This is a genomic window from Cypionkella sp. TWP1-2-1b2, assembly GCF_049896245.1.
Classification (GTDB): domain Bacteria; phylum Pseudomonadota; class Alphaproteobacteria; order Rhodobacterales; family Rhodobacteraceae; genus Cypionkella.
This window is the reverse complement of sequence record NZ_JAFCTX010000001.1, coordinates 109,265-166,070: the sequence shown is the minus strand read 5'-3', so window position 1 is coordinate 166,070 and position 56,806 is coordinate 109,265. Positions and strand designations below refer to the sequence as shown.

52 protein-coding genes and 3 pseudogenes (2 of these 55 cut by a window edge) are annotated in these 56,806 nt (G+C 60.7%); 25 read left to right on the top strand and 30 right to left on the bottom strand.

The window, feature by feature from the left end:
- Positions 1–2,051 (bottom strand): annotated as a pseudogene (locus tag ACP7AP_RS00875) (thiamine pyrophosphate-dependent enzyme); it reaches 132 nt to the left of the window's first position.
- Between the two features lie 204 nt (positions 2,052–2,255).
- Here ACP7AP_RS00875 and tpa point away from each other — a divergent pair.
- From tpa to ACP7AP_RS00825, 10 genes are all read left to right on the top strand, one after another.
- Entirely contained in the window at positions 2,256–3,638 is a 1,383-nt protein-coding gene (gene tpa, locus ACP7AP_RS00870; RefSeq protein WP_426031269.1) for a hypotaurine--pyruvate aminotransferase Tpa, read from the top strand.
- 246 nt (positions 3,639–3,884) lie between these two features.
- Positions 3,885–5,345, top strand: coding sequence for a PLP-dependent aminotransferase family protein (locus ACP7AP_RS00865; protein ID WP_426031267.1), 1,461 nt, complete (start codon positions 3,885–3,887; stop codon positions 5,343–5,345).
- A gap of 160 nt (positions 5,346–5,505) precedes the next feature.
- The gene (xsc, locus tag ACP7AP_RS00860; RefSeq protein ID WP_426031265.1) at positions 5,506–7,278 is read left to right on the top strand and encodes a sulfoacetaldehyde acetyltransferase; all 1,773 of its coding nucleotides are present in this window, start codon (positions 5,506–5,508) and stop codon (positions 7,276–7,278) included.
- Positions 7,278–8,018, top strand: a complete 741-nt coding sequence (locus ACP7AP_RS00855) for a TSUP family transporter (protein ID WP_426031263.1) — start codon at positions 7,278–7,280, stop codon at positions 8,016–8,018. The genes xsc and ACP7AP_RS00855 overlap by 1 nt, the downstream gene beginning before the upstream one ends.
- Complete coding sequence (locus ACP7AP_RS00850; RefSeq protein ID WP_426031261.1) at positions 8,019–9,089, top strand: acetate/propionate family kinase; 1,071 nt, start codon at positions 8,019–8,021, stop codon at positions 9,087–9,089. It abuts the gene before it with no gap.
- 149 nt (positions 9,090–9,238) lie between these two features.
- Positions 9,239–12,034 carry a molybdopterin-dependent oxidoreductase gene (locus ACP7AP_RS00845; RefSeq protein ID WP_426031259.1) on the top strand — a complete coding sequence of 932 codons (2,796 nt, stop codon included), beginning with the start codon at positions 9,239–9,241 and terminating at the stop codon, positions 12,032–12,034.
- A complete protein-coding gene (locus ACP7AP_RS00840) occupies positions 12,031–12,768 on the top strand; it encodes a 4Fe-4S dicluster domain-containing protein (RefSeq protein ID WP_426031257.1) in 738 nt (245 codons plus the stop codon). The genes ACP7AP_RS00845 and ACP7AP_RS00840 overlap by 4 nt, the downstream gene beginning before the upstream one ends.
- Complete coding sequence (locus tag ACP7AP_RS00835; protein WP_426031255.1) at positions 12,768–13,637, top strand: dimethyl sulfoxide reductase anchor subunit family protein; 870 nt, start codon at positions 12,768–12,770, stop codon at positions 13,635–13,637. Before ACP7AP_RS00840 ends, ACP7AP_RS00835 begins: the two co-directional genes overlap by 1 nt.
- A gap of 8 nt (positions 13,638–13,645) precedes the next feature.
- Positions 13,646–14,518: a phosphotransferase gene (locus ACP7AP_RS00830; RefSeq protein ID WP_426031254.1), complete on the top strand. Its 873-nt coding sequence runs from the start codon at positions 13,646–13,648 to the stop codon at positions 14,516–14,518.
- A 7-nt stretch (positions 14,519–14,525) separates the two neighbouring features.
- Complete coding sequence (locus ACP7AP_RS00825; RefSeq protein WP_426031252.1) at positions 14,526–16,958, top strand: GcvT family protein; 2,433 nt, start codon at positions 14,526–14,528, stop codon at positions 16,956–16,958.
- A gap of 84 nt (positions 16,959–17,042) precedes the next feature.
- Here ACP7AP_RS00825 and ACP7AP_RS00820 read toward each other — a convergent pair whose 3' ends face one another.
- From ACP7AP_RS00820 to ACP7AP_RS00770, 11 genes are all read right to left on the bottom strand, one after another.
- Positions 17,043–17,357 (bottom strand): L-rhamnose mutarotase, encoded by a 315-nt coding sequence (locus ACP7AP_RS00820; RefSeq protein ID WP_426031250.1) that lies wholly within the window; start codon positions 17,355–17,357, stop codon positions 17,043–17,045.
- A gap of 2 nt (positions 17,358–17,359) precedes the next feature.
- Positions 17,360–18,169: a sugar phosphate isomerase/epimerase family protein gene (locus ACP7AP_RS00815; RefSeq protein ID WP_426031248.1), complete on the bottom strand. Its 810-nt coding sequence runs from the start codon at positions 18,167–18,169 to the stop codon at positions 17,360–17,362.
- 1 nt (position 18,170) lies between these two features.
- Positions 18,171–19,220, bottom strand: coding sequence for a Gfo/Idh/MocA family protein (locus ACP7AP_RS00810; RefSeq protein ID WP_426031246.1), 1,050 nt, complete (start codon positions 19,218–19,220; stop codon positions 18,171–18,173).
- Between the two features lies 1 nt (position 19,221).
- Positions 19,222–19,950 (bottom strand): FadR/GntR family transcriptional regulator, encoded by a 729-nt coding sequence (locus tag ACP7AP_RS00805; RefSeq protein ID WP_426031244.1) that lies wholly within the window; start codon positions 19,948–19,950, stop codon positions 19,222–19,224.
- Positions 19,947–20,906, bottom strand: a complete 960-nt coding sequence (locus ACP7AP_RS00800; protein ID WP_426031242.1) for an ABC transporter permease — start codon at positions 20,904–20,906, stop codon at positions 19,947–19,949. The genes ACP7AP_RS00805 and ACP7AP_RS00800 overlap by 4 nt, the downstream gene beginning before the upstream one ends.
- Complete coding sequence (locus tag ACP7AP_RS00795) at positions 20,903–21,919, bottom strand: ABC transporter permease (protein WP_426031240.1); 1,017 nt, start codon at positions 21,917–21,919, stop codon at positions 20,903–20,905. The genes ACP7AP_RS00800 and ACP7AP_RS00795 overlap by 4 nt, the downstream gene beginning before the upstream one ends.
- Complete coding sequence (locus ACP7AP_RS00790) at positions 21,919–23,418, bottom strand: sugar ABC transporter ATP-binding protein (RefSeq protein ID WP_426031238.1); 1,500 nt, start codon at positions 23,416–23,418, stop codon at positions 21,919–21,921. Before ACP7AP_RS00790 ends, ACP7AP_RS00795 begins: the two co-directional genes overlap by 1 nt.
- A 57-nt stretch (positions 23,419–23,475) precedes the next feature.
- Positions 23,476–24,516 carry a rhamnose ABC transporter substrate-binding protein gene (locus ACP7AP_RS00785; RefSeq protein ID WP_426031236.1) on the bottom strand — a complete coding sequence of 347 codons (1,041 nt, stop codon included), beginning with the start codon at positions 24,514–24,516 and terminating at the stop codon, positions 23,476–23,478.
- 81 nt (positions 24,517–24,597) lie between these two features.
- Entirely contained in the window at positions 24,598–25,551 is a 954-nt protein-coding gene (locus tag ACP7AP_RS00780) for a C-terminal binding protein (RefSeq protein ID WP_426031234.1), read from the bottom strand.
- Positions 25,548–26,312 (bottom strand): acetoacetate decarboxylase, encoded by a 765-nt coding sequence (locus ACP7AP_RS00775; RefSeq protein WP_426031232.1) that lies wholly within the window; start codon positions 26,310–26,312, stop codon positions 25,548–25,550. Before ACP7AP_RS00775 ends, ACP7AP_RS00780 begins: the two co-directional genes overlap by 4 nt.
- Positions 26,309–27,436: a mandelate racemase/muconate lactonizing enzyme family protein gene (locus ACP7AP_RS00770; RefSeq protein ID WP_426031230.1), complete on the bottom strand. Its 1,128-nt coding sequence runs from the start codon at positions 27,434–27,436 to the stop codon at positions 26,309–26,311. Before ACP7AP_RS00770 ends, ACP7AP_RS00775 begins: the two co-directional genes overlap by 4 nt.
- Positions 27,437–27,548: 112 nt before the next feature.
- Between ACP7AP_RS00770 and ACP7AP_RS00765 the strand changes: the two genes are divergently transcribed.
- The 4 genes from ACP7AP_RS00765 to ACP7AP_RS00750 are packed head-to-tail and all read left to right on the top strand — an operon-like array spanning position 27,549 to position 30,833.
- A complete protein-coding gene (locus ACP7AP_RS00765) occupies positions 27,549–28,310 on the top strand; it encodes an SDR family oxidoreductase (RefSeq protein ID WP_426031228.1) in 762 nt (253 codons plus the stop codon).
- Between the two features lie 48 nt (positions 28,311–28,358).
- Positions 28,359–29,093 (top strand): SDR family oxidoreductase, encoded by a 735-nt coding sequence (locus ACP7AP_RS00760; RefSeq protein WP_426031226.1) that lies wholly within the window; start codon positions 28,359–28,361, stop codon positions 29,091–29,093.
- A gap of 9 nt (positions 29,094–29,102) precedes the next feature.
- On the top strand, positions 29,103–29,942 hold the full coding sequence (locus ACP7AP_RS00755; RefSeq protein ID WP_426031224.1) for a fumarylacetoacetate hydrolase family protein: 840 nt from the start codon (positions 29,103–29,105) through the stop codon (positions 29,940–29,942).
- Positions 29,943–29,993: 51 nt separating this feature from the next.
- A complete protein-coding gene (locus tag ACP7AP_RS00750; RefSeq protein WP_426031222.1) occupies positions 29,994–30,833 on the top strand; it encodes an amidohydrolase family protein in 840 nt (279 codons plus the stop codon).
- Between the two features lie 102 nt (positions 30,834–30,935).
- On the opposite strand, the gene ACP7AP_RS00745 is transcribed toward ACP7AP_RS00750, so the two are convergent.
- The 10 genes and pseudogenes from ACP7AP_RS00745 to ACP7AP_RS00700 form a co-directional block, all read right to left on the bottom strand.
- Positions 30,936–31,199: a hypothetical protein gene (locus ACP7AP_RS00745; RefSeq protein WP_426031220.1), complete on the bottom strand. Its 264-nt coding sequence runs from the start codon at positions 31,197–31,199 to the stop codon at positions 30,936–30,938.
- Positions 31,196–31,471, bottom strand: a complete 276-nt coding sequence (locus ACP7AP_RS00740) for a hypothetical protein (RefSeq protein WP_426031219.1) — start codon at positions 31,469–31,471, stop codon at positions 31,196–31,198. Before ACP7AP_RS00740 ends, ACP7AP_RS00745 begins: the two co-directional genes overlap by 4 nt.
- Positions 31,472–31,484: 13 nt before the next feature.
- Entirely contained in the window at positions 31,485–31,874 is a 390-nt protein-coding gene (locus ACP7AP_RS00735; RefSeq protein ID WP_426031218.1) for a hypothetical protein, read from the bottom strand.
- 78 nt (positions 31,875–31,952) lie between these two features.
- Entirely contained in the window at positions 31,953–32,303 is a 351-nt protein-coding gene (locus ACP7AP_RS00730) for a hypothetical protein (RefSeq protein WP_426031217.1), read from the bottom strand.
- Positions 32,304–32,522 carry a hypothetical protein gene (locus tag ACP7AP_RS00725; RefSeq protein WP_426031215.1) on the bottom strand — a complete coding sequence of 73 codons (219 nt, stop codon included), beginning with the start codon at positions 32,520–32,522 and terminating at the stop codon, positions 32,304–32,306.
- On the bottom strand, positions 32,519–32,788 hold the full coding sequence (locus ACP7AP_RS00720) for a hypothetical protein (protein ID WP_426031213.1): 270 nt from the start codon (positions 32,786–32,788) through the stop codon (positions 32,519–32,521). Before ACP7AP_RS00720 ends, ACP7AP_RS00725 begins: the two co-directional genes overlap by 4 nt.
- A gap of 1 nt (position 32,789) precedes the next feature.
- Complete coding sequence (locus ACP7AP_RS00715; RefSeq protein ID WP_426031211.1) at positions 32,790–33,368, bottom strand: hypothetical protein; 579 nt, start codon at positions 33,366–33,368, stop codon at positions 32,790–32,792.
- Positions 33,369–33,410: 42 nt separating this feature from the next.
- Positions 33,411–34,439, bottom strand: a pseudogene (locus ACP7AP_RS00710) (ABC transporter permease).
- 74 nt (positions 34,440–34,513) lie between these two features.
- On the bottom strand, positions 34,514–34,927 hold the full coding sequence (locus tag ACP7AP_RS00705; protein ID WP_426031400.1) for a hypothetical protein: 414 nt from the start codon (positions 34,925–34,927) through the stop codon (positions 34,514–34,516).
- 71 nt (positions 34,928–34,998) lie between these two features.
- A pseudogene (locus ACP7AP_RS00700) lies at positions 34,999–35,694 on the bottom strand (ABC transporter substrate-binding protein); the annotation flags it as partial.
- Between the two features lie 116 nt (positions 35,695–35,810).
- On the opposite strand from ACP7AP_RS00700, the gene ACP7AP_RS00695 reads away from it, so the two are divergent.
- Positions 35,811–37,229 carry a trehalase family glycosidase gene (locus tag ACP7AP_RS00695; protein WP_426031209.1) on the top strand — a complete coding sequence of 473 codons (1,419 nt, stop codon included), beginning with the start codon at positions 35,811–35,813 and terminating at the stop codon, positions 37,227–37,229.
- A gap of 115 nt (positions 37,230–37,344) precedes the next feature.
- On the opposite strand, the gene ACP7AP_RS00690 is transcribed toward ACP7AP_RS00695, so the two are convergent.
- The 3 genes from ACP7AP_RS00690 to ACP7AP_RS00680 form a co-directional block, all read right to left on the bottom strand.
- Positions 37,345–38,346 carry a DUF4105 domain-containing protein gene (locus ACP7AP_RS00690; RefSeq protein WP_426031207.1) on the bottom strand — a complete coding sequence of 334 codons (1,002 nt, stop codon included), beginning with the start codon at positions 38,344–38,346 and terminating at the stop codon, positions 37,345–37,347.
- 72 nt (positions 38,347–38,418) lie between these two features.
- Positions 38,419–38,700 carry a YiaA/YiaB family inner membrane protein gene (locus tag ACP7AP_RS00685; RefSeq protein ID WP_426031205.1) on the bottom strand — a complete coding sequence of 94 codons (282 nt, stop codon included), beginning with the start codon at positions 38,698–38,700 and terminating at the stop codon, positions 38,419–38,421.
- A 170-nt stretch (positions 38,701–38,870) separates the two neighbouring features.
- Positions 38,871–39,539 carry a PspA/IM30 family protein gene (locus ACP7AP_RS00680; RefSeq protein WP_426031203.1) on the bottom strand — a complete coding sequence of 223 codons (669 nt, stop codon included), beginning with the start codon at positions 39,537–39,539 and terminating at the stop codon, positions 38,871–38,873.
- Positions 39,540–39,645: 106 nt separating this feature from the next.
- Here ACP7AP_RS00680 and ACP7AP_RS00675 point away from each other — a divergent pair, with 106 nt between their 5' ends.
- Entirely contained in the window at positions 39,646–40,245 is a 600-nt protein-coding gene (locus tag ACP7AP_RS00675; protein ID WP_426031201.1) for a TetR/AcrR family transcriptional regulator, read from the top strand.
- Positions 40,246–40,251: 6 nt separating this feature from the next.
- Here the strand turns inward: ACP7AP_RS00675 and ACP7AP_RS00670 are convergent, their stop codons facing one another.
- Positions 40,252–41,739 (bottom strand): GMC oxidoreductase, encoded by a 1,488-nt coding sequence (locus tag ACP7AP_RS00670; RefSeq protein ID WP_426031199.1) that lies wholly within the window; start codon positions 41,737–41,739, stop codon positions 40,252–40,254.
- Positions 41,740–42,698: 959 nt separating this feature from the next.
- Between ACP7AP_RS00670 and ACP7AP_RS00665 the strand changes: the two genes are divergently transcribed.
- Genes ACP7AP_RS00665 through ACP7AP_RS00655 form a run of 3 tightly spaced genes read left to right on the top strand, consistent with a single transcriptional unit; the run spans position 42,699 to position 45,621 of the window.
- Positions 42,699–43,736 carry an efflux RND transporter periplasmic adaptor subunit gene (locus ACP7AP_RS00665; RefSeq protein WP_426031197.1) on the top strand — a complete coding sequence of 346 codons (1,038 nt, stop codon included), beginning with the start codon at positions 42,699–42,701 and terminating at the stop codon, positions 43,734–43,736.
- Positions 43,736–44,944, top strand: a complete 1,209-nt coding sequence (locus ACP7AP_RS00660) for an ABC transporter permease (RefSeq protein ID WP_426031195.1) — start codon at positions 43,736–43,738, stop codon at positions 44,942–44,944. The genes ACP7AP_RS00665 and ACP7AP_RS00660 overlap by 1 nt, the downstream gene beginning before the upstream one ends.
- Positions 44,941–45,621: an ABC transporter ATP-binding protein gene (locus tag ACP7AP_RS00655; protein ID WP_426031193.1), complete on the top strand. Its 681-nt coding sequence runs from the start codon at positions 44,941–44,943 to the stop codon at positions 45,619–45,621. Before ACP7AP_RS00660 ends, ACP7AP_RS00655 begins: the two co-directional genes overlap by 4 nt.
- Before the next feature lie 9 nt (positions 45,622–45,630).
- On the opposite strand, the gene ACP7AP_RS00650 is transcribed toward ACP7AP_RS00655, so the two are convergent.
- The 4 genes from ACP7AP_RS00650 to ACP7AP_RS00635 form a co-directional block, all read right to left on the bottom strand.
- Entirely contained in the window at positions 45,631–46,497 is an 867-nt protein-coding gene (locus ACP7AP_RS00650) for a DUF6920 family protein (protein WP_426031191.1), read from the bottom strand.
- Between the two features lie 102 nt (positions 46,498–46,599).
- Positions 46,600–46,734 (bottom strand): hypothetical protein, encoded by a 135-nt coding sequence (locus ACP7AP_RS00645; RefSeq protein WP_426031189.1) that lies wholly within the window; start codon positions 46,732–46,734, stop codon positions 46,600–46,602.
- Between the two features lie 24 nt (positions 46,735–46,758).
- Positions 46,759–47,697 carry an Acg family FMN-binding oxidoreductase gene (locus ACP7AP_RS00640; RefSeq protein WP_426031187.1) on the bottom strand — a complete coding sequence of 313 codons (939 nt, stop codon included), beginning with the start codon at positions 47,695–47,697 and terminating at the stop codon, positions 46,759–46,761.
- Positions 47,698–47,837: 140 nt separating this feature from the next.
- On the bottom strand, positions 47,838–50,432 hold the full coding sequence (locus tag ACP7AP_RS00635) for a cation-translocating P-type ATPase (RefSeq protein WP_426031185.1): 2,595 nt from the start codon (positions 50,430–50,432) through the stop codon (positions 47,838–47,840).
- A 190-nt stretch (positions 50,433–50,622) separates the two neighbouring features.
- On the opposite strand from ACP7AP_RS00635, the gene ACP7AP_RS00630 reads away from it, so the two are divergent.
- The 6 genes from ACP7AP_RS00630 to ACP7AP_RS00605 all read left to right on the top strand — a co-directional run.
- A complete protein-coding gene (locus ACP7AP_RS00630; RefSeq protein ID WP_426031183.1) occupies positions 50,623–52,062 on the top strand; it encodes a YfcC family protein in 1,440 nt (479 codons plus the stop codon).
- 8 nt (positions 52,063–52,070) lie between these two features.
- Positions 52,071–53,294, top strand: a complete 1,224-nt coding sequence (locus ACP7AP_RS00625; protein WP_426031181.1) for an arginine deiminase — start codon at positions 52,071–52,073, stop codon at positions 53,292–53,294.
- A gap of 9 nt (positions 53,295–53,303) precedes the next feature.
- The gene (gene argF, locus ACP7AP_RS00620; protein WP_426031179.1) at positions 53,304–54,305 is read left to right on the top strand and encodes an ornithine carbamoyltransferase; all 1,002 of its coding nucleotides are present in this window, start codon (positions 53,304–53,306) and stop codon (positions 54,303–54,305) included.
- Positions 54,306–54,352: 47 nt separating this feature from the next.
- The gene (gene arcC, locus ACP7AP_RS00615) at positions 54,353–55,396 is read left to right on the top strand and encodes a carbamate kinase (protein ID WP_426031177.1); all 1,044 of its coding nucleotides are present in this window, start codon (positions 54,353–54,355) and stop codon (positions 55,394–55,396) included.
- Complete coding sequence (locus ACP7AP_RS00610) at positions 55,393–56,430, top strand: zinc-dependent alcohol dehydrogenase family protein (protein ID WP_426031175.1); 1,038 nt, start codon at positions 55,393–55,395, stop codon at positions 56,428–56,430. The genes arcC and ACP7AP_RS00610 overlap by 4 nt, the downstream gene beginning before the upstream one ends.
- Before the next feature lie 279 nt (positions 56,431–56,709).
- Positions 56,710–56,806: the start of a hypothetical protein gene (locus ACP7AP_RS00605; protein WP_426031173.1), read on the top strand. The gene runs 143 nt beyond the window's last position; only the first 97 of its 240 coding nucleotides appear in the window; its start codon is at positions 56,710–56,712; its stop codon lies off the right edge, out of view.

Here is a 56,806-nt window from a genome sequence, read left to right as displayed (position 1 = left end):
GAACAGCGCCATCAAGGCTTCGGCGACGCCGCCGGAATGGCGGGTTTCATCGACGATCAGGATGTTTTTGCATCCGGCGGTGGCGGCGAGAAGCGCATCGACGGGCAAGGGGGAAAGCCAGCGGGTGTCGATGATGCGGGTCTTGATGCCGGATGAAGTTATGGCTGGAAGCGCTTGATGTGACAGGTAATTGCCGTTTCCGAAAGTGACGATTGCAAGATCGGTGCCGCTTCTGTGTTGGCCCACTTCACCGAAGGGGATGATCTGATCGGGGGCGGGATAGCGGCTCATCCATGCGCCGTCTTTCTCGGCATGCAGATCGCGCATTGGGTAAAGCGCGATGGGCTCTAGGAAGACGACAAGGCGTTGTTGCTCGCGCGCCAGACGCGCACATTCGCGCAGCATTCTGGCGGCGTCTGCACCGTTTGACGGCACCGCAAGGATCAGACCGGGAATGTCACGCAGCACGGCAACCGAATTGTCATTGTGGAAATGCCCGCCGAAGCCTTTTTGATAGCCCAGCCCAGCCCCGCGATGCGCAGCATCATTGGATTGGAATACCGACCATTGGAGAAGAACGGCAGGGTGGCGGCCTCGCCGCGCAACTGATCCCCGGCGTTGTGAAGATAGGCGAGGAACTGGATGTCCGGGAACGGGATGAAGCCGTTTGCGCCATCCCTATGGCGAGGCCGAGGATGCTTTGTTCATCCAAGAGGGTGTCGATCATCAGGTGCGGGCCAAAGCGCGGGGTCAGCTTTTGGGTCACACCATAGACGCCGCCTTTACGGCCAATATCCTCGCCCATCGTCACGATTTCCGGATGGGTCAGCATAAGATCGGTCAGCGCCCAGTTGATCAGGCGCGACATAATTTGCGGCTCGTCCATGGCTTTCAGATCGCCGCCAAAAGTGCTGGCGCGGGCGTCCGGGGTGGCGCTGTTGCTGGGCTTACGCGCGGTGCGGTGGGATGATGGCGGCCATCACATCGCTTGCGGTTTTCAGATGGGGCCGGGTGACGGCTTCGGCGGCAATACGGGTGATGCGCTGGGCGGTGTCGTTGTAGATGGTGAGGGCTTGGGGGGCGGGAAGGGCTGCGGACTGGTCAAGTTGGCGGACCATGTGCAGCAAGGGATCGTGGGCTTCCTCGGCCTCGACTTCCTCGCGCGGAAGATACGTAGTGGGCATATCCGCGCCCGCGTGGCCATAGAGGCGGATGGTTTTCACATGCAGGAAAGCGGGTTTGCGGCGGGTGCGGACGTAGGTGGCGGCGTCTTGGGCGATGCGGTAAGTCTCATAAATATCCAGACCATTGGCGTGGAAATACTTCAGACCGGGGCGGTGGCGGAAGGAATTGGCGATCCATCCGGTGGGGGTTTTGGTGGAAATGCCGATGCCGTTGTCTTCGCAGACGAACAGCAGCGGCAGGGGCAGGCTTTGGTAGCTCGTCCAGCCAGCGGCGTTGAACGCCCCTTGCGCGGTCGAATGGTTGGCGCTTGCATCGCCAAAGCTGCAATAGATTATGGCATCATCGGGAAGCTGGGCATGTTCGGGGCGATTTTTCCTCGCCGCGCCAATGGCATAGGCGGCTCCGACGGCTTTCGGCAGGTGGGAAGCGTTGGTCGAGGTTTGTGGCGGAATGTTCAGCGCCTTTGACCCCAACACTTTGTGGCGACCGCCGGAAATCGGGTCATCGGAGGAGGCTGCGAAGGACAAAAGCATGTCATAGGCGATGGTCTGCCCCGGTACTTGGCCCGCGCGGGCGATCTGGAAGGCGGCGTCGTGGTAGTGCAGGAAGGCCATATCGGTGGGGCGCAGCGCGAGGGCTATGGCGGCGAGGCCTTCGTGGCCGGAGGACCCGATGGTGTAAAAGCCGGTGCCTTGGCGCTGCATCTCACGCGAAGTGCGATCCAGCGCGCGCGAAGTGCAGGCGGCGCGGTAGATCGCCACGGCGTCTTCGGGGGTGAGGGGGCCAGCGGGGGCAGCACCTTCGGGGAAATCGTGGGCGGCAACCCGGCGCAGGAAGTTTTCGTGCACGATGACAGAGCGGCCCATGATCTTCTCCCAATTTGCCGCATTTTTAGCCGATTGTGGGGGGGTAAGATATTGAGAAGACAGCATGGGTCTATGCAAAATCGGCATGGAGGCCGCTGGACTTATCGGCCTGTGTGGTCTGGACATAAGAGGAAGCGGCGGTTTCCCGGATTATGTCGTTAAATAGGCGCGCGCGGTGCGGCCTGTGCAAAGTGAGGTTCAGCCATGGAAGGCTATACAAACGCCAATGATATTTCTGCGGTGGTCGCCGCCGACAAGGCGCATGTTTGGCACCATCTGAGCCAGCACAAGGGCTACGAGTCGCCGGATGTTGACCCGAGGATCATCGTGGAGGGCAAGGGTCTGCGAGTGTGGGACGCGCGCGGCCGCGAATATATCGACGCGGTGTCCGGCGCGGTCTGGACGGTCAACGTCGGCTACGGGCGCGAAAGCATTGCCAATGCGGTGCGCGATACCTTGTTGAAAATGAACTATTTTGCGGGCGTGGGGGGGTCTATTCCGGGGGCTTTGTTTGCCGAGCGGTTGATCTCGAAGATGCCGGGGCTCAGCCGGGTGTATTATTCGAACTCGGGGTCCGAGGCGAATGAGAAGGTCTACAAGATGGTGCGCCAGATCGCGCACAAGCATCACGGCGGCAAAAAGTGGAAGATCCTGTACCGCGAGCGCGACTATCACGGCACCACGATTGGCACGCTGGCGACCTCGGGTCAGCTGGAACGCGCGGCGCAGTATGGGCCTTACCCTGATGGTTTTGTGATGGTGCCGCACTGCTTGGAGTATCGCAAGCAGTGGGATGTTGAGAACTACGGTGAGCGCGCGGCGGATGCGATTGAAGAAGTGATCCTGCGCGAAGGGGCCGATACGATTGGCGCGCTGGTGCTGGAGCCGGTGACGGCGGGCGGCGGGGTGATCACGCCTCCGACTGGGTATTGGGAGCGGGTTCAGGAAATCTGCAAGAAATACAACATCTTGCTGCATATTGATGAAGTCGTGTGCGGCGTGGGCCGCACGGGCACCTGGTTCGGCTACCAGCACTACGGCATCAAGCCGAATTTCGTGACGATGGCGAAGGGCGTGGCCTCGGGCTATGCGGCGATTTCCTGCACGGTGACGACCGAAGCCGTGTTCGACATGTTCAAGGATGCGGGCGATCACATGTCGTATTTCCGCGACATCTCGACCTTTGGCGGCTGCACGGCGGGGCCAGCGGCGGCGCTGGAGAATATGCGGATCATTGAGGATGAGGGGCTGTTGGATAACACGTTGCGGATGGGTGCGCGGGTGATGGATAATCTCAACGCTTTGATGGAAAAGCACAAAGTTATCGGCGATGTCCGCGGCAAAGGGCTGTTCTGTGGCGCGGAATTGGTGGCGGATCGTGTCAGCAAGGAACCGATGGATGAGAAGAAGGTCGCGGCTGTGGTCGCTGCCTGCAACGCGCAGGGCGTGATTATTGGGATGACCAACCGCTCGATCCCCGGTCTGAACAACACGCTTTGCCTGTCGCCTGCGCTGATCGCCACGCCGGATGATATCGACCAGATTACCGGGGCGATTGATAACGCTTTGACGACGGTGTTTGGCTAAGTCCTTCGGATTTATCTAAAATTTGCGCTTTCTGATCGACCCCGCTCCTTCATCGGCGCGGGGTTTTTCTTGGTTGTGCCGCGCGGGTTGTGGCGAAGAATTGAGTATTTACAAAAGAGCAATTCCTTTGCAGTTGCTCTTTTCCAAATACTCCCGCCGGAGGCCCCTCGGCTGGCCCAGAGCGCTTGACTTTGCCTTAGGGTCGCGGGCCTATAAGTCCAGCAATCCCGCCGGAATGAGGCCAGAATGTCGATCCCCGCCGAAGCCTTTGTGCTGCCGCCTGCTGCGCGTGGCACGTTGCAGCAACGCATCCGGCAGATGGTGACGGAAGGTGTGTTGTCGGGTCGGTTTCGCGCCGGGCAGAAGATGCCTTCGTCGCGGGGTCTGGCGGAGCATTTGGGGATCAGCCGGATCACGGTGACTTTGTCTTATGCGGAGCTGGTGAGTGCCGATTATCTGATGGCGCGGGGGCGGTCGGGGTATTTCATTTCCGAGAGTGCGCCGCGCGCGCCGGAGTTGCAGGCGCGGGCACCGCGTGCCGAGGGGGTGGATTTTGCGCGGCTGACGGGTCGGCGGTTTTCCGATTTGGCGACGGTGAAGCGGCCGCTGGATTGGGAAAATTATGCTTATCCGTTCATTTATGGCCAAGCGGATGCGAGTTTGTTTGACCATCAGAACTGGCGGCTTTGTGCTTTGCGGGCGCTGGGGCGGAAGGATTTCGCGGCGCTGACAAGCGATATGTATGACCGCGATGATCCGTTGTTGATCGAGCATCTGCTACGCTCGATCCTGCCCCGGCGCGGGATTGCGGCGCGCGAGGATGAGGTTTTGCTGACGCTCGGCGCGCAGAACGCGCTGTGGATCACCGTCGCGACCCTGCTGGGGCCGGGGCGGCGGGCGGTGGTGGAAAATCCGGGCTATTCCGGCCTGCGCGGGGTGTTGGAGCCTTCGGGGACCGAGGTGATCTCGGTGGATGTCGATGCCGATGGGCTGCCGCCGGACCGCTTGCCGAAGGCGGTGGATGTGGTGTTCACCACCGCCTCGCACCAATGCCCGACCAATGCGACGATGCCGCTAGAGCGGCGATTGGCCCTGTTGGAGGCTGCGTCACGCGAAGATTTCGTGATTGTCGAGGATGACTATGAGTTTGAGATGTCGTTTCTGAAGCCCGTTTCCCCAGCGCTGAAATCGCTCGATAGTGAGGGGCGGGTGATCTATGCGGGGTCGTTTTCTAAAAGCGTATTTCCGGGGATGCGGCTGGGCTATCTCGTTGGCCCCGCGAGTTTCATTCGCGAGGCGCGGGCGCTGCGGTTGATGATGCTGCGGCATCCGCCGGGGCATATTCAGCGCACGGTGGCGTATTTTCTAAGCCTTGGGCATTATGATGCTCTGATCAACCGGATGCGGACTGCTTATCGCCGCCGTCGTCAAGTGATGGAGGAGGCGATCGGTGACAATGGGTTGGCTGTGGCGGGACAGGGCGGTTTTGGCGGATCGAGTTTCTGGATGCGCGCACCTTCGGGGGTGGATACAGAAGTTCTGGCCGAAGGCTTGCGGGCGGAGGGTGTGTTGATCGAGCCGGGGCGGGCGTTTTTTGCACCCGATCAGGCACCCCGAAATTTCTATCGGCTGGGGTACTCGTCGATTTCTCCGGCGAAGATCCCGGAGGGCATTGCGCGGATTGGGCGGGCGATCAGGCGGGCCTAGCGGCTTGGGGCAGATCGCCGGGGCCAGCCCCGGACCCCGGGATATTTGAGCCAAGATGAAATTGAGGAACTGGTCTTATCACGGGGTAGGCTCTGGCCCTAAGGCGGGCTTTGGCAGAGGGATAGAACTGCTGCAACCATTGAATTTCAGGAGACATGCCATGCGGATGACCACGGAAGAAGCCTTTGTCAAAGTGCTGCAAATGCATGGCATTGAGCACGCGTTTGGCATCATCGGCTCGGCGTTCATGCCGATTTCTGACCTGTTTCCGCGCGCAGGGATTACGTTCTGGGACTGTGCGCATGAAGGCTCTGGCGGGATGATGGCGGATGGCTACACTCGCGCGACTGGCAAGATGAGCATGATGATCGCGCAGAATGGGCCGGGGATTACCAACTTTGTGACTGCCGTGAAGACCGCCTATTGGAACCACACGCCGTTGTTGTTGGTCACGCCACAGGCGGCGAACAAGACCATTGGCATGGGGGGATTCCAAGAGGTTGAGCAGATGGCTTTGTTCGCCGATATGGTCGCCTATCAGGAAGAAGTGCGCGATCCGTCTCGGGTGGCGGAGGTGTTGAACCGGGTGATCATCAACGCCAAGCGTGCGTCAGCGCCTGCGCAGATCAACATGCCGCGCGATTACTGGACGCAGGTGATCGACATTGATTTGCCTGCGATTGTGGAGTTTGAGCGGCCTTCGGGTGGGGAAGCGGCGATTGCGGCGGCGGCGGAATTGCTGTCATCGGCGAAGTTTCCGGTGATCTTGAACGGGGCCGGCGTGGTGCTGGGCGGGGCTATTCCGGCGAGCATGGCACTGGCCGAACGCTTGGATGCGCCGGTTTGCGTGGGCTATCAGCACAACGATGCTTTCCCCGGTTCGCACCCACTTTTTGCCGGGCCTTTGGGCTATAATGGCTCCAAAGCGGCAATGGAGTTGATTTCTGCGGCGGATGTGGTATTATGTTTGGGTACCCGATTGAACCCGTTCTCAACGCTTCCCGGATACGCGCTGGACTATTGGCCTAAACTGGCCAAGATCATCCAAGTCGATATTAACCCTGATCGGATCGGGTTAACGAAGAAGGTGACTGTTGGCATTGTCGGCGACTCGAAAAAGGTCGCCGAGGCGGTTTTGGCGCGGTTGGCCTCTACCGCCGGTGACCATGCGCGCTCTGAGCGTAAAGCCAAGATTGCACAGACCAAATCTGCATGGGCGCAGGCTTTGTCCTCGATGGACCATGAGGAAGATGACGCGGGCACCACTTGGAACGCGCGCGCACGGGCGGATAAGCCGGAGTGGATGAGCCCCCGGATGGCGTGGCGGGCTATTCAGGCAGCTTTGCCGAAAGAGGCGATTATTTCCAGCGACATCGGCAACAACTGCGCGATTGGCAACGCTTATCCGACATTTGAGCAGGGGCGGAAGTATCTGGCACCCGGTCTGTTCGGGCCGTGTGGCTATGGCTTGCCTGCGGTGGTGGGCGCGAAAATCGGTTGCCCGGATGTGCCCGTGGTGGGGTTTTCCGGCGACGGCGCGTTTGGCATTGCGGTGACGGAATTGACCGCGATTGGCCGGGGCGAGTGGCCTGCGATCACGCAGGTGGTGTTCCGCAATTACCAATGGGGTGCCGAGAAGCGCAACTCGACCCTGTGGTATGACGATAACTTTGTCGGCACAGAACTGGACACGCAGGTATCTTATGCAGGGATTGCAAAGGCTTGCGGGTTGCAGGGCGTGGTGGCGCGCACGATGGAGGAACTTACGGCGGCGTTGCGCCAAGCGATTATCGACCAGAAGGCGGGCAAGACCACCTTGATTGAGGCGATGATCAATCAGGAACTGGGCGAGCCATTCCGCCGCGATGCGATGAAAAAGCCGGTGGCGGTGGCCGGGATTTTAGCCTCCGATATGCGCAAGCAGGTGGTTTAATGCCGTTTGATCTGGGGCTGGGGGCGAGCGTCTGGATGGCGGTGGCGATCTTGGTCGCGGCTTTCATCCGGGGTTATTCTGGCTTTGGTTATTCGGCGATGGTGATTGCGGCCTCGGGCGTGGTCACCAATCCGCTGCATTTCGTGGCGGTGGTGGTGATCCTGGAGACCGCGATGAGCCTGCAAGCGGCGCGCGGGATTGGCGGCGATGTCGATTGGCGCAGGGTGTGGTTGATGCTTGCGGGGGCGGCGGTGGGCCTGCCGCTGGGGCTGTGGGCGCTGACCGGGATCAGTGAGGCGGCGGCGCGGGCTGCGATTTCGATCTATATTCTGGTCATGTGCGGCGTGCTGCTGGCAGGGTGGCGGCTGAAGTCTGAGGTGCGGGGTGGCGGTAATGTGGCGGTTGGGGTTGTCTCGGGTCTGGCCAATGCGCCGGGGATGGGGGGCTTGCCGGTGGCTGCCTTCTTTGCGGCGCAACCGATGCAGGCGGCGACGTTTCGCGCCACGCTGATCGCGTTTTTCCCGCTGCTTGATCTCTATTCCGGGCCTTTGTATTGGTGGCACGGCCTGGTGACTTGGGACACGCTTTGGGCGGCACTGGCGGCTTTGCCGCTGACGTTCTTGGGCAACTGGCTGGGATCACGGCATTTTCTGAACACCGATCCGCAGGATTTCCGCCGTTTTGCGATTTTGCTGCTCGGTGGGCTGGCGGTGATGGGGCTGATCAAGGCGGTGCTTTAGATGCTGCTGGTGGTCAATGCCGGGTCATCTTCTGTCAAGCTGGCGGTGTTTGACGGCGATTTGCGCGAGGTGCTGACAGGGTCTGTCACCGAGATTGGCGGTGCGGGGAGTTTGCGCCTTGGCGCGGTTGCCCGCGGTTGTGCAGCGGCGGATCATCCGGCGGCCTTGGTTTTGGCGTTTGAGGTGATGGCGGCGCAGGGCGTGGGGATGGGCGATTTGACGGCAGCGGCGCACCGCGTGGTGCATGGCGGTGAGGCTTTGGTGCAGCCAGCGCGGGTGACTTCGGCGGTGATAGCCGGGATTGAGGCTTGCGTGACGCTCGCGCCGTTGCACAATCCCGGCAATCTGACCGCGATTCGGGCTTTGCAGGCTTTGGCCCCTGATCTGCCGCAGTTCGTCAGCTTTGATACGGCGTTTCATGCGAGCAATCCCGAGGTGGCGGTCAGCTATGCGTTGCCCTTGGCGGAACGCGCACGCGGGCTGCGGCGCTATGGCTTTCACGGCATCAGCTATGGCGGTTTGGTGCAGCATTTGCGGAGTTTAGAGGCGCTGCCCGAGCGGTTGCTGGCACTACATCTGGGCAATGGTGCCTCGCTTTGTGCGATCAAGGCGGGCGTGTCGGTGGCAACGACGATGGGCTATTCGCCGCTGGATGGTATCACCATGGGGACGCGGACGGGCAGCATCGACGGCAATGCGGTTCTGCGTTTGGCGGAACTGCACGGGATTGCGGGCGCGGCGCGGATTTTGAACCGGGAAAGCGGATTGCTGGGGTTGGGCGGACATAGCGACATGCGGGCCTTGCATGCGGCGGGAACGGCAGAGGCGGCGTTTGCGCTCGAGCATTTCTGCTATTGGGCGGTGCGGCACGCGGGCAGCATGATCGCGGCGATGGAGGGCTTGGACGGCATCGCCTTCACCGGCGGTATTGGCGAAAATGACGCCGTGGTGCGCGACCGGATTGTTGCGGACTTGGCTTGGGCGGGGATTGTTCCCGTGCATATCGTGCCCGCCGAGGAGGAGCGTTCGATTGCGGCTGAGGCTTTTGTGCTGTTGCGGGCTGGTCTGTAAGCGCATGGCGCGCGTGGGTTTTCAGGTTTTACGCCGTCAGGGCGAAAGTTTTTCCGAGATTGCGGTGAATGTCGTGACCCTGTGTCGCAATCGGGCTTGTTCGGCGAAAAACTTCCGTCCAGATTGACGTTAAGACGCGAGGGGGGAAGATGACAGTTCAGCCGAAGATTGACACCTCGCCCGCCGTTTCGGACGAAATCCGCAAGACGACGTGTTACATGTGCGCCTGTCGTTGCGGCATCAATGTGCACATGAAGGAGGGTCGCGTCAGCTATATCGAGGGCAATCGCGACCATCCGATCAACAAGGGTGTGCTCTGCGCCAAGGGCGCGAGCGGCATCATGCAGGTAACCGCGCCTTCCCGATTGCGCGCGCCGTTGAAGCGGGTGGGGCCGAGGGGATCAGGGGCGTTTGAGGAGATTTCCTGGGACGAGGCGTTGGCTTTGGCGGTGTCCTGGATGAAGCCGTTGCGCGAAACCGCCCCCGAGAAGCTGGCGTTTTTCACCGGGCGCGATCAGTCGCAAAGCTTTACCGGCTGGTGGGCGCAGGCGTTCGGGACGCCAAATTATGCGGCCCACGGCGGGTTTTGTTCGGTGAACATGGCGGCAGGCGGGATTTACACCATTGGCGGCGCGTTCTGGGAATTTGGCGCGCCGGATTGGGAGCGTACCAAGCTGTTCGTGCTGTTTGGGGTGGCGGAAGATCACGACAGCAACCCGATCAAAATCGGGCTGGGCAAGCTGAAGGCGCGCGGCGCGCGGGTGATCGGGGTTAACCCTATTCGCACTGGCTATAATGCGGTGGCCGATGATTGGCTGGGGATCACGCCGGGCACCGATGGGTTGCTGATCCTGTCGCTGATCCATTGCTTGTTGCAGGCAGGCAAGGTCGATCTGGAATATCTGGCGCGCTACACCAACGCGCCACTCTTGGTGGTGGAAGATGGCCCGGAAAAGGGGCTGATCGCCAAGAATGCCGAAAGCCAACCCTTTGTGATTGATCGTAAAACTGGGATGCCTGCGCCGTGGGATGGCAAGGGCGTGCAGCCCGATCTGGGGGCCAGCTATCAGGGCAACCGGACGGTGTTTCAGCATATGGCGGAGAAATATCTGTCGGAGGACTACACTCCCGAAGCCGTGGCCGCGCGCTGCGGTATTGCGGCGGATCGCATCCGGGCACTGGCTGCTGAACTCGCACATGTGGCCTTTGATCAGGCGATTGAGATTAAGCAATCCTGGACGGATTTTCGCGGCGATTTCCATGAAACCATGCCGGGGCGACCCGTCAGCTTCCACGCCATGCGCGGGATTTCTGCCCATTCCAACGGCTTTCAGACCGCGCGTGCCTTGCATCTGTTGCAGATCGTTCTCGGCACGGTTGAGGTTCCCGGCGGCTACCGTCTGAAGCCGCCCTATCCGAAACCGATGGAGGCGCATCCAACGCCGCATTTCGTCACCGCACCCGGAAAACCATTGTCGGGGCCGCATTTGGGCTATGTCCGCGGGCCGGAAAATCTGGCGCTGAAGGAAGACGGCTCGCCCGTGCGCATTGACAAGGCGTTCACATGGGAGAATCCGTTTTCGGCGCATGGACTGATGCATATGCTGATCCCGAACGCCCATGCCGGTGATCCCTACCGGATTGATACGCTGTTTCTCTATATGGCCAACATGGCGTGGAATTCGTCGATGAATTCGGCCAAGGTCATGGAAATGCTGACAGATCAGGATGATAACGGGGAGTATATCATCCCCCGCATCATCTATTCTGACGCATATGCAAGCGAAATGGTGGCTTATGCCGATCTGATCCTGCCGGATACGACCTATCTGGAGCGGCACGATTGTATCAGCCTGCTGGATCGACCGATTTCTGAACCGGATGCGGCGGGGGATTCTATTCGCTGGCCGGTGGTGGAGCCCGACCGCCCCGGACATGCTGGGGTGCGACCGTTTCAGTCGGTGTTGCTTGATCTGGGTGCGCGGCTGGGGCTGGCACCGATGGTGAACGCGGACGGGACGCCGAAGTACAAGACCTACGCCGATTACATCGTGAACCACATCCGCCGCCCCGGTGTCGGGCCGCTGATCGGCTTTCGCGGCGATGGCACGCAGGAGGGGCGCGGCGATGCCAACCCGGATCAACTGGCGCGCTACATCGAAAACGGCGGGTTTTATCAAGCCCATGTGCCGGAGGAGGGCGCGTTCTACAAGCCGTGGAACATGGCCTATCAGGATTGGGCGGTGAAAACCTCGTTCTACGAGAGCCCGCAGCCCTATCTGTTCTCGATCTGGTCGGAACCGATGCGCAAATTCCAGATGGCTGCCGAGGGGCTGGGGCCGATCCAACCGCCCGATCATCTGCGCGCGCGGCTGAAACAAGCGATGGAGCCGCTGCCGATCTGGTATCCGCCGTTTGGCGATATGGAGGCGATCGGTTGGGGCTATCCGGTGCATGCGATCACGCAGCGGCCGATGGATATGTACCATTCATGGGGCAGTCAGAACGCGTGGCTGCGGCAAATTCGCGGCACCAACTATTTGTATTTGCCGACAAAAATCTGGATCGAACACGGCTTTAGCGAGGGCGACTATGCCCGCGTGATCTCACCGAATGGCGGCATCACCGTGCCCGTGGCGCATATGGCGGCGCTGAATGAGAACACGGTTTGGACCTGGAATGCGATTGGCAAACGCAAGGGCGCTTGGGCGTTGGATGAGGCGGCGAGTGAGGCCACGACGGGGTTTCTGCTGAACCATCTGATTTCGGAACTGCTGCCGGACAAGGGCGATGGCGCGCGGCTGTCGAACTCTGATCCCGTCACCGGGCAGGCGGCTTGGTTTGATCTGCGGGTGCGGATTGAGCGGGTGGGGCCGAAGGCGCAGTCCGAGCCAAGCTTCGCGCCGATCCCGCGCGTGGTGCCACAGGGGAAGGAGCGCGCATGACAGCTTTACCCATATCGACCGAAATGCGGCTGGGTCTGGCGATTGATCTCGATACCTGCGTCGGCTGTCAGGCTTGCGTCACGGCATGCAAAGGCTGGAACGATCAGGGCTATGGCGTGCCACTTTCGGACCAAAATCCTTATGGCGCAGAGCCTTCCGGGGTGTTCTTAAATCGTGTTCACAGCTATGCCGTGCAACCGATTGAAAGTGCTGCACAAACGATCAATTTTCCGCGTTCCTGCCTCCATTGCGAAGTTGCGCCTTGTGTCACGGTTTGCCCAACCGGGGCGAGTTACAAGCGCAGCGAAGATGGCATCGTTTTGGTGAACGAGGACGCCTGCATCGGCTGCGGTCTTTGCGCTTGGGCTTGCCCCTACGGCGCGCGTGAGATGGATCAGGCTGCGGGGGTGATGAAAAAATGTACGCTCTGCGTTGACCGGATTTACAATGAAAATCTGCCCGAAGAAGACCGTGAACCCGCTTGCGTGCGTGGTTGCCCGACTGGCGCGCGGCATTTTGGCGATTTTGCCGACCCGGACAGCAAGGTCAGCCGCTTGAGCGCCGAGCGCGGTGGTTATGCTTTGATGCCCGATCTTGGGACGAAACCGGTTAACCGTTATTTGCCGCCGAGGAAGAAGGATGTGCGGCAGGATGCCAGCGTTTTGGCACCGCTGCTCGACATCAAGGCCGGCGGATTTGCGGGCTGGCTTGACCGTGTGTTGGGGAAGATCTGATGCATCCGGCACCTTCGGTTATTGTGTTTTCGGTGCTGTCGGGGGTAGGGTTTGGGCTGCTGTTTTTTCTTGGATTTGGCTTTGTACATCCGTCCGGGATCATAGCCTTTCTGTGGTGGGGCTTAGGCTATAGCCTTGCGGTGATTGGGCTTTTGGCCTCGACCTTCCATTTGGGCAATCCAAAGCGCGCGTGGCGGGCGTTCTCGCAATGGCGGACAAGCTGGCTTTCGCGCGAGGCTTGGGCTTCGGTTGCGGCCTTGCTGTTGCTCGCTCCGATGGCACTGTCGGATTGGCTGGGGCTGGGCGTGCCGCGCCCGTTCGGCTGGCTTGGTGGGGTGTTGGCGCTGCTTACGGTGTTCACCACCTCGATGATCTACGCCCAGATCAAAGCGGTGCCGCGCTGGCATCATTGGTTAACACCAGTGATGTTTTTAAGCTTTGCGTTGGCAGGGGGCGCGGTGCTGGCGGGGCAAAGCTTTGCTGCAGTGTTGCTTGCGGCCCTCGCGGCGGTGTTGTTGGCGATTTGGCAGTTGGGTGATGGACAGTTTGCGCGCCGGGCGCAGACGTTGGGCACCGCGACCGGACTCGATCGGATCGGCGAAGTGACGGTGTTTGAGCAGGCGCACACGGCGGGGAATTATATGCTGCGTGAGATGATTTTCGTCGTCGGGCGCAAACATGCGCAGAAATTGCGGGCGATTGCACTGGCACTGGCGGCGGTGATTCCGGCGGGTTTACTGGCAATTTCGGGTGAGGTTTGGGTCTTTGCCTTGGCTGCGACATGCCACCTGATTGGCGCTTTGGCCGCCCGCTGGTTGTTCTTTGCACAAGCCGAGCATGTGGTAGGCTTATTCTACGGCAAACGCTAGGAGGCGCGATGACTCCGCAGCAAAAGGTGCAAAATCTGCCGATCTGGCGGGGTGCTGCGCGGGTGGAACCGCTTGGCGGAGGCATCACCAATCTAAATTTTGTCGTGGAAGATGATGCACAAAAGGTGGTGGTGCGGATCGGTGACGACATTCCGCTGCACCAGATCTTACGGTTCAATGAGTTATCGGCCAGCCGCGCGGCCCATGCGGCGGGGGTGTCGCCCGCGGTGATTTACCACGCGCCGGGGGCCTTGGTGATAACCCATATTAAGGGTCGCACCATGACGCCTGCGGATTTTTCCGATGATGCGGTGCTGGATCAAGCTTTGGCGCTGGTGGCGCGGGCGCATCGCGAAATTCCGCAGTATTTACGGGGGCCTGCGCTGGTGTTCTGGGTGTTTCACGTGCTGCGCGACTATGCCGGAACGCTGCGGGATGCGGGATCGCGATATGCCGCGGCGCTGCCGGAATTGCTGGCGCAGGCGATGCTGCTAGAGGTTGCGGTGGGGCAGATTGACTTGGTGTTTGGCCATAACGACCTGCTTGCGGCGAATTTTCTGCATGATGGCGTGCGGATGTGGCTGATCGACTGGGATTATGCCGGGTTCAACTCGCCATTGTTTGATCTTGGCGGGTTGGCGGCGAACACTGGGCTGACTAAGCGCCAAGAAGCGCGGATGCTGGGTGCCTATTTTGGCCGTAGCCTTGATGCTGATTTATGGCGCAAATACAAGGCGATGAAGGCGGCGGCGGCGCTGCGCGAGACGCTGTGGAGCATGGTATCGGAGATCTATTCCGAGATTGATTTCGACTATGCCGCCTATACTGCGAGCAATATTTCCACCTATCGGGCAGCGTTTGCCGCCTTTGAAAACACCTGAGGATACCATGGTTGACCTTCCTACCACTGCGCGCGTTGTCATCATTGGCGGCGGGATTATTGGCTGCTCGACCGCCTATCACATGGGGAAACTGGGCTGGACCGACACTGTCTTGCTGGAGCGGAAAAAGCTGACGAGCGGCACGACATTTCATGCGGCGGGACTGGTGGGACAGTTACGAACATCGGCTAACATCACGCAATTATTGGGTTATTCGGTAGAGTTGTACAAACGTTTGGAATCCGAAACGGGATTGCAAACCGGTTGGAAAATGAACGGTGGCTTGCGTTTAGCCTGTAATGCGGCGCGCTGGACGGAGGCGAAACGGCAGGCGACGACGGCGAAATCCTTCGGGCTGGAAATGCACCTGCTGACGCCGCAAGAGGCGCAAGATTTGTGGCCGTTGATGACGATTGATGACCTTGTGGGGGCGGCTTATCTGCCGACCGATGGACAGGTGAACCCATCGGATATCACGCAAAGTCTGGCCAAGGGCGCGCGGATGGCGGGGGTGAAGATTTTTGAGGATACCCCGGTGACGCGGGTGATCGTGGAAGACGGACGGATCAGGGGGGTTGAAACGCCGTTTGGCGTGGTGGAATGTGAGAAGGTGATAGCTTGCGCGGGACAGTGGACGCGGGTTTTGGCGGGGTCGGTGGGGGTGAATGTGCCGCTGGTTTCGGTCGAGCATCAGTACATCATTACCGAGCGTATTGAAGGGGTTACATCAGGACTGCCGACCCTGCGCGACCCAGATCGACTGACCTATTGGAAAGAAGATGTCGGCGGTTTGGTCTGGGGTGGCTATGAGCCAAACCCGAAACCTTGGGCGGTGAAGGGCATCCCCGAAGGCTTTCATTTCGATCTGCTGACCTCGGATTTCGACCACTACAGCCAGTTCATGGAGGATGCGATTGCGCGGGTGCCTGCGCTGGCGACAGCGGGGGTGAAGCAGCTTTTGAACGGGCCAGAAAGCTTCACCCCGGATGGCAATTTCATCTTGGGCGAAGCGCCAGAGCTAAAGAATTTCTATGTGGGCGCTGGGTTTAACGCTTTTGGCATTGCCTCAGCTGGTGGCGCGGGCATGGCTTTGGCGGAATGGGCGGCGAAGGGCGAGGCGCCCTATGATCTGTGGCCAGTGGATATTCGGCGGTTTGGAAAGGTGCATCAGAGCACGGACTGGGTGCGGACGCGGACGCTGGAGGCTTATGGTAAACACTACACGATTGCTTGGCCATCTGAGGAAATGCAATCGGCGCGACCAACCCGGCGCTCAGCTTTGTATGGGCATTTGAAGGCGGCGGGGGCGTGTTTTGGTGAGAAACTGGGCTGGGAGCGGCCGAACTGGTTCGCCGATCTGTCAGTTGGCGAAGTGCCGGTTGACCGCTATTCCTACCAGCGCCCCGGTTGGTGGGATCAAGTGCGGCGAGAGCATTTGGCGTGTCGAAAAGCGGCGGTGCTGATTGATCAAAGCTCATTCGCGAAGTTTGTGCTGAAAGGGCCGGACTCCGCCAAGGCATTGAATTATATTGCGGCGGGGAATGTAGATCGAGCGGTGGGCGCGCTGACCTATACGCAGATGTTGAATGCGCGCGGTGGGATCGAGGCGGATGTGACCGTGGCGCGGACAGCGTGGGATGAGTTTTACATCGTGACCGGCACCGGCTTTGCGACGCATGATTTCGACTGGATTTCACGCAATCTGACCGGGAATTGTCAGTTGGTCGATGTGACCTCGGGTTCGGCGGTGCTGTCGCTGATGGGGCCGGAGGCGCGCCGCGTTTTGGCGCGGGTGTGCCCGGATGATTTGTCGAATGAGGGGTTCAAATTTGGCACCGTGCGGCGGATTTCGGTGGCGGGATGTCCGGTTTTGGCGTTGCGTGTGACCTATGTCGGGGAGCTCGGTTGGGAATTGCACATGCCGACCGATGTGGCGGTGACGGTGTATGAGGCGCTGATGGCGGGTGGCGGCGTGGTGAATGCAGGCTACCGCGCGATCGAAACCCTGCGGTTGGAGAAGGGCTATCGGGCCTGGGGTGCCGATATTGGCCCGGATCACACGCCGGTTGAGGCGGGTTTGCTTTGGGCCTGCAAGATGAAATCCGGCGTGGATTTTATAGGCCGTGCAGCGCTGGAGAAGCAGCTTTCGGGGGGTGTGAATAAGCGGTTGGCGGCGTTTACCGTGGATGACCCCTCAGTGATTTTGCTTGGACGGGAAACAATCTACCGCAATGGCGAGCGGGTGGGCTGGCTGTCTTCTGGTGGGTTTGGCCACACAATAAACAAGCCGATTGGCTATGGATATGTGCGCCGCGCGGGGGTGGATGCGGCGTTCATGACCTCTGGCAGCTATGAGTTAGAGGTCGCATCAGAGCGGGTGGCGGCGAAGTTGCATCTGGGCGCGCTCTATGATCCGACGGGTGCGCGGATTAAGGCGTAAGCTTGAACCGGAGGCTTTGGGAAGTGTGGCAGAAGCCTCCGGCGGGAGTATTTTGAAAAGAGCAATTCCTTAAGTGCCAGGCATTTAGGCCATAAAGAACTGTTTTGACAGCAAATATGGGTAGTTTGTGCTGGGGTCGATTTCGATTTTCATGATCGGTGCCATCCATGCGCCCCAGCGTTTATCGACTTCGGACGTGCGCAGATGGGCCTTGGTGGCCTCTAGGTCATCGGTTTCAAAAAAGCCGAACAGGGTCAGTCCGTGGCGAAAAATGTTGTAGTTGCGGATGCCGGCTGAGCGCAGGGCCTCCAGCATTTCGGGCCAGATTTCGTCGTGGCGTTTGAGGTATTCAACTTCGTATCCGGGGCGGACTTCCAGCACCCAAGCGTATCCTGGCATCGTTAACCTTTCCAGTTATGGAAACAATCGCGCATCAGGATGGTTTCCGTCAGCACGTCTTCGGTGAGGGTGTTCATGTAATCCTGATGCACGGCCTCAAGGGCGAGGTGGCCCTGATAGTTCGCGTCCCGCAGGGTGGCGAACATGGCGGGAAAATTGAGGGTGCCTTGGGCGAATTTGGCTTGTAGCGCGCCCATTTTGGCTTGGCGCAGATGGACGTGGGTGGCGTGTTTCGCCAAAGGGTCGATTTCGTCCTGACGGTAGCCGAGGCAGGTGAAGTGGCTGTAATCTAACGCTAATCCGATGCCGGTTTGGTCGATCAGGCGTTGGGTCAGGGCGGGGCTTTCGGCCCAGCTTTGCACATGCGGTTCAACGCAAAGGCGGGCGCTGTAATGCGAGGCGACTTCCAGCAAAGCTTTGATCGATTCGCTGGCTTGCTGGGCCGCGTGATCGCGAGATTGGCCGGGATTGATGATGCCGGGCAGGATGAAAACAGAGGCAATATTGGCGGCGTCGGCGAAGGTCAGGACGGACTCGATATCTTTGATATTTTGGGAGATTGTGCCAGGGAGGGAGAGGTTTTGGCCGCTGATGCCTGCGCCAAACTGGTGGTAATAATTTGGGATGCTGACGCCAAGGCTGCGCAATGGCTCTGCTGCGGCTTTCGGATCAGCAAGAATTTCCGATTTGTTAAGACCTGCGCGGTAAAACAAACCCACATCCAGCGCGCCAATGCCCAAAGCGCGGCTGATAGCGGCACATTCTTGCAAGCTACAGGCGGGGAAAGACCATGACGTAAGCGACAGTTTCATCTTAACCCTCGATCTGTACAGCCGCGCCAGAGGCGGCAGAGGCATACATCGCGGCAATGGCTTCGGTGACGCGGGCGCCGTTTTCGCCGTCGGCGGGGTTGCCGACGGGTTTTCCGGCGCAGAGCGCGGCGAAATGTGTGACGGGGAGGGTGCCGTCATACTCGGCCTCCCCGGCGGCCATGGCATAGGTTTCATTGCTGCCATCGAGACGCGAAAGTTCAAGCCGGGCGCGGCCCGCTTCGCAATCAAACCAGATCACGCCTTCGGTGCCGTAAAGCCGGACGTCGGTGTGCATACCGCGCTGTTTTGGCACGGTGGAGGCGCCGGAAAGTGCTACGGTCGCGCCATTGGTGCAGCGGCCGACGGCGGCGTCGTAGTAGTCGACGCCGGTTTTTGATTTGCCATCAAGGCAGTAGATGGATTGGAAGCGCAGATCGGCGACGTAGCAAAGCCAAGCCAGCGAATGGCTCATCTGGCCCCAGGCATATCCGCCTGCCTTGGCCGGATCGGACCATGTCGAGACCGGGGGGCGGAACAGGTGGTTTACGGTTTCCAGCATTGGCTCGCCCGCCATCAGATCACCCAAAGCGCTGCCCATTTGGCAGGCGGCGTGGCGGATTTCGCCGATTTCACCGCTGCGCACCCATGCGGCGGCTTGGGCAGAAAAGCGGGTGTAGTTGAGGCCGGTGGAGATCAGAACTTCACGCCCGGCTGCAATGCCAGCCGCAGCAATCGCGCGACCATCGGCGGCAGTGGTGGCCATCGGCTTTTCGACCAGCACATGCGCCCCGGCTTGCAGGGCGGCGATGGCGGGGCGGGTGTGGGCTACATGGGGGGTGGAAATAATTACGCCGTCCAGCGCCTCGGCTTTGATCATTTCGGCGACTTCACTGTAGCGGGCGGTGATGCCGAATTGGTCGCCGACTTGTTGCAGGCGGGCTGGATCAAGATCACATATGGCGATTTTGTCAACATCGCCCGAGGCTTGCAGCGCTGGGATGTGATTGAAGCAAGCCCACCAACCGATGCCGACGACTCCGATTTTGGCCATGCTAATTTTCCTGCGCGACGGTGGATTGGATGGTCGATTGGTAGACGTTTTGCATATGCGCCTCGGCTGCGCTTGCGGCTGCGGCGGGGTCGCGGGCCTTTAGCGCATCCAGCAGGCGGCGGTGGTCTTGCAGCGATTGATCCAGAACGCCGGGGCGTTCCGAGGCGCGTTTGCGAAACTCTAGCCCGATCACATTCAGGGTTTCGCCGATGCGTTTCAGGAAAGCGTTGCCGGAACCGATCCAGATAATCTCATGGAACTCGAAGTCGGATTTACGGAAGGCCAGCGCGTCGCCGATGGTATCGTGTTGGGCGGTCAGCACCGCTTCAAGCCGGGCCAGATCGGCATCCGTGATGTTGACGGCGGCGCGGCGGGCGACATCGGATTCGATCAGGCTGCGGGCGTCGTAAAGCTCGCGGATGTTCATTTGTTCCAGCGATAGGTAGAATTGGATCGGGCCAAGCAGGGCATCGGGGCCAAGATCAGAGATATACGCGCCGCCGCCTTGGCGCGATTTCACCACGCCGAGCACGGCCAGACCCCGCATCGCCTCGCGCACCGATGGGCGCGAGACGTCCAGCGACAGCGCCAGATCGCGTTCGGGCGGCAGGGCGTCTCCGGCTTTCAGAACGCCGGATTTCACCATATCGAGGATGCGGCGGACCACCATTTCGGCGACGGATTCGCGCTGGATCGGGGTTTCAAATTCGATGCGGATCGGATCTGTCATGTTACAACCTCGGGCTTGAGAGACCTGGGGGTAGGTAGTTTGATGCGCGGGATCACTACGGATGCGATCAACAATAGGCCAATCACCCCGGTTTGGATATGGCCGGTGATGCTGAGCAGCGCCATGCCGTTGCGCAGGTTTAGCACGATCAGGATTGAGAGCAGGGTGCCGACCAGCGTGCCTTTGCCGCCGAAAATGCTGACGCCGCCCAAGAGGACGATGGTGATGACGTCGAGCTCAAAACCGCTTGCAACATCACCGCGCACCGCGCCGACGCGGGCGGCGTAGAGCAGGCCTGCAAAGGCGGCGCATGCCCCGGACATGGTGAAGATGATGATTTTATGGCGGGAGGTGTCGATGCCTGCGAAGTCGGCGACGTCTCGGTTCGAGCCGATGACATAGGTTTTGCGCCCGAAACCGGAGCGTTCGAGCAGGATGTATAGGAGGGCGAACAGCACCACGAAGGCGATCAGCGCGAAGGGCACCGGGCCGAGCAAGCCCTTTTGACCCAATGCGGCGAACCAATCGGGGAAGCTGCCGATGCCGCGATCCTCCAGCATGACGCGGGCGAGGCCACGAAAGCCGATCAGGGTGGCGAGGGTGACGACAAGGCTGGGCAGGCCCAGCCGGGCGACGAACCAGCCGTTGAACAGGCCGCCTGCGAGGCCGATGGTCAGGCAGATCAGGATCACAAAGGGTGCGGGAACGCCCATTTGGTAAAGATAGCCGAAGGTGCAGGCGGAGAGGCCCATCATCGAGCCGACTGAGAGGTCAATCTCGGCGTTGATGATCACGAAGGTCATGACAAGGGCGAGGATGATTTTCTCGATGGAAAGCTGGAACAGGTTGATTTGATTGGATATGCCAAGGAAATCCGGGGCGGCGATGGCGTTGAAGCTGAAAATCGCCACGAGGCAGGCGAACAGGAAACCTTCCCAGCTGAACAGACGGCTCATTTCGCAGCCTCCTTGGATTTTTTGGCGCGCAGTTTGGCGAGGCGGCGCGATAGGATGGTGTCGGTGGCGACGGCGAGCAGGATCAGCGCGCCGAGGACGGCTTCGCGCCAGAATTCCGACACCACGGCCCAGCGGACGAGGCTGGTTTCCAACAGATCGACCAAGATCGCGCCGAGGAAAGCGCCGATCACCGAGCCGGAACCGCCGAAGATATTGACGCCACCGACGACGCTGGAGGCGACGGATTTCAACTCGAACCCGAGGCCTGCGACCACGGTGATATTGCCGAAGCGGGCGAGGAACATGAAGCCTGCTAGGCCCGCCATCAGGCCCGACAAAGCGAAGGCGGCGAAGACCACGCGTTTGGCGTCGATGCCGGCCATATCGGCGGCTTCGGGGTTGGAGCCGACGGCGAACAAAGCCCGGGCGGGGCGCAGGCGGGTCAGGCAGAGGTGGACGAGGATCACCACGACAAGGCTGGCGGTAAAGCCCGCGCGGAATTCCAGACTGCCGATCGAGAACACTGGCAGGTTCGGGAAATCGGTGAGCCAAGTCGGCAGGCTGTCGGAGGTGATGGATTTGGCGTTGGAATATTCGACGAGGAAGGATCGGAACAGCGCCATGGTGGCGAGGGTGACGATGATGGAAGGTACGCGGGCGTAGGCCACGAGCAGGCCGTTGACGATGCCGAAACTGGTGCCGACGAGGGCAGCGTAGAGCAGCAAAAGCAGGGGGTTAAGCGCGGGGTGGTTGGTGATGATGGACCCGGTGGCGAAGGCAGTGAAGCCGACAACAGAGCCGACCGAGAGGTCGATGTTGCGGGTCAGGATCACCAAGGTTTGCCCGGTGGCGATCAGCGCCATGATCGCGACCGAGGACGAAATCCGGTTGAACAGGCGGCCATTGAGATAGCCTTCGATCTGGCTGGCGAAGAACAAGATGACAATGGCAAACACCGCCAGCAGCGCCAAAATGCGCAAAGCGGCCGGGGAAAGGCGGGAAATAATGCCCATCAGGCGGCGTCCTTTTGTCCGGTGGCAAGCGCCATGATGGATTCCTGGTTGGCATCTGCGTGGTCAAGGATCGCCATCTGACGACCCTCGCGCATCACCAGAATACGGTCGCCAAGGGCGAGAACCTCTGGCAGATCGGAGGAAATCACCAAAGCCGTGCCGCCCGCAGCGGTGAAGGCGCGGATCAGGGCGTGAACCTCGGCCTTTGCGCCGACGTCGATGCCGCGGGTGGGTTCATCGACGATCAAAAGGTCCGGCGCCATGTTCAGCCATTTCGCCAGCATGACCTTTTGCTGATTGCCGCCAGACAGATTGCCTACGGCGATATCGGTGTTCGGCGTGCGGATGTTCAGCTTTTTCACGTAATCCCAAGCGGTTGCGATCTCGGCGCTGGTGTTGATCAGGCCTAAAGGTGTCAGGTATTTTTGCAAGGTGGCAAGGCTGATATTCCAGCGGATCGGCAGCGCCATCGCCAGACCCAGCTTGCGACGGTCTTCCGAGACATATGCGATGCCAGCGTCGATGGCTTGGCGGGAGGAGGTGACTTTCAGCGGTTGGCCCTTGTAGGTGACGGCTCCAGCGCTGGTTTTCAGCATCCCGAACAAAGCCAAAGCGACATCGGTGCGGCGCGCGCCGATCAGGCCCGCCATCGCGAGGATTTCGCCGCGTTTGATGTCGAACGAGATGTCTTCAAACACGCCATCAACGCTAAGGCCTTGCACAGACAGCAGAGTTTCCGATGTGGCGGTTGATGGCATCTTGGTGAAATAATTGCCAACCTCACGCCCCACCATCTCGGCAATCAGGGTTTGCGGATCGGTGTTGGCGATCAATTTGGTTGAGATATGCCTGCCGTCGCGGATCACCGAGACGCGGTTGGCGAGTTGGAAAACCTCCTCCAACCGGTGCGAGATATAGACCACCGAGACGCCATCATCGGCCAAAGCGCGGGCGATGCGGCGGAGTTCGGATGCCTCATGCGCGGACAGGCTGGCGGTGGGCTCGTCCATGATTAGCACGCGGACGTCTTGGCTGAGGGCGCGGGCGATTTCCACCGCTTGCTGCTCGGCGAGCGACAGGCCGGATGCGATACGGTCCACATCCAGCGTCATGCCGATGCGGGCAATTAACTCTCGGGCGCGACGACGCATGGCGGGGCGGTTGAGCAGCAGCCCGGAAGTGGCCGAAATAAAGATATTTTCGGTGACGTCCAGATCGGGAAACACCATCGGTTCTTGGTAAATCGCGGCCACGCCACGCAGGCGGGCGGCTTTCGAGCCGTTCAGCACCACGGGCGCGCCGTCGACCTCCAGCACGCCGAAGGAAGGTTGGTGAATCCCGGTCATGATTTTGATCATGGTAGATTTGCCAGCGCCATTTTCGCCAACAATTGCATGCACTTCGCCGGGGAAAAGCTCTAGCGTCATATCCGTCAAGGCGGCGGTCATCCCGAAATTCTTCGAGACTCCGCGCAGCGCCAAAGTGGGTGCTAAGGTCATAGGGTCAATCCACAGGGAAGAACGCGGCCGGAGGGACTCCGGCCGCGTGAAAAAGCCTTACTTTGCAGCGGCTTCGACGTTGTCTTTGTTGTAGACGGTGAATGGCCCCATCAGGATGCGCTTGGCGCCTTCGCGGCCCGGATCGGCCTCGATACTGAAATCGCCCATACGGCCAGCGGTGAAGGTCTCGCCGATGTCACCCTTCAACTGGCCCGTCGCGAGGCCATAAGCGGTGAAATAGGTCAGGTAGCCCAGATCGCGGAAGTCCCACAAAGCGAATTCCGGCGCACAGCCGTTCATCGTGTAGCTGACCATTTCCGACGGCAGGCCAAGGCCAGACACTTTAACTTTGTCGCACAAACCCTCGTCTTGCATGGCTTTTGCTGAAGCTTGGATGCCCACGGTGGTTGGCGACATGATCAGGCCCAGATCGGGGTATTTATCGACCAAAGCCAGCGCGCGATTGTAGGACACTTCGGCTTGGTCATCGCCATACACCACGTCAACCAGTTCGATGTCCTTGTACTTCGGATCAGCGGCGAGGGCAGCTTTCATCGACTCGATCCAGGCGTTCTGGTTCGAGGCATCCGGGGTGGCCGACAGCACGGCCATTTTGCCTTTGCCGCCCAGAATATCCATCGCCATATCGGCCATCACGGTGCCGATCAAGCCGAAATCGACCTGTGCTACGAACACGCTTTCGCCTTTGCCGCCGGGGATCGGGCTGTCCCAGGTCACAACTTTTGTGCCAGCGGCTTGGGCGGCTTCTGCCGAGGGCACAATCTGGTCGCCCGCGTTGTTTGACAGCATCACAGCACCCTGCTTCTGGGTGCCTGCGGTGGTCATGATCTCAATTTGGCCAGCGGTGGAGTTTTCCGGGGTAGGGCCGGTGAATTCCAGTTTGCCGGGATTGGCGAGTTCCTTGTGGGCTTCTTGCGCGCCCTCATTGGCCTGATCGAACACCAGAATACCAAGGAATTTCGGCAGCAAAACCATGTTGGTTTCTTTGCCGGGCTCTAGCTTAATGGTATCGGCATAGGCAAAATTGGCGGTCGTCAGCATCATCGCGGCTGCGGCGCCGAGTAGAACGTGTTTCATATTATCCTCCCAGATAGTTTGGCACGACCCCCGTGCCGGGTTATTTCCCTTGGTTTCCCGAGGTTTAATATAGAATCGTGGTTAGTGTGGAACCGGTTTGCGCGGGTCTTGGCCTGCAAGCGCGCGGCTAATGTCGTTGGCAACAAGCAGTTGCAGCTGATGGATCGCGGCTTCGGAATACCAAGCGGCGTGTGGTGTCAGCAGCAGGTTCGGGGCACTGCGCAGCGGGCTGTCGGCCTGCAAGGGTTCAACATGGAACACATCCAGCGCGGCGGCGGCGATGGTGCCATTGGTCAAAGCTGCGGCCAGATCGGCTTCGTTTATCAACTGACCACGCGCGGAATTCACCAACATCGCATGGGGTTGCATGGTTTTCAGGCGCGCGGCGTTGAAATATTCGGTGGTCTCTGCGGTGGCCGGGGCGTGCAGGCTGATGATGTCAGCCTCTCGCAGCAGGGCGTCGGGGGTGACTTTTCGGACGCCCATTTCGGCGGCTTGCGCCTCGGTCAGACCGGGATCGGATGCTAGGAATTGAAAGCCGAAGCCTTTCAGGCGGGCGTGGACGGCGCGGCCGATGTTGCCGAGGCCGAAGAAGCCGAAGTCGGTTTTGTTGAACGGTTTCATTGGCTTGGCGATCTTCACCGCGAGCCAATCGCCCGCGCGGACTGATTGATCCATCGGCACCAGTTTGCGCAACAGGGTTAATGCGGCGGCGGCGGTGTGGTCGGCGACTTCATCAGCGCAATAGTCGGGGACATAGCCGACTTTCAATCCGTGTTTGGCGCAGGCGGCGAGGTCGATGTTGTTATAGCCGACGCCGTAGCGGATCACGGTGGCACCGGGTTTGACGGCGGCGGCGGCTTCGGGGCCGAAGCTGGCAAATTGCACGACGGCCACATCGGCACCTGCGACCGCAGCGGCGACTTCTTCGGCGGATTTGCATTGGTAGGATGCGAAATTTGCCCCAGCGGCTTGGGCGGCGGCGGTTTCCTGATCCAGCGCCGGGAAGGTGTAATCCGTGACAACGACTTTCATGGCGCAACCTTAAGATAATCATGGATAATCTCGCCGGGGACGAGGGTGAAATCGGCGCGCCAGTAGAAGCCTTGCAAAGGCTCCAGCACCGGCAGGCGGAAGATCGGCATCTGTGCGTTGGCGCGCAGTTCCACCGTACAGGGGCCTTCCCAACATTCATGCACCACCACGTCTGACAGCTTACGCGAGGTGAGTTGCCGGATCGCCGGGGTGCCGTCGATATGGTCGATGGCCTTCAGGTTCAGGTTGGTGGCGAAGTCGAAATAGGGCTTCAGGCGGGTCGGGTCGCAGGGGCGCTGTTTGTAGGGCAGGGTGGCGGTCAAAACGTCGATACCATTGCGTTCAACGGTGCCAACAAACAGATCGCCGCGCGCCTCAAGCGCTGGTTTTCCCAGCTTTTTCGGCTGGCCGTGGATTTCGCGCCCATGCGTCACGCCAACGTCCGACGACAGCACCAGATAGGGCGAATATGCCCCTTGACGTTCGCCAAAAGACGCGCCGAACATCACATTCGCCTCGGCATAGGGGCCAAGCCAATCGGTGTCGTTCATCTTGTAGATATGGCAGCAGGCGATATCGCCTTCCGGGCGCAGCGGCGGCGGCAAAAGGAAAGCCATCGCTGCCGGGTCTGTGCGCCAATACACCGTCAGGATTTCGGCATTGCGAAACCGAAACGGAAACGGCGGGATCATCGGCGCATCCCACGGGGTGGAGAAGCCGCCTTTGCGGATATCATCCTCGGTGGGGGGCGTTAAAGTCATTGCATTGCAATCCGGCGCACGACGTCTTCTTGCACCTCGATGCCAAGACCTGAGCCGTGGATTGGATACGCCCAGCCGTCTTTGTGCCAGATTTTCTCGGCCAGCAGTTCGTCTTGCACGATCACCGGGAAGGGTTTGAATTCAAACACTTCGGTGTTCGGGGACGACAAGGAGAGGTGCAGGCTGGCGGCTGTGGTGATGCCTGTGGACCACGCATGGGCGTTCACGGCCTTGCCGTATTGCGTCGCCAAAGCATCGACGCGGCGGAAGCCGGTGATGCCTTCGACGCGGGCGGGGTCGACGCCGTAGACGTCCACCGCTTGCACGAATTCCATCTGGCGACGGTAGCCCGCCTCGGTGAATTCACGCTCGCCTGAGGCCAGGCGGACTTTGGTATTGGCGCGGAGTTTGCGATAGCCCGCGTCATCGGTGACGTAGAGCGGTTCTTCATACCAGCCGATGCCCAGATCGTGCATCCGGTTGGCAACGCTGATCGCTGTATCGACATCCCAACGCACGCCGTTGCCGATATCAACCAAGATGCCGGCATCGGGGCCGAGGGCAGAGCGCAGAGCGCGGATGAAGGAGACATCCACATCAGGGTCGCCGCCGATATTGCTTTCGCCCTTTTTCGCAAAGCCCAGCTTGGTCGAGCGGAATCCGTTGGCGAAAAAGCCTTCCACATCGGCAACGCAAGCGGCCTCGCCCTTTTTGTTCACATGGCTGGAGGCGTTGGCGAGCAGGCGGTCATGCTTTAGCCCGCCTAACAGCTCATACAGCGGTTTGCCTTCCAGTTTGCCGCGAATATCCCAGAGCGCCATGTCGATGCCCGAGATCGCAAGGCTGGCTACGCCGCCCTCGCCATACCACCAGACATGGCGGCGCATTTTGGCCCAAAGTGTTTCGATATCAATGGCTTCACCCAGCAGGATCGGCGTTAATCCTTCGCGGATCACCAGTGCTGTTGCTTTGCAAGCCTCTGGCCACATCGCGATGCTTTCGCCCCAGCCGACAATGCCGTCGTCCGTCTCCACCCGCACCAAAACCGTGCGCCGGATGGTGCCGAAATCGTTCGGATCGGGGTATTCAATCGGGATCGGCTCGATCCGCGCTATTTTCGTCATATTCCCCCCTCGTTCCGCGCTTGGCTTTATCTTTGACTTGGCCGCCAGATCGCGATACTTCGATAATTGGTAAGGCCAATTAACAACGCTTAGCAATCTGAGGTCAAGAAAAATGTTCAATCTAGCTCCCGTTCCCGTGCCAGATTTGACCGGACGCACCGTGCTTGTGACCGGGGCGGGCAAGGGCATTGGCGCGGAATTGGTAAGAATTCTGGTGGCTAACGGGGCAAAGGTGTTCGCCGGGGTGTTCTCGGGCGAAAGTGTGGAAGTCCTGCCCGAAGCTGCGACCGTGCTGGCGCTGGATGTGACCAAACAGGCGGATGTCGATGCAGCGATGGCGCGAATTGCCGCCGAATCGGGGCGGCTCGATGTGCTGGTGAACAACGCGGGCATGATCACACCGATCGGGCCTTTGGCGGAATTGGCGTCGGATGCGTTGGCACCGGCGTTTGCGGTGAATGTGATCGGGGTGCATCGGATGGCGATTGCGGCGCTGCCATTGTTGCGGGCGTCAAAAGGCGTGATCGTGAATGCGGGGACCGGGGCCGCGACGACACCGATGGAGGGCTGGACGGTATATTGTACCACCAAAGCCGGGATGCGGATGCTGAGCCAAATGATGGCGATGGAACTGGCGCCGGATGTGAAAACGTTTTTCGTCGGTATTCCGCCGACCGATACCGCGATGCAGGGCGCTATTCGCGACGCGGGATTCAACCCGATCTCGAAGATCCCGCAAGACAAGCTGGTGCGCCCGGCGGTTCCAGCCTCGGTGATGGCTTGGATGTGTGGGCCGCAGGCGCGCGATGTCGAGGAAGTTTTGCTCGACGTGCGGCAGGAAATTTTCACCAAGATGATGGACCTGCCCGCCTGAGCGGGGCATGGTGCAAAAAATCGGGGTGCGGGCAAAGCGGAGGATGATATGGGTCGGCTTGAAGGCAAACGCGCGCTGATCACAGCGGCGGGGCAAGGCATCGGACGGGCTTCGGCGCTGATGATGGCGCGGGAGGGGGCGAAAGTTGTCGCCACCGATGTGAATGAAAAAACGTTGGCGGAACTGGCGGCAGAGGGGATTGAGACGCAGGTGTTGAACGTGCGCGATCCGGCATCTATCGCGGCAGCGTCGGCATTGGGGCCGTTTGAGGTGCTGTTCAACTGCGCAGGTTTCGTGGCGGCGGGGTCTATTCTGGACTGTGATGAGGATCAATGGGCGTTCAGCCTAGATCTGAACATGACGGCTATGTACCGGATGTGTAAGGCATTTCTGCCTGGAATGATTGAGAACGGTGGCGGGTCGATCATCAATATGGCCTCGGTGGCGTCTTCGGTCATCGCGGCCCCGAATCGCTTTGTTTACGGTGCCACCAAGGCCGGGGTAATCGGCCTGACCAAATCTATCGCGGTGGATTTCGTAGCCTGCGGCATCCGCTGCAACGCGATTTGCCCCGGTACGGTTGAAAGCCCCAGCTTAGAGCAACGCCTGCGCGATACTGGCGATTATGAGGCCGCGAAGGCCGCCTTTATCGCCCGCCAACCCATTGGCAGGATTGGCAAAGCCGATGAAATCGCGGCTTTGGTGACTTATCTGGCTTCCGACGAATCCACCTATACCACTGGGGTCGCGCATGTGATCGACGGCGGTTGGGCCAACGCATAAGGATTGAATATGAAACTGCTTCGTCATGGCCCCATCGGGGCTGAAAAACCGGGGATTTTGCACAGTGACGGCACATTGCGCGATCTGTCGGCGATTGTGTCGGACATTGGCGGCGACGTTTTGTCGGATGCAGGGATCGCCAAAATCCGGGCTGCGGACCCGGCGCGGTTGCCGATTGTGCAGGGCGCGCGGCTGGGGCCTTGCGTGGCGGGGACTGGCAAATTCATCTGCATCGGGTTGAACTATTCCGATCACGCCGCCGAAACCGGCGCTACGGTGCCGCCAGAGCCGATCATCTTTATGAAGGCTACCAGCGCGATTTGTGGCCCGAACGATCCGATCATCATTCCGCGCACCTCGGTGAAAACCGACTGGGAGGTCGAATTGGCGGTGATCATCGGCAAAAAGGCGAAATATGTCTCGGAAGCCGACGCGATGGACCATGTCGCGGGCTATGCGGTGACCAATGACGTGTCGGAGCGGGCGTTTCAGACCGAGCGTTCGGGGCAGTGGACCAAGGGCAAATCCTGCGACAATTTCGGCCAGATCGGGCCCTATCTGGTGACGCGGGATGAGGTTTCCGATCCACAGAACCTGTCGATGTGGCTGACGGTCAATGGCAGCAAGATACAGAACGGCTCCACCAAGACGATGGTGTATGGCGTGCAGTTTCTGGTGCATTATCTCAGCCAATTCATGACCTTGCATCCGGGCGATGTGATTTCCACCGGGACGCCTCCGGGTGTGGGCCTGGGGATGAAGCCGCCGAAGTATCTCAAAGCCGGGGATGTGGTGGAACTTGGCATCGAGGGTCTGGGGCAGCAACGCCAAGACGTGATCGCGGATTGAGGATTTGGCCCGGTGGCGACGCCGGGCCTTTTGCCTTTGGGGAGGGTTAAGATGGATCTGATTGATACCCATCAACACCTGATTTTGCGCGCTAAGTTGGGCTATGCTTGGACGACAGGCCTGCCCGCCTTGCAGGGCGATTTCACGCCCGAGGATTACGCGCGGCTGGTGGCGGGCAAGGGCGTGATTGGTACGGTTTTCATGGAAACCGGGGTGGATGACGGTGATTATCAGGCCGAGGCGCGGTTGATCGCTGGGCTGGTCGGCAAGGGCGGGATGCTGGGGCAGATTGCCTCTTGTCGACCCGATACTGACGCTGGCTTTGACGATTGGCTGCAGGAATGCCGCGGGCTGTCGGTGGTGGGGTTCCGGCGGCTTTTGCATGTCGTTGATGATGCGATGAGCCAAAGCGAGGGCTTTCGGCGCAATATCCGCAAGATCGGGGCTGCGGGGTACACTTATGATATGGTGTTTCATGCCCATCAGTTGCGTATTGCTGCGGATTTGGCGCGGGCTTGCCCGGATCAGGTGCTGGTGCTGGACCATTGCGGCAACCCGGATGTGGCGGGGGATGGCTTTGAGGCTTGGTTGTCGGGACTAAAGCAGATGGCGCTGCTGCCGCATGTTTGGTTGAAATTCTCTGGCATTACCGTGAATTGCACGCCCGGCACGGCCTCCGCCGCCGTATTGCAGCGCTACACAGATGCGATGCTGGAGGTGTTTGGTCCGGCGCGGATGATCTGGGGTGGCGATTGGCCAGTGGTGGATTTGGCCGTGGGCTTGCCTGCATGGATTGACCTAAGCCGGGCGTTGCTGGCCGGATTGTCAGCGGATGAGCAGGCAATGATCGGCCATCAAAACGCGCGGCGTGTCTATGGGCTGGCCGGGTAAAGGGGCTTCACGCCCCCCTCGCTGCGCTCCCCCCGTGGGATATTTGCGCGCAGAGGATGACAATTTTAGATAAGTTTCAGGCTTACTCCATCAGCTTGGTGCTCAAACCGTGGCCCTCAGCGGCCTTTTTCCTTGTGCCAACCGCGCCGCTACGGCCCAGTCGCTGGTTTTCACTCTCGGGGTTTTTAGCCGCAGGGTCGCCGCCGGAATCGCAGAGACGTATTGCGGCAGCCATTGCGCTTGCGCCACCAACAGATCATCGACCATCTGCCAGACCTCATCCGGCGCGCAGATCGCACCGACCAGCGGGTCATGCAGAACGGCTTGTTTCAGCAGGTAAACATCACCGGAAATCGCGGCTTTCATCCCCATCCCTTGCATCGAAACCGAGACGTTGCAGCTCGCCGCACAGGCATCTGTAAGGGGGCATTTTCGACCATATTGATGCCGAAACGATCGACAAAACTGGGTCTTTCGATGATGCAATCGTCAGGTAAGTTTTGGATAATGACGCCGTTTTTCACATTGAAATGGCCGCGATAGCTACGACCCGTTTCCTGTGCTTCAAGGATGTGGCTGGCGTGTTCGTCGCTATGCTCGTAGTCCAACAAGTGCTTGCCCGCTTCTTCCAGAAACACCGGGAAATCGGTTTCAAACCAGTTGCGAATCTCGGCAGTCTAGCGCAGATAGCCGCCGGTTTCGGATACCTCTTTGATTTCCTGGCAAAACTTCAGCATCGTCACGATGCCGCGCTGCGCTATACATCAGCTCACCCGCGCAGATCGTGTTACCAACACATTGATCGACGCCGTACTTCAGCAGGATACGGATGTCGTCGGCAAAAACCTTTAACCCGCCAATGCGCATCACATTCATGATATGTCGCGCGTCTTTCAGGGCTTCGCGCAGATCGGTTGTGGCGGTGATGCGGGTGGGAAGATTGCTCACCTTCACGATGCGTGAAATAATTTTCTCAACCTGTTCAAGGCTGTGCGGATTGATATCGGTGAGGGAGATCTCGATCCCGGCGAATTCCGGCATATTCAGGGTATCCGAGCAGAGATTCTTGGTAAAACCCGACCGATCCTGCGCCGATTATGACGATTTTTGAATCTCATCTTAGCCTGCTTTGCGCGCTTGAACCCGTGCCCATGCGGGCAGCCAATCATCGTGGGCGGCAAGCAGATCTTGGGTCAGGTTCCAGATTTGGTCGAGATCAAGTTCGGCCTCGGTGTGCGGGTCGAGCATTGCGGCGTGGTAAATGTGTTCGCGATTTTCATTGACCAATGCTGCGACGGTGAGTTCCTGCACGTTGATATTGGTGCGCATCAATGCAATCAGTTGCGGCGGAATGTCTTTCACAACATTGGGTTGCAAGCCGCTATTGTCCACCAGAATCGGGACTTTACAGCACAACCTTTGGGCAGTTGTGGGGGTAAACCCTTTGTTGGCGATGTTGCCGTAGATCACTCAGCGCGTTGAAGGCGAAGACGGCGAGCAGCACGAAACCTGCGGGCGACAGAATCCACGCGTAGGAACCGATGCGCTGAAGCTGCCAGCGTTTTGCAGCATCATGTCCCAAGAGATCAGCGCTGGTTTGACCGCAAAGCCGAGGAAACCGAGGAAAGACTCCAGCAGGATGATCGTCGGGATGCCGAGGGTGACGGCGACGATGACGTGGCTGATCACGTTGGGCAGAATATGGCGGTGATGATGCGGCGGTCGGAGGCCCCGACGGTCATCGCGGCGCGGACGTAATCGACGCGGGCCATCGACATGGTTTGGCCGCGCATTTCAGGGGAGAGATGCGCCCAGTCGAGGCCGACGATGACCAAGATCACGAAGCTGAGGAAGATGTAGGACGGCGCCGCGAAGGGGATCAGTGTGGTGAGGGCGAGGGAAAGCGGCCGCTGCGGGAAGGCGAGGATGATCTCGACAAAGCGTTGAAACCACATGTCAAATCGGCCGCCAAGATAACCCGCCAACATAGCCCGAACTGATACCCGCCAAGTTGCCGATCACGGTGATCAGGGTGATCGAGACCAGCGCGATCATCAGGCTGATCCGGCTGCCGACAATGCTACGCGACAGGGTATCGCGGCCCAATTTGTCGGTGCCGAGGATGTGCGGCGGGCTGCCGTCAGACAGGCCAATGAAGTGGGGGTTGGTCGGGATCAGGCAGAATTTATACTTCCAGCCTTTGGCGAACAGGGCCAGCGGGCGCGGGTTCTCCATATCCGGGCCCATCAGCGACTGGTAGGTGACGGCGTCAAGTTCGGCGCTTTCGGTGATGACGTAGGCGACGGTCCAAAGGGTGAAGCCGTCTGTGGTGAAGAAGGAAATCTGATCCGGCGGCGCGAAGAGGCGGTGGCGGCGTTGGGGTTCATCGCTGCGAAGACATTGGCGAAGATGGCGATGATCCGCAGCGCGCAGACCAAGATGAAGCCGACCATGCCGGGGATGGATTTGCGGAAGCGTGCCAGATGAGGGCCGGGTGGCTTTGCGAGGTCGAAGGCGCGGTCGAAAGCCGCTCATCTGCGGCTTCGCCTGCGTGGATATGGGGGCCAGAAACCGTGCTCATGTATCTCCTCCTACGCGGATGCGGGGATCGAGGGCGACCAGCAGCAGGTCGGCGATGATATTGCCGATAATCAGGGTGGCCACCAGCACCAGCAGCAAAGTGGCGGTGACATAGACATCGCCGATCGCCATGGAACCCACGATGGCAGGGCCGATGGTGGCGAGGCCGAAGACGGTGGCGACCTCAATCTCTCCGGTCAGCCTATAGGGCAGCGCGACGCCTTGGTAGACGATCAGCGGCTGCAGCGCATTCGGCACCGCATGGCGCAGGATCACGGCCCCCTAGCCAAGCCGCTTGACACGGACGCTTTCTACATATTGCGCGTTCAGGGTGTCGAGCAAATTCGCCCGCATCACCCGCATGTTACAGGCCATCCCGCCGATGGTGGCGACAAGGATCACTGGCCAGATATGCTGGATCAGGTTCCACAGCTTGGCCCGGTTGAAGTTAAACCAGCCCAGCCAATAAGCTTGCCCGCCGAATTTTGACGGGTAGAAACTGCCGATTTCCTGCGCACTCAGTTTGTAGGCGAGGATATAGAGGATGATCAGCGCCAGCAGTAAGCGCGGAATGGTCATGCCAAGGCAAGCGATGATCGTCAGCACGGTGTCGACCCAAGTGTATTGCTGCACCGCCGCAAGGATGCCAAAGGAAATCCCCAGCAAGGACTCCAGAAGATGGCAGGTCAACGCGATGGCGATGGTGGCGGGCAGGCGCTGCATCACCACATCCAGCACCGGTTTGTTATAGGCGTAAGACATGCAGAAATCACCAAGAACGAGGATGCCCCAGATCCAGCGGCCATATTGCAGCACCATCGGATCGTTCAGAACATTCGCCTCACAGGAGGCATTGGCGGCGGCAGTGGCGGCTTCGGGGGTGGCACCGCCCTGCACGATCACAATGGCGCGGATGAAATCGCCGTAATCGCCGGGCGGGGCCTGGATGATGACGAAGGTGATGCTGCTCATCACCATCAGCACGGGAATGGATTGCAAAATGCGGATCACAAGGAAACGCCGCATGTGGCTTGCCTGACGCGATAAGGGGCGGGTCCGGTGGGCAGGGTATACCACCCCACCGCGGAGGTTTGGCGCGACTACTCAGCTATAATCGTGCTTTCACCGAGTTTTGCGGCCAATTTGCCGGGATGCGGTTCGGCACCGATCTGCTTGTCTGCGGGCATGAAAACGCGCTCGCGGATGATGTTGGCTTCCGTCCAGTTGTACATGAAGAGCGGCGCGCCCAAGGGGATATTGGCGAAATGCTTGTTGATGATCAGCGCGCCCCGATAGGCGGTCAGACCGACGGCATTGACGTTTTCGGTGAAGGTTTTCTGATAATCCTTCATCGCATCGGCACAGGTGGCGGCATCTTGCGTGCTGTTGAAGGCGGTGATGTCATCGACCAGTTTCTGCTCATAGGGCAGCAGGTCCAACTCGCCTTTGGCATTGGCATATTGCCAAGTGGCGGTTGCCGGGCCAGTGAGGGCAAGACGGCTAATGCCTTGCACAACCGAGACAAACTCTGGGTCGTTGCGACGGATATCCAGTCGTGCTGGCCGCTTTCGCGGGCGTTGTCATAGTCTTTGCCCGCGAGGCTGTTCAGCGTCAGCTTGACGCCCGCATCGGCCATCATCGCCACCACACTTTCGGCGATGTTCTTGTCGGTGGTATAATCGGCATTGACCAGCAGGGTGATATTCATATCCTCACCGCCTGCGACCTTAACCATACCATCGCCAACGGTATCCCCTAGCCCAGCCGGCTTTAACGCCTCTTTAGCGCTTTCCAGCGAGAATGGCTAAAACACGGTAGACGCCGGGTCAAAATGGGAGGTCGATGTCAGCAAACCACCCGCATAAAGCGCTGTGAACGGGCTTTTGACAAGGCTGTCGCCAATACGCTGGCGGTCCACGGCGTTGGTGACGGCTTTGCGGAAATCGAGGTTGCGGTTCAACTCGCGCAGGGCTTGGGCGCGGGCATCGGGTTCGCCCCAGCCATTGGCCGACAGGTTGAAGAACAGCTGATAAGCAATCGAGCGCGGACCAAAAACCAGACGCGCCGGGTTCGCCGGATCGGCGGCATTCTTCAGGCTTTCGACGAAGTTTTCCGGCTGCTCAAGGTTGGAAAAATCGCTGGTGCCTGCCACAGCCTGCACATCGCGGTCGCCACAAGTTGACAGGCGGTACTGCACCTCATCCAGATAGGTCAGCTGCTGGCCGGAGTTGTCGACTTTCCAGTAATAGGGATTGCGGCTGTCGGCAGCGGCGCTACGCACGCAATATCTGCGGATGGAGTTGCGCTAGCCGCGATTTTTGTGCCTCGGTGACAACACGCCTGTTGCGCAAGCAATTTGAATACGCTTTGGAGAGATCAGAGCATAGGGAGGCTGCCATGGAACATCTGGAACATAGCCTCGGCGATCTGTTCACAGACCTGCATCTGTCTGGGATTTGGCCAGATGAAAAGGCGATCTCCGATTCAATCCTGTTGTCGCCCGCGACGGAAATCCTGCACGCTTACCATCTGGCGAAGGCCAACAGCATTGTCGATTTGAAAGCGTTTTATGCCGCCCATTTTCGCCCCGTGGCCGCCGATGAAAATGCCTATCACACTAACCCCAAACACAGTCCAAAACAGCATCTGGCAGCGATCTGGCCGCATCTGATCCGCCCCGCCGATGATCCAAATGAACGCTCCAGCCGCTTTGCCTTGCCGCATCCCTACGTCGTGGTCGGTGGGCGGTTCCAAGAGGCGTATTATTGGGACAGCTATTTCACCCAACTCGGCCTGCTGAAATCGGGGCAAACCGGGCTGGTGCGCGATATGCTGGATAATTTCGCCTATGCGATCAGCGAAATCGGCCATATCCCCAATGGCTTTCGCAGCTATTTCCTGACCCGCGCGCAGCCGCCATTCTTCGCGCAAATGGTGCAGGATTATGGCTGCGCAATCGGCGATCTGCCCGCCACTTACGCCCGCTATCTGCCTGCAATGCAACGCGAATACCGCTATTTCATCGAAAGCGCTCACACTTATCAGGGCCTCGCCCGTTATTGGGACGAAGCCGCAGGCCCGCACGTCGAGATGTATGGCACCGATCTTGAGGCGCAGCACAACGGCGTCCCCGCAGACTATTTCCGCCACTTACGCGCGGCTTGCGAAAGTGGCTGGGATTTCTCGGCGCGTTGGCTGACCGATCCGATGGATCTGACCACGATTCGCACCACCGATCTCTGGGCTGTGGATCTGAACTGTCTGCTGCTGCGCTACGCGGAAATCCTTGCCGAAGCTTCCGGCGACCCCAGCTATAGCGCCGCCGCCAACCAACGCCGCGCCGAAATCTCGAAGCGCTTTTACAGTGCCGAGACCGGTTATTTCCACGATGTTCTGATCGCAGATGGTACGCGGAACCTGCTGACCACCGCCGCTGGCATGTTTCCACTTTACGCAGGGGCCGCGACCCAAGACCAAGCCGAAACCGCAGCGACTTGGATGCAAACCCATCTGCTGCGCGCGGGGGGGTTGCTGACCACCAACATCACCTCGGGCCAGCAATGGGATAGCCCGAACGGTTGGGCCCCGTTGCAATGGATCGCGGTGCAGGGCCTGCGCCGCTATGGCTTGCATGATCTGGCCGAAACCCTGCGCCAGCGCTGGCTTGCCACCTGCGATACGGTGTTTCATGCCAGTGGTAAGTTTGTCGAAAAATACAACGTGTTAGATCCGCTTGCCCCCAGCACAGGCGGTGAATATGCGTTGCAAGACGGCTTTGGCTGGTCGAATGGGGTGTATCTCGATCTCGCCAACTAGCCGCAAAACGCCCTCAAACTTATCTAAAACTGTCATCCTCTCTGCTCAAATATCCCACGGGGGTCCGGGGGTGTGAAACCCCGGGCTTGGTCGATGCAGCAAAGCTGCGCAAACCCTACTGTCCCCGGATCAGGGCCGAGAAATCCTGCCCCGGCTGCCATGTCAGTGCCAAAGCACTGATCTCGGCCAGCTTGCGGCGCTGATCCATCGGCATATCGCCCGGCAGACCGCCCAATTCGTCAATATATTCTGGCAGTTGTCCCGAGAACAGCAACCGAGAGTCCAACGGCATATCCGGCTTGATCACCTGCACCAGACTATACACCGTCGAGGCACAGTTGGCGGTGACGGTGTTGTAAAACACCGGGGCCTCAGCCAGTTGGTTGCCGAAGGCGATATAGCGCAGCAACAAGGCGCGGCGTTGGGCTGCATCCAGTTTGACCGGGAACAGATGCACATCCTCGCCCCGGAAATTGGTGCGCACTTTCACCACGTCAGCCTCATCCGCGGCGATCAGCACCAGTTCGAACTGCCGGAAGAACCCGCCGATCGAGGAAAAACTCTCGCCCTTCTCTTTGCGGATTTCGACCGAAAATGCCACATGATCTCCGCCAGCAAAACCAAAGCTGACGATCAGATGCGCGATATTCGGATCGCCCCAGGTCGAGGTGATCATATCGACGGTTTCAAGCTGGCTCAGATCATAGCTGCGGCTTTCCCAATGCGGGATGGCTTCCAAATCCGAGGTCCAGTCGAAATTGCGCACGTTCTTCAGCGTCAGCTGATCGCCCGCAACCGTACCGGACACCCCATGCGCCACATCCGGTGCCCAGTCGCGGTCTTGCCGGGGGTGGATGGTGATGTACCAACCAGCCACCGCCAAAGCCGCAATCGCAAAGCCAAGCCAGCCCAGGCGGCGTTTGCCAAAGCGCAAGATGAGCACCGCCAGCACCGCTGATGCCAAGGCCACCCAAGCAGAGATCTGCACCCAACCGTGCAGTTGGATATAAAGCGCTGTCGCAGTCCATGCCGTGCCAAGCGCCAGCAGGAGGATAAAGCCAAGATGGCCAAGCCCGCGACCAAAACGGCGCAGGGGGGTGAGAGGCAGGGGGGCCATTGTGATCTCCAACAAAGCACTTGTCTTGAAAGGATCGGGCCGCACCGATGGCGCGACCCGGTTCGCCTGACCTTAGCGCTGCTGCGTGTTGACTTCCATCAGCAGACGCTCGGTGCGGGCTTCGTCGATCTTGTTGTGCAGACGCTGCGATTCCTCGGCATCGCGGATGGATTTGGTGATCGCGGCGGTAGAGCTGACCAGCATCAGTGCTGCCATGGCATAGAAGCCTTTGGCGGCGAAGGTTGCCTCAAGAAAGTAGATGCCGCCTGCCATCATCACGGCGGCGACGCCGAAATTGAGATAGGTGAACATGGTCCAGGCGGTCGAGGGTTTGGCAACGAGCACGTCGTTCATTTTGAGGGTCCTTGGATTGGGTTGGGATTTTGGCGCGTTGATTTCATCTGCCGGGTATTGGCTTTCGGCTTTGAAGGCTTTCCCCGCTGGGAATGACTTGTGTGATCTGGCAGATTTTAGCGAAGAAAACACAATATGTTGTGGTCTTGCGTGAGATTAGGCAAAGCGGCTTACGCTGCGCGGGCCTTCAGGCGCTGCAAAACTGATGCTGCATCGGGGCGCAAAGGCGCACCGCATCCCGCAGCAGCGAGGCGGTTCTGCATCGCTTCGGCATTGGTCGAGGCCGACAGTTCCAGCACCGCCGCGCGGGCGGCTTCTGTATTGGATTGACGGGTCTGCAGGCGGGCGAGGGTGGCTTCGGCCTCGCTTAAAGTGGCGATAGCCGCTGCGCCATGCAGACGCTGGGTGTGATCGGTGGCAATCGCAAGGCGCTGGCCGCGTTGCAGATCGCGCAGCCGGGCCTCGGCATCCGACGACACGCCGCGCAGATGCGCGATTTCGGCATCATAGGTCGCCAAGGCGCGGGCGGTGGTGGCGGCTTCGGCCTCCAGCTGGGCAATCGCAGCTGCGGCTTCGGTCGCAAGGTCTTCGCGGCCTTTGGCAAGCGCGTCCAAAGCGCGGGTTTCCAGATCGGCCAGTTGGGCGCTGATCCGGGCCGAAGCTTTGCGTTCGCGCTCGGCATAGGCCATCACCATGGCGACGGCGCGGCGGGCGGCCTCAACCCCGCCGGCGCAATCGCGCAGCTGTTGGCGCAGGATCGGCAGCGCCAAAGTATCGCTCAAAGCATCCGTTGCATCAGCGTTGCGACCGCGCAACAGGGTGACAAACAGTTTGAACATTTTACTCTCCCTTGTTATGAACCGTGTTCATGAACTCTGTATGACAGAAGCATGAACGCTGTTCAAGAAAATAATGAACGCCGTTCACGAAACAATCGAGGGCGAAATGCGCAGCAATCGCGAAGAACAGCGCGAGGATCTGAAAAAGCGCCTGATCGACGCCGCCGAGGCCCGAATCGCTTCGGGTGGCTTGAACGGGCTGAAGGCGCGCGATGTGACGGCAGATGCGGGCTGTGCCTTGGGCGCGCTTTATACCGCGTTTGAGGATCTGGATCGGTTGATCCTGCAGGTGAACTCGCGCACTTTGGCACGGCTTGGGGCGGCGTTGCAGGCGGCGGTGGTGCCGGGGCATGGCCCGCGCGCGGTGATGGCTGAACTTGCGCAGGGCTATGTCGGCTTTGCCTTGCAGAACTTCCGGCTGTGGGCGGCCTTGTTCACCCATCGCTTGCCGGAAGGCATCGAGGCCCCGGATTGGCACCGCGATGAACACGCGGTGCTGGTCGCACAGATCATCGCTCCCTTGTCCAAGCTGCGGCCTGATCTCGCGGGGGCCGCGCTGCGCCAGCGCGCGCTGACGGTGTTTGCCGCCGTGCATGGCGTGGTGATGCTGGCGCTGACGGCGCGGTTTGTCGCCACCCCGCGTGCGCAGTTGCCGGGGGAGGTCGCGGCCTTGGTCGAGGCGATGACGCGGGGGCTGGAGGGTTAGCGCGGCTCAGGCACCGCGTTCTAAAATATGCCGCGCGGTGCGCAAAGCCAAAGCCGCCACGGTCAGCGACGGATTGGCCGCCGCAGAGGTCGGCAACACCGAGGCATCGACGATGAACAGGTTTTCCAGATCATGGCTGCGGCAGAACGGGTTGACCACGCTGGTCGCCGGGTCCGCCCCCATCCGTGCGGTGCCGCATTGGTGGCTGGGGGTGCGTTTCTCAAAGGTCTTGGTCAGCACCAGCGGCCAGCCCGCCTTTTTCAGCGTGGCTTTCAGCTTGGCATTCAGCGCAACATGCGCCTGCCAGTTCGAGCGCTGCCATTTCAGAACGATCTGGCCATCGCGTAAAAACACCCGGCTTTCGGGGTTCGGCAGGTCTTCCGACATCGTCATCAGATGCACCGAGTGATCGGCGAGCCAACGCGAGATTGGCAAAGGCAGGCCGGATTCGGCGGCCATGATCTCGCCAGTGATCCGCCCCAGCATCTGCACATTGCCCAAGGGTTCGCCATTCGGGCCGCCGGTCAGATACCAGTCGTTCATCTGGATGGTTTTCTCATACACCGAGCGGTTGCGGCGGAATGGGCTGACCCCCAGAACGGCGGTGATATTGTGGTTCATGAAGTTGCGGCCAACCTGATCAGAGGTATTGGCAAGGCCCGTGGGGTGATCGGCATCCGCTGAGGCCAAAAGCAAACAGGCGGATTTCACCGCACCGGCGCACAGGCACACCAGTTCCGCCGAAATCCGTGCCGCTTGGCCGTCCTGTTCATATTCAACGGATGTGATGCGACCTGCATCGGCGATCAACCGCGTGACGCGGGCCTTGGTGATCAAAGTGACGTTGGGATGTTTCAGGGCCGCCGCAAGTCCGATGGTTTCGGCATCCATCTTACCGCCACGGGTGTTCGGGAAGCCGTCAAAGGTCAGCGGGCCGCCTTTCAGCCACAGGTCAATATCCACCCCCAAGGGCAACGCCCCCGGATGCAGGCCCTGTGCTTTCAGCCGGTTGCAGAGGTCCACCATATCCGGCTCGTGCGGCACGGGGGGGAACGGGTAGGGGCGCGAATGGTGCGGCTCGGTCGGGTCTTCGCCCAAAGTGCCGCGCACCTGATACATTTCCTCGGCGGCCTGATAATCGGGCTCGAACGCATCATAGGGCATCGGCCAGCCGGGGGCGGTGCCGCCCATGTGCTGCAATGGCCGGAAATCTTCCGCCCGATAACGCATCAGCACCGCGCCGTAGAATTTCGAATTGCCGCCGGGGTGGTAGTAATTGTTCGGGGTAAAGGTGCCGCCATTGGCATCATACCATGTCTCGCCGGGGCTGAAATGGCCGCCAAAGACTGCGCCCGGATCGCGGGCTTGCGGGCTGTCTTTCAACCAGTCGCCGCGCTCAAGGATCACAATCCGCTTGCCCGAGGGTGCCAAAGCCGCAGCCAGCGTCGCCCCGCCCATGCCAGAGCCAATGATCAGAACATCTGGGTACGTCATGCGGGCCTTGCCTTTGTTGCGGGACCATTGGCCAAAGCCCGATCCACCAAGACGGCAAGGGTTTGATCCACCCGCATCCGCTGGTGACAAAGACGACAGCCCCACCGCGCACCGCGTCATCACTGCGAATGTGTCAGAGCTGCCCTGCGGCGTCATCCCAAATCGCCGAGGACGGGGAAAGGAAATCGAGAATTTCGGCTGTGAAGGACGATTGTTACCGCAAACGCACGGGAAAATCCGCAGAAATCGCGGAAAATTCAGAAAAATCTATAGGCTGAATCATGGAGATGCGGCGCGCTCTGGCAGGATGAGATCGCGCATGTGACCTATTCTGACAAGAGGCCGTCCCGTGCGCTGCCTGACAAACAAGGTTGCCCGCCCGGTGCGCAACAAGGGAGGAGAGGGGCACCGGGCATGGCGGGTCTTGCGCCAACGTGTCTGGGGACAGACATGAATTGACAGGTTGTGGCTGATGATTGCGCAGATTCGCTGTCTTGGCACTGCTTCAGGTTGGTTTTTCAAACGAATAGCAGATATTTTCAGGTGCTCATCGCCGGTATGCAGCTGAATGAGTCAGCGGCAACGCAGGGGCCTTGGCATCCCGCTGTGACCGTAGTCTTGGTGTTGCGGCGGCGCGCTGATCCAGATCAACGCGCCTTAGGTTACGCGTGGCTAGGATGTTCAAAGCGCAGCTTTCGTTTGCAGGACAGATCACGTGAAACCAACTCAGCCGTCATTTCGCTACTGCAAATCTGCCGCGCAGATGGTCGCAGTGGTGCGTCGTGCGGTGTCAAAGTGGTGGTCGGATGTCTGAAAGCAAAACAACCAGCGGCGCAGCCGTCAGCACGGGCACGGACCTTGCGAGGCCCAACCCAGGCGGTTAGTTGACGGTGCCGCCCCAGCGGCCAGAAACGCTTAGCCCTAGGGAAGCCCCCAAGCGGTGGATCTGGGCGGGTCTGGTGGCACTTGTCCTTGGTGCTGCGGCGCTTTGGTATGTTCAGCCATGGGCGAGCAAGGCGCTGGCTGTCACGGTTGAGACGGCCACGCCCGCGCCGCTGATCTTGGTTCTGGCGGTGAACGGGCGGTTGGCGCCGCAGCATCTGGTTGCGGTAAAACCCAGCGTTGCTGGCACAGTGACATCGGTGCTGGTCGAGGCGGGCGCGGTTGTTCAGCAAGCGCAGGTTCTGGCGCAGATGGATGCTTCGGGACAGCAGGCGCAAGTGCGTCAGGCCATCGCGGGGTTGGATGCTGGTTTCGCCGCGCAAGCGCAAGCCGAAGCCAATCTTGCGCGGGCCGAGGCTTTGGGCGGCAACGTCACCCGCACGGCGCTGGGCGATGCAAGGACAGCGCAGCAAACCGCCACGCAAGAGGTGGCGCGCCTGACGGCCCTGCTGGATCAGGCGCAGATCAGCCTTGCGAAATACACCATTGCGGCCCCGGTGGCAGGGACCGTCCTAAGCCGTAACGCCGAAGTCGGGCAAGTCGTTGATATCGCCACCGCGTTGTTTGCCATCGCCGATCCCGGAAAACTTCTGGTCGAGACCGATGTGGATGAAGGCTATGCCGCGCGGATGACGTTAGGGTTGCCCGCCGTGTTGCAGTTGAAGGGCGATAGCACCAAGCGCGACGGCCGCGTCAGCTTTGTGGCGGCGCAGGTCGATGCGGCAACCGGCGGGCTGGCGGTAAAGATCGCATTTGATAAGACCGTGACCGCTCCGGTTGGCCTGACGGTGACGGCGAACATCATTGTCGAGCGTCAGGCGGCTGCAATCTCGGTCCCGCGCGCGGCTGTGATCAGCGATGCCACGGGTGCGTCGGTGTTTGTCGCGGTGGCAGGCCGTGCCGTGCGCCGCGACGTCAGCGTGGTGGATTGGCCCGCAGACCGGGTGCAGGTGACCGCTGCGCTTACGGTGGGCGATGTGGTGATCACCGATGCGACGGGTCTGTCGGATGGGTTGGCGATCAGCCTGCCCGCCGCCGCCAAGGCCGATCCCTGATGCTGTACGCGCTTAAAATCGCCTTTCGCTATCTGCTGTCCACCAAAGCGCAATCCGCGCTGCTGGTGCTGGGCGTCGCTTTGGGTGTGTTCATCTTTATCTTCATGAGCGCGCTGATCGGCGGTCTGGCGAACTTCATCCTTGCCAGCATCGCGGGCGATCTTGCCCACGTCAGCATTGTTGCCGAGGTTGAAGACCCGGCGCTTTTGCTGGACCAAAACTTGGGGCAAATCCTGCTCGCACAGGAAAAATCGGCGCTGCGGCAGGCGTTTCTGCGCGATGCGGCGGTTTATGTGCCGATGATTGAAGCCTTGCCGGGGGTGGTGGCGGTATCACCCCAGATCACCGGCAGCGGCTTTATCACGCGGGTCGGCCAAGTGGCGCAGGTGGCGATCAACGGTGTCGAGCCGGGCAAGGAATCGGCGATTGTGCAGCTTGATAGCTACATTGTCGCAGGCTCGGTCCGGCTGGGCACCGGGCTTACCATCCTCGGGCAGACGCTGGCCGATGATCTTGATCTGACGGTCGGCGATACCATCCGGCTGGATTCAGCCCAAGGGGTCAATGCTTTGCTGACGGTATCGGGCATCTACAAGATCGGGCAGGGCGGCTTTGACCGTGCGACCGCCTATGTCAGCCTTGATACCGCCCGCACCCTGATGGCGCTGCCGCAGGGGGTGACGCGGATCGAGATCAAGCTGTCTGATCTGATGGCGGCGGATGCCACCGCGCTGCGGATCACCGCGATCACCGGCCTGAAGGCAAAATCCTGGACCGAGCAAGGTGCGCAAGTGATGTCAGCGCTGCAGGCGCAGGGCCAGACCGGGCTGCTGTTGAAATCCTTCGCCATGGTGTCGATCGTGATCGGCATCGCGTCGTCGCTGTTGCTCTCCACCTACCGGCGCAAAGCCGAGATTGGCATCATGCGGGCGATGGGGGCCAGCAGGCGGTTTGTGGTGTTCGTGTTCGTCAGTCAGGGCGCGTTGGTGGGCTTGCTGGGCGGGCTGTTGGGGGCGGGGTTGGGCTATATCGTGCTGCAGGCGTTTCCGCCGCGTGATGCCGCCAACCCCTCGGTGATGCCGATTGATATGCACGAAGGCGCATTCGGACTGGCGGTGCTGCTGACTGTCACCATCGCCACTTTGGCCGCGATCCTGCCCGCGCGTGCGGCGGCGCGGGTGGACCCTGTCACGGCCATCGGCCAATGACCGAGGCTTTGTTGCAGGTCAGCGATTTGGTGAAAACGTTTGGCGCGGGTGAGGCCGAAACCCGCGTGCTGCGCGGGTTGTCGCTGCGGATGGACAAGGGCGAGTTGTCGGCGCTGCTGGGGCCGTCCGGCTCGGGCAAAAGCACGCTGCTGACCATTCTGGGCACGCTGATGCAGCCGACATCGGGCAGCCATATGATGCTGGGGGTGGATCTGACCACGGCCAATGACCGCGCGCTGACCGATTTTCGCAATCGCCACATCGGTTTTGTGTTTCAGTTCCACAACCTGCTGCCCGATTTTACCGCGCTTGAAAACGTGATCTTTCCCACCGCTGTGCGCGAGGGTCGCGAAACCGCTGCGGCGCGGGCGCGGGGGCGGGATCTGCTGGGCCGGATGGGGCTGGCGGATCGGGTGGATTTCCCGTCAACCAACCTGTCAGGCGGCCAGAAACAGCGTGTCGCTGTCGCGCGCGCGCTGATGAACTCGCCCGAGTTGGTGTTGGCGGACGAGCCCACCGGCAATCTTGATCGCGCCTCAGCCATTCAGGTGATGGAGCTGATCGGCCAGATCAACCGCGATGAGGGCACGACTTTTCTAATCTCGACGCATGATGAGAAGATCGCGGCAACCTGTCGGCGGCAGATCGTGGTGGGCGAGGGCGTGGTGACGGGGTGAGGGTCTGTGTTACACCTCCTCCGCAAACCCATAGGCCAACCGCGTGATCCTGCCGCGGTAATACGGTTTCTCGCCCTGCGGGGTCTGCCAGATCACCTCTCCCATCACAGGCACCAGCATCCCGTCTTGCCGCCGATACTGCGACATCCGGCAGTCCCACGGCATCATCACCACGGTGTTGCCCACCATACCGCCGCGTGCGTCGGCGTGGACTTCGGCCACCAGCCCATCCGCGCCAAAGCGAAACAGCAGGGTCAGGCTGACCTCGCCATCGCTGATCGTGGCGTGGGCAGAGCTGTCATCCACCGCCTGCCAGACCACGCCCTGACTGGGCAAAAGCGCTGTCGGATACCAGACCGCTTCGGCGAAATACCGCATCAATTCGCCGCGCGCGATCTCGCCCTTGCCCTGCACCGCACCCAAGGCAAACAGCCCGAGGATCGCCGGGCGCAGCATGCCGATCCCTGCGATATAGGCATCCACCACCCGGACAGGCAGAGCGGGAAACATCAGGATCGCGGCGTCCCAGACAAAGCCGGGGCGGGCGGTGGTGACATGCTGGCGCGCCGTGAACGGCTTCCATTGCGGGGTGACAAGGCTGAGGTTGAAGGTGCCGCTTTGGCTGAGGTCAACCGAGCGGATGATCGGCTGGCCGTGGCTCAGCGCCCGTTCAAAGTAGCGCCGCACCGGGGCGGGCAGGCCTGCAATCTCGGCCGCATCGTACCGCGTGATACGGCCATCCAGCCGCGCGGCGTCCAGCGCGGCCTCAAGCGCGCGCGTCGCGGCCTTCCAGCGCCACGCGCCAAAAGCGGTCAGGCCCGCGTAAACCAGCATAAGCACGGCAAGGCTGACGGCAAACCATTTCAGGATATTCATGCGGGGTTCCTTTGGGTCATGGCGTGGGATTCCCATGCGCTGCGACCAAGTGTGCAGCACCGGAACGGACCGTGCATTGCGCCGGGTCGCGCGGTTGCACCGTCACAACAGCACCGCATCAACTGGCCTGCGCGCCGCATAAGGCATCACGGCCCCCCGCCCAAACCGCATCACCAGATCAGGCCTGCGCCCCGGCACACCGATCAGCGCCGCAAGCTGAGGCCGCAGAGCCGCCACCTCGACCGGTTGGTTCAGGAAAGCCTATTTCAAGCCCATCGCTGTGGCCTGCAACGCAAAGCGCTGACAGGCGCGGCCAGCCTGAACCCAGTGTTCGGCATCGGCTTTGGCCGCCACAAACACCGCTATTCCGGCAGAGGAGGCGATCTTGGCGGTGTTTGTGTCGTTCTCGGCTTGCGCCGTATAGGCCCAATCCAGCACCAACCGCCCCAACCAGTCAGGCATCACCGGATTGCCACTGGTGGCACTGAACAGACCATCGCCGGGGTGCAGGGCATGGCGCGGCGTGAACCGCATCCAGTGCTTCAACTCGGCCATAAAGGCCGGGTCGGCGATCTGGGCGGTATTGCCTGTCGCGATCAGATCGCCGAGTTGCCCGATTTGGCCGCGGTCCGTGATCAGGATCAGATCAACACCCGGCACGCGCGCCGACTCTGCCAACTGGCCAAGCTCTGCCGGGGTCAGGCTTGATCCGTCGTAGATCCCCCGCGTCGATTGCCGCAGTGGGATGGCATCCGACAAGGCGGTGTCGGTCGCGGCTGCGGTCGCATGGGCAAAGTGGATCGCACCGCCAGCGCCCGGATCAAACCGCACCTCTCCCGGCATCCCGCGTGAGGCGGCGGCGATGGACAGGTTTTCGGCGGCACAGCCCAGGCTTACAAACAGGTGGTGATTGTCAGGGTCCACCACAGGCGTGGCACGCGCAAGATCGGGCAGCAGGGTGATGCTGTTGCCTGCCACGCGAAAGCTCCAGGCTTGGGTGTTGTGGCTGTTGGCGGCCAAGGTGGCAAAGCGGATCAGGTCCTGCGCCTGTGGATTGGCGGGCAGCGGCGCGCGCTGGGCGGCCACGCGCGCAGTATAATCCGCCATCGAGCCTATTTGCCGTATGCCATACCCCGCAGCGCCTGCTCCGGCAATCAGGGCCGCTCCGCCTGCGATCAGAAGATTGCGCCGCTTTAGCATGGGTGAGTCTCCTTTGCCGCGTTGCGATGCCCTGCACCAACCCGATCTTTTGGTCGATGCAAGGATGATCGGTGTCTGTCTTGCCCCTGATCCCGCATCGCTGCGTTGACCCAAATCAGGCTGTCTTACGATTGGTCGTATCACCGGGCAACCTGCGCGCTGCCGCCCCCCGTCAGCGCCGCCTGCCGCCAGAGCGGCTTCAGCATTTCCAAGATCAGCAAAACCAGCACCCCCGCACCCAAGGGCACCACCAACCATTGTGGTTCCAGCGCGCCAAAGCTGAACAGATCGCGGGCAGGGGCCCAGAACACCGTCACCGCCAGCAGCACCGCCACAATGGGCAAGGCCACAGCCAATGCGCGGTTGGGCCGGGTGATTGCGGTGACAATCGACGATGAAATCGAACGGTTGACGAAGATCAGCGCCACCACACACAGCACCAGCGCGTGAAAACTCAGGGCGCGGACCTGATCGGTGTCAAAGCCATAGCCGGGGGCAAGGAACAGGATCGTCGAGACAATACCCAGCACCAACGTGCCTTGCAGCAGACCCCACAGAATCGTCGGCGGCGAAAACAGCGGCTCGGCCACCGGGCGGGGTGGCCGTGTCATCACGTTGTCTTCTTCGGTTTCTGCCTCAAACACCAGCGAACACACCGGGTCGATGACCATCTCCAGAAAGGCGATATGCACCGGGCCGAACAGCAGCGGCATGCCGAACGCCAGCGGGATCAGCGCAAGGCCCGCAATCGGCACATGCACGGCCAGTATGAACGCCATCGCCTTGCGCAGGTTGTCATAAATCCGCCGCCCCAGCCGCACCGTGGTGACGATGGCACCGAAATCATCGTCCAGAAGCACAATCGCTGCGGCCTCGCGCGCGACATCAGTGCCGCGTCCGCCCATCGCCACACCAATATCGGCGGCTTTCAGTGAGGGCGCGTCATTCACCCCGTCGCCCGTCATCGCCACAATCGCACCACTGGCCTGGAAGGCCCGCACGATGCGCAGCTTTTGCTCTGGCTGGATGCGGGCGAAAACGGTGGCGGTCTGCACGGCCATGGCCAGATCGGCGTCGGTCATCGCGCTCAAGGCGGTGCCGTCAATCACCTGATCGCCGCCAATCCCCGCAGCTTGCGCAATCGCCAGCGCGGTGGCCGGATAATCCCCGGTGATCATGATCACTTTGATCCCCGCCGATTTGCATTGCGCAACCGCCGTGGGGACAGACGCGCGCAACGGGTCGGCAAGCCCGACAAGCCCAAGGAAGCGAAACTCGAAATCATGCTGATCGGCGGGCAGGTTTGGCCCTGCAAAGGCCGCTTCGGCGACGCCAAGAATACGCAGACCTTTGGCGGCCATCGCGTCCACGCCTTGCATCATCGCTTGCCGCGCTGTCGCCGACAGATGGCACAGATCGGCAATCGCCTCGGGCGCGCCCTTGGCGGCCACCATATGACCGCCCTTGCCGTCAGCGCGTTCCCACACCTGCGACATCGCCAGTAGTTTGGCCGACAGCGGATAAGATCGGATCAGCTTGCGGCCCTCGCCGGGCAGAGTCTCTCCCTTGCGCAAATCCCTTGATGCCAGCCTGTGAAACGCCTGTTCCATCGGGTCATGCGGCTGGGGTGCCGAGGCCATCACCCCCGCAGCCGCCAGCTCGCGAAAGGCATCTGGCACCGGGTCAGGCCCGATCAGAAACGCTTGGCCATCCGGCAGATGCAGCGCCGCCAGCGTCATGCGGTTTTCGGTCAGCGTGCCGGTTTTGTCGGTGCAGAGGACCGAGGCGGCCCCGAGCGATTCAATCGCCGAGGCCCGGCGCGTCAGCACCCGCGCCTTGGAAATCCGCCATGCCCCCATCGCCATGAACACCGCCAGCACCATCGGGAATTCTTCCGGCAGCATCGCCATACCCACTGCGATACCCGCCAGCACGCCGTCCAGCCAATCGCCGCGCTGCCAGCCGTAAAGCGCCACCACCAACAGCGCCACTGCCCCGCCGATCAGCGCAAAAGCCAGCACCAAGCGCCGCATCTGGCGTTGCAAATGCGGCGTGCCGGTTTCCAACTGGTCTAGTGCCGTGCCGATCTTGCCGATTTCACTGCGCGCCCCTGTGGCGGTGATCTCGGCCAACCCCTGACCCCGCACGATCAGCGTGCCCGAAAACACCTGAGGTTGATCTTCACCCCCCGGACGAGCATTGGCCGCCGCAGCGCCCACCGCCTTGCGCACCGGCACCGCCTCGCCGGTCAGCAGGGATTCGTCGGCCGAAAGATCTGCCGCTTGCAACAGCCGCGCGTCGGCGGGCACGCGGTCGCCCTCGGCCAGCACGATCAGATCGCCGCGCACCACATCACTGCCCGCGATGCGCAGCCGTTCGCCGCCGCGTATCACCAGCGCGCGCGGGCTGGTCAGATCGCGCAGCGCATCAAGCACACGTTCGGTGCGCGCCTCTTGCACAGCGGTGATGGTGATCGACATGCAGGCAAAGGCGAGCAGGATCAGCGCCTCGGCCCGGCTGCCCAGCAACAGATAGACCACGCCACCGCCCAGCAGCAGCGCCAGCATCGGTTCGCGCAGCACGTTCAGGATGATCCGCAACGGCGAGCGGCGCTTGGCGCGCGGCAGGGCATTGGGGCCATCGGCGGTCAGGCGGCTCGCGGCCTGAGCAAGGGAAAGCCCCGGTAAAGCGGTGGGGCTTGGCAAAGGCGCGGGGTTTGGCAGGGCGCTGTCCATGGATCGTCTCCGCTAAGGGCGGCCACCGACGCATCGGACAAAGGCGGCATCGCGGTGATCCATGCGCGTTTTTTGCAAGGCTGGCATTGATCTGCATCAGGGCGGGCCGGGATCAGCGGCTCTATGGCTGAGTGCAGCGTCCCAGACCTGCCGTCCGGTGAGGTGCTGCAACCGCAAAAGGGGCGACACCGTGCCACTGACACCTGAACCTGCGCCAGTTTCTACTTCGGGGCTGCGGTTTCCGTCCGCCTTCACCATCCTGTTCGCGCTGATCGTTCTGGTGGCGGCGCTGACCTGGATCATCCCGGCGGGGCAATACGCCCGCGTCGCTTCGGAAGCCTTGGGCAAGGATGTTCCGGTTGCTGGAAGTTATGCGCTGACCGATGCAAATCCGCAGGGCGTGTTCGACGTGATCCTCGCCCCGATCGCCGGGTTTTATGATCCCGACAGCTATGCGGCCAACGCCATCGACGTGTCGCTGTTCGTGCTGATCATCGGTGGCTTTATCGGGGTGGTGACGGCGACGGGCGCGATTGATGCAGGTATTGCGCGGGCCATGGTCAAGCTGAAGGGCCGCGAGAACTGGATGATCCCGTTTCTGATGGCGCTGTTTGCGCTGGGCGGCACCACTTACGGCATGGCTGAAGAAACGCTGGCGTTTTACGTTCTGCTGATCCCGGTGATGATTGCGGCGGGCTATGACGCGGTGGTGGCGGTGGCGGTGATCCTGCTGGGCGCGGGGGTTGGCGTGCTCGGCTCTACCATCAACGCGTTTTCCACGGTGATCGCGTCGGATGCAGCGGGGGTGACCTTTGCCGATGGGCTGGCCCTGCGGCTGATCATACTGGGGCTGTGCTGGCTGATCACGGTGGCGTTCGTGATGCGCTATGCAGCACGGGTGAAGGCGGACCCGTCCAAGTCATTGGTCTATGACAAAAAAGCCGCGAACGAGGCGCATTTTCTGGGTGGCAAACCCGCAGCGGGAGCCACGTTCACCGGGTTGCATCAGATTGTCCTGATCCTGTTCGCGCTAAGTTTTGCGGTGATGATCTGGGGCGTCTCCAGCCAGGGTTGGTGGATGGCGCAGATGTCGGGGTTGTTCCTGATCGCTGCCATTCTCATCGGCCTGATCGCGCGTCTGGGAGAGGCCCGGCTGGTCGAGGCCTTCCTGAACGGCGCGCGTGATCTGCTGGGGGTGGCGCTGATCATCGGTCTGGCGCGCGGCATCGTGGTGGTGATGGACGCAGGCCGGATCACCGATACCATCCTGCACGCGGCGGAAATCTCGGTCGCAGGTTTGCCAAAGGTCGCCTTCATCAACGTGATCTACTGGATCGAGGTGGGCATGTCGTTCCTTGTGCCTTCCACCTCGGGCCTTGCCGTGTTGTCGATGCCGATCCTTGCCCCGGTCGCCGATTTCGCCGGGGTGCAGCGTGAACTGGTCGTCACCGCCTTTGCCACCGGCAGCGGCATCGTCAACCTGATCACGCCCACATCCGCCGTGGTCATGGGCGGCCTCGCCATTGGCCGGGTGCCCTATGAGCGCTGGCTGCGCTTCATCGCACCGCTGCTGGCAGCCCTGACCGTGATCATCATGGCGGCGCTTAGCCTCGCCGTCGTTATTGGATAGGAAACCGCATGGCACTCACCTATGGCGTTCATTCCGAAGCAGGCTTGTTGCGCCGCGTCATGGTGCATCGCCCTGGCACCGAGATGGCGCGGCTGACGCCGGAAAACCGTGAAGAACTGCTGTTCGACGATGTGATCTGGGTGAAACAGGCGCGGGTCGAACATATGACCTTCTGCGATGTATTGCGCGAGCGCGGCGTCGAGGTGGTGTTTCTGCGCGCCCTGCTGACCGAAACCCTGCGCGATATGGAAGCCCGCAGATGGCTGCTGTCGGCGCGGATCAATGACAATACCGTCGGGGTTGGTCTGTCGGATGATCTGTTCGCCTGCCTGATGGAGATGGAGGCGGACACGCTGTCCTCGATCCTGATCGGCGGCATGAACCGGGCTGAATTGCCGATCCCGCGCGCTGGTGTGCTGATCCCGATGCTGCGCCCGCAAGATTTTGTACTGGCCCCGCTGCCGAACCATATCTTCACCCGTGACACCACCTGCTGGATCTACGGCGGTGTCACGCTGAACCCGATGCACTGGGCGGCGCGGCGGCTGGAGACGCTGAACCTTGCGGCGATCTACAGGTTCCACCCCGATTTCAAGGATGCAGGCTTTCCGATCTGGTGGGGCGATCCGCTGCAAGATCACGGCCCCGCTACGCTGGAAGGCGGCGATGTGATGCCCGTTGGCAATGGCGTGGTGTTGATCGGCATGGGCGAACGCAGCACGCCGCAGGCGGTGGGGCAGGTGGCGCGGGCGTTGTTTGCGCAGGGTGCCGCGAGCCGGGTGATCGCCTGCCAATTCCCGCGCAGCCGATCTGCGATGCATCTGGATACGGTGTTCACCTTCTGTGACCGCGATCTGGTGACGGTGTTTGCCGAAGTCACCGATGCGATCCAAAGCTATTCTTTGCGCCCCGGCAAGGCAGGCAAGATCGACGTCACCGAGGAAACCCAGCCGTTTCTGGCCGTTGTGGCCGAGGCTTTGGGCCTGAAAACCCTCCGCACGGTGCCCACCGGCGGCGATGCTTACGAGTCGCAGCGCGAGCAATGGGACGATGCCAACAACCTCTTGTGCCTCAGCCCCGGCGTGGTGGTCGGCTATGAACGCAACACCCATTCCAACACCCTTTTGCGCAAGGCGGGCGTCGAGGTGATCACCATTCCGGGGGCCGAATTGGGTCGGGGCAGGGGTGGCTCGCATTGCATGACCTGCCCGCTGATCCGCGACGCGGTATAGGAGGATAATATGCCCGAAAACCTGCATGGCCGCAGTTTCCTGAAGCTGCTCGATTTTACCCCCGGCGAGGTTCGCCACCTGTTGCAGCTTGCCGCCAGTCTTAAGGCGGCGAAGGCGGCGGGCACCGAACAGCCACGGCTTCGCGGCAAAAACATCGCGCTGATCTTTGAGAAAGACAGCACCCGCACAAGGTCCGGCTTTGAGGTGGCGGCCTATGATCAGGGCGCGCATGTCACCTACATTGGCCCCGCTGGCAGCCATATCGGCCATAAGGAAAGCATGCAGGACACCGCCCGCGTGCTGGGGCGGTTCTATGATGGCATCGAATATCGCGGCTTCGCGCAGAAGGATGCCGAGACGCTGGCCAAGTTCTCAGGCGTGCCAGTCTACAACGGGTTGACCGATGATTTCCACCCGACGCAGGTGCTGGCCGATCTGATGACGATGCACGAATTCACCCATAAGCATCTGTCGGATATCAGTTTTTGCTTCATGGGTGATGTCGGCGGCAATATGGCCGCGTCGCTGATGGTGGGGGCGGCGCTGATCGGGATGGATATCCGGCTTTGCGGCCCGCAAAGCCTGGCGCCAGATCAGGTACTGCTGAAACACTGCGAAGCCATCGCAAAGGTTAACGGCGGGCAGATCACCCTGACCGAGGATGTGGCGCAGGCGGTCAAGCACTGCGATTTCATCTACACCGATGTTTGGGTCTCGATGGGCGAGCCGGATACGGTTTGGGCCGAGCGGATCAAGCTGCTGACCCCCTACCGCGTCACCGCCGCCGTGATGGCCGCCACTGGCAACCCGCACAGCAAATTCATGCATTGCCTGCCTGCCTTCCACAACCGCGATACCGAAGTGGGCGAGGCGACATTCCAAGCCCATGGCATCGACTGCATGGAGGTGACGGATGAGGTGTTCTGCTCGCGGGCTTCGGTGGTGTTCGATCAGGCGGAAAACCGGATGCATACGATCAAGGCGGTGCTTGTCGCCACCTTGGGCCAGTAAGATTGGGCCAGTAGAATTGGCCGAATAAAATGGAAAGGAGCCTGAACATGCGCATCGTTGTAGCCCTTGGCGGCAATGCCCTGCTGAAACACGGCGAGCCGATGACCTATCAGGCGCAGCGCACCAATGTGCGGATCGCGGCGCTGGCTTTGGCCGATCTGGCGAAGGATCACCAGATCATCGTGGCGCATGGCAACGGCCCGCAAGTCGGCCTGCTGGCGTTGCAGGCCGCCTCTTACGCGCCGCAAGCCCTGTGGCCGCTGGATGTGCTGGGGGCGGAAACCGAAGGCATGATCGGCTATCTGATCGAGCAGGAGTTGATGAACGCGCTGCCTGCCGGGGTGGAATGTGCAACCTTGCTGACCCGGGTTGAGGTTGACCGCGCCGACCCCGCTTTTGACCAGCCGACCAAACCCATCGGGCCGATCTATTCGGCGGAAGAAGGCAAGCTGATCAAAGCAGAACATTTTTGGTCGATGGTGGCAGACCCCAAGGGCGGGTTGCGCCGGGTGGTGCCCTCACCACTGCCGCAGCGAATTCTGGGGCTGGCGGCGATCAAACTGCTGGTCGAGGCGGGCGTCTGCGTGATCTGCGCCGGGGGCGGCGGTATTCCGGTGGTCCGCAATGCCACAGGCGGTATGGACGGTGTCGAGGCGGTGATCGACAAGGACCGCACGGCGGCTTTGCTGGCGCAGGAACTTCGCGCCGATGCGCTGCTGATGCTGACCGATGTGGTGGCGGTGATGCGCGATTGGGGCCGCCCTGCCGAGGCTGCAATTCGCACGATCACCCCCGATGCGCTGGACAAGATCAGCTTTGCGGCAGGCTCGATGGGCCCCAAAATTGCCGCTGCAAGTACGTTCGTGCGCGCAGGCGGCGCGATGGCAGGGATAGGCACGTTGCAAGATGCCCGCGCCATTCTGGAAGGCCGGGCTGGCACGCAGATCACCGCCGCTTCGGCAACAACCCGCGCAAGCCCCCCGCACCCCAGCAACCCGCAGACCGATCTGGATCAGTGCGGGCCTAACCCGCTTGCGCGACAACCCCTTAAGCGCAGCCCACCGCGCGATACAAAAGGACGCCTGAGATGAAAGCTTTGGTCTATACCGAGAAAGGCAAGATGGCGCTGCAAGACCGCCCCAAGCCCGAAATCATCGACCCCACCGATGCCATCGTGCGGGTAACGAAGACCACGATCTGCGGCACGGATCTGCATATCATCAAGGGTGATGTGCCCAGTTGCGCGCCGGGGCGGATTCTGGGCCATGAAGGCGTTGGCGTCATCGAGCAAGTCGGGCCTGCCGTCACGTCGTTCAAGAAGGGCGACCCTGTGCTGATCTCTTGTGTCAGCGCTTGTGGGAAGTGTGATTATTGCCGTCGCCAGATGTATTCGCATTGCACCACAGGCGGTTGGATATTGGGCAACAAGATCGACGGCACGCAGGCGGAATTCGTCCGCACGCCGCATGCTGACCTCAGCCTCTATCACATTCCCAAAGGCGCTGATGAGGAAGCGCTGGTGATGCTCAGTGACATCCTGCCCACCGGTTTTGAATGTGGCGTGCTGAATGGCAAGATCGCCCCCGGCTCTGCAGTGGCGATTGTGGGCGCGGGGCCGATCGGGCTGGCCGCTTTGCTGACCGCGCAATTCTATTCGCCCGGCCAGATCATCATGATTGACTTGGACGACAACCGCTTGGAGGTTGCCAAAAAGTTTGGCGCGACTGCCACCATCAACAGCGCGGATGGCAAGGCGGTGGCGGCGGTGATGGCGCTGACCGAAGCGCGCGGTGCGGATACGGTGATTGAGGCGGTGGGTATCCCCGCCACGTTCGAGCTGTGTCAGCAGCTGATCGCCCCCGGTGGCATCATCGCAAACATCGGCGTGCATGGCAAAAAGGTCGATCTGCATCTGGAGAGCCTGTGGGACCGCAACATCGCCGTGACCACCCGGCTGGTCGATACCGCGACGATCCCGATGCTGTTCAAGACGGTGGCCGCCAAAAAGATCGACCCGACCTTGCTGATCACCCACCATTTCAAACTCGCCGATATCCTTGAGGCCTATGCCACCTTCGGCAATGCCGCCAAGACCAAGGCGCTGAAAGTGATCATTACGAATTGAGCCGCGCCAGACGGGCTGCAGCCTGCGCGCAAGCGGAGCCCTTATGGCCCAGACAGCGTCATGGCCCAGACAGGCTGTGTCGACATCGGCGCAGGCCACGCACTGGTCAACACGCGCCCGTCAAATTGTCTGCCCGTTGACGCCATTTTGATCAGCGAAGCGTAGGGCAAGCTGATGTTGATCAGTCCGTCACGCATTAACTCTGTCAGACTGGATGAAGTGTCCGCAGCCTTGGCGTCCTTGTCCGGGTCAGCGACCTTAATGGAAAGATAATCTCAGATGGCCCAACCGAACGATGTTTCCGGCACCGCCGCGCTTGCGATTTGTGAATCCCTGCTGCTGGCGCTGAACGACCGCAATATCCTGCCGGAAGCCG

Excerpts from the sequence above, each read along its gene's own strand:
- ACP7AP_RS00650 (WP_426031191.1), bottom strand. The coding sequence starts at position 46,497 with ATGAATATCCTGAAATGGTTTGCCGTCAGCCTTGCCGTGCTTATGCTG.
- ACP7AP_RS00695 (WP_426031209.1), top strand. The coding sequence starts at position 35,811 with ATGGAACATCTGGAACATAGCCTCGGCGATCTGTTCACAGACCTGCAT.
- ACP7AP_RS00800 (WP_426031242.1), bottom strand. The coding sequence starts at position 20,906 with ATGAGCCGTCTGTTCAGCTGGGAAGGTTTCCTGTTCGCCTGCCTCGTG.
- ACP7AP_RS00815 (WP_426031248.1), bottom strand. The coding sequence starts at position 18,169 with ATGAAACTGTCGCTTACGTCATGGTCTTTCCCCGCCTGTAGCTTGCAA.
- ACP7AP_RS00660 (WP_426031195.1), top strand. The coding sequence starts at position 43,736 with ATGCTGTACGCGCTTAAAATCGCCTTTCGCTATCTGCTGTCCACCAAA.
- ACP7AP_RS00775 (WP_426031232.1), bottom strand. The coding sequence starts at position 26,312 with ATGACTTTAACGCCCCCCACCGAGGATGATATCCGCAAAGGCGGCTTC.
- ACP7AP_RS00675 (WP_426031201.1), top strand. The coding sequence starts at position 39,646 with ATGCGCAGCAATCGCGAAGAACAGCGCGAGGATCTGAAAAAGCGCCTG.
- ACP7AP_RS00765 (WP_426031228.1), top strand. The coding sequence starts at position 27,549 with ATGTTCAATCTAGCTCCCGTTCCCGTGCCAGATTTGACCGGACGCACC.
- arcC (WP_426031177.1), top strand. The coding sequence starts at position 54,353 with ATGCGCATCGTTGTAGCCCTTGGCGGCAATGCCCTGCTGAAACACGGC.
- ACP7AP_RS00770 (WP_426031230.1), bottom strand. The coding sequence starts at position 27,436 with ATGACGAAAATAGCGCGGATCGAGCCGATCCCGATTGAATACCCCGAT.
- ACP7AP_RS00865 (WP_426031267.1), top strand. The coding sequence starts at position 3,885 with ATGTCGATCCCCGCCGAAGCCTTTGTGCTGCCGCCTGCTGCGCGTGGC.
- ACP7AP_RS00670 (WP_426031199.1), bottom strand. The coding sequence starts at position 41,739 with ATGACGTACCCAGATGTTCTGATCATTGGCTCTGGCATGGGCGGGGCG.
- ACP7AP_RS00655 (WP_426031193.1), top strand. The coding sequence starts at position 44,941 with ATGACCGAGGCTTTGTTGCAGGTCAGCGATTTGGTGAAAACGTTTGGC.
- ACP7AP_RS00690 (WP_426031207.1), bottom strand. The coding sequence starts at position 38,346 with ATGGCCCCCCTGCCTCTCACCCCCCTGCGCCGTTTTGGTCGCGGGCTT.
- ACP7AP_RS00760 (WP_426031226.1), top strand. The coding sequence starts at position 28,359 with ATGGGTCGGCTTGAAGGCAAACGCGCGCTGATCACAGCGGCGGGGCAA.
- ACP7AP_RS00810 (WP_426031246.1), bottom strand. The coding sequence starts at position 19,220 with ATGGCCAAAATCGGAGTCGTCGGCATCGGTTGGTGGGCTTGCTTCAAT.
- ACP7AP_RS00855 (WP_426031263.1), top strand. The coding sequence starts at position 7,278 with ATGCCGTTTGATCTGGGGCTGGGGGCGAGCGTCTGGATGGCGGTGGCG.
- ACP7AP_RS00685 (WP_426031205.1), bottom strand. The coding sequence starts at position 38,700 with ATGAACGACGTGCTCGTTGCCAAACCCTCGACCGCCTGGACCATGTTC.
- ACP7AP_RS00850 (WP_426031261.1), top strand. The coding sequence starts at position 8,019 with ATGCTGCTGGTGGTCAATGCCGGGTCATCTTCTGTCAAGCTGGCGGTG.
- ACP7AP_RS00840 (WP_426031257.1), top strand. The coding sequence starts at position 12,031 with ATGACAGCTTTACCCATATCGACCGAAATGCGGCTGGGTCTGGCGATT.
- ACP7AP_RS00780 (WP_426031234.1), bottom strand. The coding sequence starts at position 25,551 with ATGAAAGTCGTTGTCACGGATTACACCTTCCCGGCGCTGGATCAGGAA.
- ACP7AP_RS00805 (WP_426031244.1), bottom strand. The coding sequence starts at position 19,950 with ATGACAGATCCGATCCGCATCGAATTTGAAACCCCGATCCAGCGCGAA.
- ACP7AP_RS00795 (WP_426031240.1), bottom strand. The coding sequence starts at position 21,919 with ATGGGCATTATTTCCCGCCTTTCCCCGGCCGCTTTGCGCATTTTGGCG.
- ACP7AP_RS00715 (WP_426031211.1), bottom strand. The coding sequence starts at position 33,368 with ATGAGCGGCTTTCGACCGCGCCTTCGACCTCGCAAAGCCACCCGGCCC.
- ACP7AP_RS00720 (WP_426031213.1), bottom strand. The coding sequence starts at position 32,788 with ATGTGGTTTCAACGCTTTGTCGAGATCATCCTCGCCTTCCCGCAGCGG.
- ACP7AP_RS00640 (WP_426031187.1), bottom strand. The coding sequence starts at position 47,697 with ATGCTAAAGCGGCGCAATCTTCTGATCGCAGGCGGAGCGGCCCTGATT.
- ACP7AP_RS00735 (WP_426031218.1), bottom strand. The coding sequence starts at position 31,874 with ATGCCGGAATTCGCCGGGATCGAGATCTCCCTCACCGATATCAATCCG.
- ACP7AP_RS00625 (WP_426031181.1), top strand. The coding sequence starts at position 52,071 with ATGGCACTCACCTATGGCGTTCATTCCGAAGCAGGCTTGTTGCGCCGC.
- ACP7AP_RS00745 (WP_426031220.1), bottom strand. The coding sequence starts at position 31,199 with ATGAAAGCCGCGATTTCCGGTGATGTTTACCTGCTGAAACAAGCCGTT.
- ACP7AP_RS00785 (WP_426031236.1), bottom strand. The coding sequence starts at position 24,516 with ATGAAACACGTTCTACTCGGCGCCGCAGCCGCGATGATGCTGACGACC.
- ACP7AP_RS00830 (WP_426031254.1), top strand. The coding sequence starts at position 13,646 with ATGACTCCGCAGCAAAAGGTGCAAAATCTGCCGATCTGGCGGGGTGCT.
- ACP7AP_RS00825 (WP_426031252.1), top strand. The coding sequence starts at position 14,526 with ATGGTTGACCTTCCTACCACTGCGCGCGTTGTCATCATTGGCGGCGGG.
- tpa (WP_426031269.1), top strand. The coding sequence starts at position 2,256 with ATGGAAGGCTATACAAACGCCAATGATATTTCTGCGGTGGTCGCCGCC.
- ACP7AP_RS00790 (WP_426031238.1), bottom strand. The coding sequence starts at position 23,418 with ATGACCTTAGCACCCACTTTGGCGCTGCGCGGAGTCTCGAAGAATTTC.
- ACP7AP_RS00750 (WP_426031222.1), top strand. The coding sequence starts at position 29,994 with ATGGATCTGATTGATACCCATCAACACCTGATTTTGCGCGCTAAGTTG.
- ACP7AP_RS00635 (WP_426031185.1), bottom strand. The coding sequence starts at position 50,432 with ATGGACAGCGCCCTGCCAAACCCCGCGCCTTTGCCAAGCCCCACCGCT.
- ACP7AP_RS00680 (WP_426031203.1), bottom strand. The coding sequence starts at position 39,539 with ATGTTCAAACTGTTTGTCACCCTGTTGCGCGGTCGCAACGCTGATGCA.
- ACP7AP_RS00835 (WP_426031255.1), top strand. The coding sequence starts at position 12,768 with ATGCATCCGGCACCTTCGGTTATTGTGTTTTCGGTGCTGTCGGGGGTA.
- argF (WP_426031179.1), top strand. The coding sequence starts at position 53,304 with ATGCCCGAAAACCTGCATGGCCGCAGTTTCCTGAAGCTGCTCGATTTT.
- ACP7AP_RS00610 (WP_426031175.1), top strand. The coding sequence starts at position 55,393 with ATGAAAGCTTTGGTCTATACCGAGAAAGGCAAGATGGCGCTGCAAGAC.
- ACP7AP_RS00755 (WP_426031224.1), top strand. The coding sequence starts at position 29,103 with ATGAAACTGCTTCGTCATGGCCCCATCGGGGCTGAAAAACCGGGGATT.
- xsc (WP_426031265.1), top strand. The coding sequence starts at position 5,506 with ATGCGGATGACCACGGAAGAAGCCTTTGTCAAAGTGCTGCAAATGCAT.
- ACP7AP_RS00820 (WP_426031250.1), bottom strand. The coding sequence starts at position 17,357 with ATGCCAGGATACGCTTGGGTGCTGGAAGTCCGCCCCGGATACGAAGTT.
- ACP7AP_RS00845 (WP_426031259.1), top strand. The coding sequence starts at position 9,239 with ATGACAGTTCAGCCGAAGATTGACACCTCGCCCGCCGTTTCGGACGAA.